Here is a 57,671-nt window from a genome sequence, read left to right as displayed (position 1 = left end):
GCGCTTATCCAGTGCGTGGGTCATGTGCACCAGTTCGAGGTTGTGCAGAATCCATTCGCGGATTTCTGCTTTGCTCTTCTTGCCGCCAAACACTTGCTTCACGGCCAGTTCGACGTTCTGGTAGCAGCTCAGCCACGGCAGCAGCGAGTGGTTCTGGAACACCACGGCGCGCTCGGGGCCGGGTTCGTTGACTTCTTTGCCGTCGAGGATCACCCCGCCGGTGCTGGCTTGATAGAGGCCGGCGATGATGTTCAGCACCGTCGATTTACCGCAGCCGGAGTGGCCAATCAGCGAGACGAACTCGCCTTTGTTGATTTTCAAGTTGACGTTCTGCAGCGCGCAGAACAGGCCTTTGTCGGTGGGGAAGCTGATACCAACGCCGGACAGCTCCAGATGGGATGCAATGCTCATAAGGGTTTCTCCTGCGTGGAATTAACGAAGTACGGCGCTCTTGTCCCAGCTCACGAGGCGCTGGACGGCCAGCATCAGGCGGTCTAGGGCAAAACCGATCAAGCCAATCACCAGCACGGCGACCATGATGCGGCTCAGCGACTGCGAGCTGCCGTTCTGGAATTCATCCCAGATGAACTTACCGAGGCCGGGGTTCTGCGCGAGCATTTCGGCGGCGATCAGTACCATCCAGCCGGTGGCCAGCGACAGGCGCAGGCCGGTGAAGATCATCGGAATGGACGCTGGCAGCACAATGCGGCGCACGTGGGTGAGGGGCTTTAAGCGCAGTACGCGGCTGACGTTTTGTAGGTCTTGCGGAATGCTCGACACGCCGACGATGGTGTTCACCAGCGTGGGCCACAGGCAGCACAGCGCTACGGTGATGGCCGAGGTTAGGAAGGATTTAGACAGCAGCGGGTCGTCGCTGACGTACAAGGCACTGACCAACATAGTCACCAGCGGCAACCAGGCCAGCGGCGATACCGGCTTGAACACTTGAATCAGTGGGTTGGCGGCACTGTACATATGACTCGACAGGCCGCAGACAATGCCCAGCGGAATGGCGATCAACGAGGCCAGGGCGAAGCCGGTCATGGCGGTGTACAGGCTGGTGACGATCTGGCTGAAGAAGGTCGGCTTGCCGGTGTAGGGGCGAATCTTCACCTTGGCGTCGGGATTTTTTTCCAGCTTAGCGGCGTTGCGCTTTTCTTGACGCTCGTAGAAGGCCGCAGCGCGCTCTTGTTCTTTAACGTGCGCAGCCACTAGGCCGTTGAACTGTTCATAGACTTGCACCGGGCCGGGGAACTTGCCCAGGCTGGTGTCGATTTTGCCGGCAATCACGTGCCAGCAAAGCAAGAAAACGAGGATGCCAACAATCGGCAGGATGAGTTGCGGAGCCAGCTTTTTCATGAGGGGCAACACCACCTGGGTTTGTGTCTGACTAATGCGTTTGGCGACGGACAGGTTGCTCATAGCTGTCTCCTGAGTGTCTGAAGAAAAAAGGGAGGCCGGCCAGCGGCCTCCAAAAGGTGTGTTCTTACTGGTCTTTCAGACCGATAGCGAACTGCTTGAGGTAGTCATTGGGCTTGGAACCGTCGTAGGTCACGCCGTCAATGAACTCGTTGGTGGCAGGCTTGAAGCCAGTCTCGCCAGCGGCTGGGAAGTCTTCAGCTTTGGCCAAGCCATCGGCAATCAGCTCGTCAGCCGCTTCGCGGTAGATGTCCGGACGGTAGACTTGCTTGGCGATGTCTTTGTACCAGTCGTCGCTCTTGGCTTCGCTGATCTGGCCCCAGCGACGCATTTGCGTCAGGTACCAGATGGCGTCCGAGTAGAAGGGGTAGGTGGCGTTGTAGCGGAAGAACACGTTGAAGTCTGGTACTTCGCGCTTGTCGCCTTTTTCGTACTCGAAGGTGCCGGTCATGGAGTTGGCGATCACCTCGGCGTCAGCACCGACATAATTGGGCTGGCTGAGGATCTGCACGGCTTCCGGGCGGTTGGCGTTGTTGTTTTCATCCAGCCACATGGCAGCGCGGATCAAGGCTTTCACCATGCGCTTGTGGGTTTCTGGGTGCTTCTCGGCCCAGGCCTTAGATACGCCGAAGACTTTTTCTGGGTTGTTCTTCCAGATCTCGTAGTCGGTGATCACCGGCACGCCGATGCCTTTGAACACGGCTTGCTGGTTCCACGGCTCGCCCACGCAGTAGCCATAGATAGTGCCGGCTTCCATGGTGGCGGGCATTTGCGGCGGCGGGGTTACTGACAGGAAGGCATCGGCATCGATTTGACCGCTGATGTCACCCTTTTGCGGGGCATACAGGCCCGGGTGGATGCCACCGGCGGCTAGCCAGTAACGCAGCTCGTAGTTGTGGGTGGATACCGGGAAGACCATGCCCATGTTGAAGGGCTTGCCTTCGGCTTTGTACTTTTCAATCACCGGCTTTAAGGCATCGGCCTTGATCGGGTGTACCGGCTTGCCGTCGGCTTGCATCGGCACGTGCTTCTTCATTTCTTCCCACACGGCGTTGGAAACGGTGATGCCGTTGCCGTTGAGGTCCATGGAGAAGGCAGTGATGATGTCGGCCTTAGTGCCGAAGCCGATGGTGGCGCCCAGCGGCTGACCGGCGAGCATGTGCGCACCGTCCAGTTCGCCGTCGATCACGCGGTCGAGCAGCACTTTCCAGTTGGCTTGCGCTTCGAGGGTGACGTACAGGCCTTCGTCTTCGAAGTAGCCCTTTTCATAGGCGATAGCCAGCGGGGCCATGTCGGTGAGCTTGATAAAGCCAAGCTTGAGCTCGTCTTTTTCGGGCTCGGCGGCATGGATGGCTTGCGGTAGCAGGCTGAGGCTAAACAAGGCGGCGGCAGACAGGCCCGCTAAGGTGGTTTTTACAAAGCTACGACGGCTAGCGCCAGGCTTAACAGAACGGGTTTTACCCATGGTGGTGCTCCCTATTTTCGAGGTTCGAAACAAATTTGCTGCGTGATTCGTGGGTTGGTGCTGTGCACCAACAACCACAGCGTTCGCTCTGGATTCGGTTCGTCTCGATCACCGCCGTTGGCAACCCGAAGACTGTTGCAAGAGATAATGCAGGGGGCGTGCCAATATTTTAAATTGCTGATTTATATGGCTTTTATTGTGATTTCGGCGCTTTGTCTGGCTGGCCTGCGCTGTGTGCTGTCGCATGCCGTGGCGTGTTTGGGGCGGCATCGCACTTAATTGGTGCGCGTTTTTGCTGCGCCTTGAAATGGGGCAAGCAAGCGGGTGGGGTTAAAAGCAACAGCCCCGCAACTGCAAGCAGGGCGGGGCTGTGGGGGCTGCCACTGCTGTTAATAGTGGCGTGTATTAAGCCGCGTGTATTAAGTGGCTTGTATTGGCAGTGGCGTGGTTATTTGAGCATCTTGTCCATGGCGATGATCTGCTCGGCCACTTGGATCAGCTTTTGTTGCTTGCTCATGGCTTGGCGGCGCATGAGGGTGTAGGCCTCATCTTCGTCGCAATCTTTCATGCGCATCAAAATGCCTTTGGCTTGCTCGATGCGCTTGCGTTCGTCGAGCTGCATTTCGCGGGCGAGCAATTGCTGGCGTAGCGCTTGGTCGCTTTCAAAACGGGCCATGGCGACATCGAGAATCGGCTTCATGCGCGTCGCATTAATGCCCTCAACGATATAAGCGCTGACCCCGGACTGAATAGCCTGACGCATCACGCGCGGGTCTTGTTCATCGGTGAACATGACGATGGGCCGTGGTTGATCGCGGCTGACCAAGCAGACTTGCTCCATCACATCGCGGCTGGGGGAGTCGGTGTCGATCAGCACCACATCCGGGCGCGCTTGCTCCACCCGCAGGGGCAGGTCGAGCGCGGAAACGCTTTCGTCGATCACATCAAAGCCGGCTTCTTCCAGCGCGGCTTTCAGGCGACCGACTTTCTTCGGCGTGTCGTTGATCAGCATGATGCGCAGCATGGTTTAGAGTCCCAAATAAAGCGAACGAAGGGGCGGCAGGCCGGTTTCGGCGGCGTATAGAGCCACGAAGCTAGCGGTGGTGCAAGTCTTGTGAGCATAACGGGTTAGGCGCATGCCGGCTTCATCCCTACGCTGAAAGCTTGTGCATAGGCCTCTGGATCAGTGCCATCCCAGGGCTGGGCATCGCACAGCAGCGAGTGTCGATTAGCGGCGCTGGGCGAGGGAATGCCGAGGCTTTGCGCTACCTCGCGATACAGCGCCAATTGCTGCACTTGATTGACCACCGCAGCGTAGTCGAGGTCGGCTTCTAGCAGGCCCCAGCGGCGGAATTGGCTTAAGAACCAGCTGGCATCCGACAGGTACGGTACGTTTACTTGGCCGCCGGCAAAAAAGCGCATGGCGTGGGCGTCTTGCCAGGCGAAGCCGAGACCATCTTCATAGCGGCCCAAAAAGCGTGCGGCAATGCTGTCGGTCGGCGCGTTGACATAATCGCGGCCGCTGATCAGCGCAGCGGTGTCTTCACGGTTCTGTTGGCTCAGCTCAATAAACTGGCTGGCTTCGAGCACGGCACGCATCAAGGCGCGGGCGGTGTTGGGGTACTGCGCAATAAAGTCGGCGCGGGTGCTGAGCACTTTTTCCGGGTGATCGGGCCAAATTTGCTGGCTAGTGATCAGGGTGAAGCCGGCGCCGGTGCTGATGGCTTGCGCGCCCCACGGCTCGCCGGCGCAGAAACCGTCGATATCGCCACGGGCGAGGTAGTCGACCATTTGCGCCGGGGGAATCACCACCGACTCGATGTCGGTGCGCGGGTCGAGCCCTAGACTGCCTAAATAGAAATTCAGCCACATGGCATGGGTGCCAGTGGGGAAGGTTTGCGCTAAACGCAGCGGCTTATCGCTTTGGCGGATGAACTCGCAGAGGCTTTTGCCATTGTTCACACCAGCTTCGCGCAAGCGCCGCGACAGGGTGATGGCTTGGCCGTTGTGGTTGAGGTTCATCAGCACGGCCATCGGCGTGACCGGGCTGCCGCCAAGGCCTAAGTGCATGGCATAGACCAGGCCGTAGAGGTTTTGCGCGGCGTCCAGTTCGCCGGTGGCGAGTTTGTCACGCAGGGTCGACCACGAAGGTTGGCGCTTTAGCTCAAGGGTTAGCCCCTGGCTTTGGGCAAAACCTTGGGTGGCTGCGACGATCAGCGGCGCGCTGTCGGTAAGGGCCATAAAGCCTAAGTTGAGCAAGGGCTTTTCCGGCGCATCGCTGCCATCAACCCAGGCGTGGCTGGCTTGCACTGCATTGGTGCTTGGTGGTGTGTCTTTGTGCGTCGCCTGAGCGGCATCCAGCTGGTTAGACATGGCAAAACCCTTAACGGAAGTGTGGTTGCCGGCGCTTGGCGCGGGCTTAAATAGAAACTGCAGTGGTTAATGCAAGGGTTATGCCTGAGGTTTTCTGGGGCTAAAAATGCATCAAGGCAGCCCATTGGGCTGCCTTGATGTGGTGCGCGGGAGTTACTTAGTGGCCGCGTTGCTGCAGGGCAGCGATGCGATCTTCCAGCGGCGGGTGGGTGAGGAATAAACCGGCTAAACCGTTTTTTAGTCCGCCATTAATACCAAAGGCGGTCATGCTGTCTGGCATTTCTACCGGAATGCCAGACTCCACCTGCAAGCGGCGCAGCGCGGCGATCATCGCGGTGGTACCGGCCAAGTTAGCGCCAGCTTCATCGGCACGATACTCACGCAGGCGTGAGAACCACATAACGATGATCGAAGCGAGGAAGCCCAAGACCAACTCAGCAACAATATAAGAAACGTAGTAGGCAGGTCCCATGCCTTGCTCGGTTTTAAAGAACACTTTGTCAACGTAATTGCCGAAGATACGTGCAAAGAACATCACGAAGGTGTTCACCACGCCCTGAATCAAACTCAGGGTGACCATGTCACCGTTGGCCACGTGGCCGATTTCGTGGGCCATAACGGCGCGCACTTCATCGGGTGAGAAGCGCTCCAGCATGCCTTGGCTGACGGCCACTAAGGCGTCGTTCTTGTTCCAGCCAGTGGCGAAAGCGTTGGCTGCCTGCGAGGGGAAAATACCCACTTCAGGCATCTTGATGCCGGCTTCTTGGGCCAGGCCAGCCACGGTATCCAGCAGCCACTGTTCGCTGCGGGTTTGCGCGCGGTCGATAATCACCGTGCCAGTGGTGCGTTTGGCTAACCACTTGGAAATAAACAAGGAAAAGAAGGAGCCACCAAAGCCAATGACAGCACACCAAACCAACAGGGCTGATAAGTTGAAATCAACGCCATTAGCGGCCATTCGGCCATCAAAGCCAAGCATGTTTAAGACAAGACCAGCAACAAGCAGAATGGCTATGTTAGTGGCGAGGAACAACACAATGCGCATCATGGCGCCAATCCTCCTTGGGATTTTTTCTCAGGTAAGACGTATCTTGCGGCGCCGGAAGGTTTTTTCCAGCGCCAAGCTGTGAGCAAATGTTTCAGCCTAAGGCCAGTGCTTGGCCGCTGGGTGTTTCGAACAACAAACGCGCTAAGCGACTGATTTTTTCGCTGTGGCCTTGTTGCACGGCTTCATTGAGTTGATGGGCGAGGGTGCCTTTAATGCGCCGCACGCTGGGTGGTAGGTCTTGGTTGTCGATGGCGTGCGGCACTTGGCGTGACAGGCGCAGAAAGCCTTTTTCGGTGAGCACCACTTGGTCGAGCGCTTCATAGCGAATGCTCGAGGCATAGCGCAGATAGCCTTCCTCGCCGAGCCAGATCAGTGCGCCGAGGCAATTTAGGTGGCGCTTGCTGGGCAGGCCAAATTCATCGGGTTCTTCGCGGCCAATCAGATCTTCGACGTACACCGCCATCTTGCGCGGAAACGTGCCATACAGCTGCAGCAAGGCAGCGGCGCAGTCGCGGTAGAAGTCGTCGATGTTTAAATCCATTACTTAACCTAGCTTGGCAAGAAGAGAGGTCGGCAACCATGGGCCGAGGCGGCCAATCAGAGCCCACGGCCAACTGGGCACGTAGGCGCTGCGGCGCTTGGCAAGAATATGCTGCGCGATCAGTTTGGCGCCGTGCTCGACATCAATTAAAAACGGTCGGCTGGCGGCATCTTGATTGAGCGGGGTGTCGATAAAGCCCGGCAGCAGGGTGGTGGTGCGAATCACTGTGCGCGAAAGCTCGGCATCGAGGCTGCGCATGTAGCTGACCAGCCCGGCCTTGCTGGCTGAATAGGCGCAGGTGGCGGGTAAATCCAGCTTGCCGGCAACCGATGCGACCGCCACTAAGTGGCCATGGTTTTGCCCGCGAAACACCGCCGTGGCGGCATCTAAACAGGCGATGGCGCCGAGCAGGTTGGTTTCAATAGTGCGCTGGGCTTTGTCAAAATGCCCGCGCCCGGCGCGACCCGACAAGGCAATGCCGGCGTTGGCGATCACGCCGTCCAAGCCGCCGAGTGCCGATTGCGCGTCGCTGATGGCTTGCGCGCAGGCGTGGTAATCACAGACATCCAGCGCATAGGGCACAAACTGCTGGGCGGGGTAATGGTCACGCAGGGTGGCCGCCAGTTGCTCCAAGCTGTCTTTGCGCCGCGCGGCCAGCACAAGGCTAAAACCAGCTGCGGCGAGTTCACTGGCCAGCGCTTGGCCAATGCCAGAGCTGGCGCCGGTGAGCAAATAACGCGGATGCGACATGGCGGCCCTCCTTGGGCGTTATTCTTGACGGTAGCCCTGCACAAAGTTGCCGATGCGGCCGATGGCGGCTTCGAGGTCATCCACGCGCGGCAGGGTGACCACGCGGAAGTGATCAGTCCACGGCCAGTTAAACGCGGTGCCTTGCACGATCAGCAATTTCTCGGACAACAGCAGGTCGAGGGCGAACTTCTCGTCGTTATGAATCGGGCAGACTTTGGGGTCGATCTTCGGGAAGGCATACAGCGCGCCCATGGGCTTCACGCAGCTGATTCCGGGGATGCTGTTGAGTAGCTCATAGGCGCGGTTGCGCTGTTCGAGCAGACGGCCGCCGGGCAGTACTAAGTCGTTAATGCTTTGGTAGCCGCCGAGCGCGGTTTGAATGGCGTGCTGGCTCGGCACGTTGGCGCACAGGCGCATCGAGGCGAGCATTTCCAGCCCTTCGATATAGCTGATGGCGCGGTGTTTGGGGCCAGAGATAATCATCCAACCGGAGCGGAAGCCCGCCACACGGTAGCTTTTCGATAGGCCGTTAAAGGTTAAGCACAGGACATCCGGCGCCAGTGAAGCGGTGGAGATGTGCACGGCGTCGTCGTAGAGAATCTTGTCGTAGATCTCGTCCGATAACAGGATCAGGTTGTGCTGGCGGGCGATCTCTACCAGCCCTTCAAGCACTTCTTGCGGGTACACAGCGCCGGTCGGGTTGTTCGGGTTAATCAGCACCAGCGCCTTGGTGTTGCTGGTGATCTTGCTGCGAATGTCGTTGAGGTCGGGGTACCAGTTGGCTTGCTCGTCGCACAGGTAGTGCACCGGCTTACCGCCAGACAGGCTCACGGCGGCCGTCCACAGCGGGTAATCCGGCGCAGGAATCAGCACTTCGTCGCCGTTATTCAGCAGCGCCTGCATGGCCATGACGATCAGCTCAGACACGCCATTGCCCAGATAAATGTCTTCGATGCCAACGCCGTCGATGCCTTTTTGCTGGCAGTACTGCATGACCGCTTTACGGGCACTGAACAGGCCTTTGGAGTCGCAGTAACCTTGTGCGGTGGGCAGGTTGCGGATCACGTCTTGCAGGATTTCTTCCGGCGCTTCAAAGCCGAACGGTGCCGGGTTGCCGATATTCAGCTTGAGGATGCGATGGCCTTCCTCTTCCAAGCGCTTGGCGTGCTTGAGTACCGGGCCACGAATGTCGTAACAGACGTTGGCGAGCTTATTCGACTTGCTGACCTGCATGATGCTTTCCTGGGCGATGCGCTAAGCGCAGCTTGGCAGTGCCGACAGCAGCTGCCAGACTGCAATGAACCCCGCATGATACGTGCGGGTTAAAGCAGGGAAAAGGGACAGATCGCGGTTTTTCCACGCACGAGGTGTTGTGTTTTATGGTCGATAAACTGAACAAGCCTAACGAGGCATGGCAGGCTGAGCTGGACGAGCAACGCTTTGCCGTGTGCCGCTTAAAAGCCACCGAGCATCCGTTCACCGGCGAGTATTGCCACACCAAAACGCCCGGCGAATATCACTGCTATTGCTGCGATCACCCGTTGTTTGACTCAGAAGCTAAGTTTGACTCGGGCTGCGGCTGGCCGAGCTTCTTCGCACCGATCAATGAGCAAGCGCTGACCACCGCGGAAGACTTCTCGCACGGCATGCACCGCGTTGAAGTGCTGTGCGCGCGCTGCGATGCGCATTTGGGTCATGTCTTCCCGGACGGCCCCGAGCCAACAGGCCTGCGCTACTGCATTAACTCGGTGTGTCTTAAGCTGATTCCGCGCGAATAACGCACGATTAGCGGCGCTGATGCGGCGTGCTTCGCGCTAAAAAGAATTGCGCACAATCTAATTGCTCGCTATGGTTGTGCTCGTTTTTTGATCATTCCTCTTTGGAGCGTGCCATGTCGCAGTTATTGGATATCCCCTGTACCACCATCAAAGGCGAAGAAAAGCGCCTGAAAGATTTTTCCGCCAAGGCCTACTTGGTGGTTAACACCGCCAGCAAGTGCGGCTTTACCCCGCAGTACAAAGGCCTAGAAAACCTCTGGCAAAAGTACAAAGACCAAGGCTTGGTGGTGCTGGGCTTTCCGTGCAATCAGTTCGGTAAGCAAGAGCCGGGCAACGAAGGGCAGATCAGCGAGTTCTGTGAGCTGAACTTTGGCGTGAGTTTCCCGCTGTTTAAAAAGGTCGACGTTAACGGCCCTGAAGCGCACCCGCTGTATGTGGCGCTGAAGAAGCAAGCGCCGGGCTTGCTGGGCAGTCAAGGCGTGAAGTGGAACTTCACTAAGTTCTTGGTCAGCGCTGACGGTGCTGAAGTGCAGCGCTTTGCCCCGGTGGCCAAGCCCGAAGACTTAGAAGGTGAAATTCAGGCGCTGCTCAAGTGAGTAGCCCTTGTGACCTTGAAGCGCAGCTGAAGCTGGATAACCAGCTGTGCTTCATGCTGTATGCCTGCTCGCGAGCGGTGACCCGCGCCTATCGGCCTAAGTTAGATGCCTTGGGGCTGACCTACCCGCAGTACCTGGTGTTGTTGGTGCTCTGGGAGTGGCAGCAGACACCGCCGGCGCAAGCGACGGTTAAGGCATTGGGCGAACGTTTGTTGCTCGATTCCGGCACCCTGACGCCGCTACTTAAGCGGCTAGAAAGTCTCGGTTTGGTTGAGCGTCGCCGCGCACAGCATGATGAGCGTGAGCGTGTGCTGGTGCTTACCGAGGCCGGTGTGGCGCTAAAAAGCCAAGCCGCAGAGGTCCCGCAAACCTTGCTGTGTGAAAGCGGCGCATCGCTTGAGGAACTGGCCCAGTTGCGTGATCAGCTGGCGGTGTTGCTCAAGCGCTTTGCTTAGGGCGCCGCTTGTATCAGCAAAAAGGCCACAGCAGGGGAGAGAGTGCCTGCTGTGGCAAGCCCCAGGGTACAGTGCCCGTCAAAGCTACTGCGCTAGGCTAGACGGCGTTAAAAACAGGCTCAAAATGCTCACTTACCCTCAATAAGCTGCGCTTTTTCGCCGGTTTTTGCCTTGCCTAGCCGTCGCTCGTGACGCTTTCACAGGCACTTTCAGCGGCTGTTAACCCTCGACGATCAACACATAATCCGGCGTCGGGTTCAGCGGGCAGGAGTAGCGGTATTCTCCGGGTTTAAGACTGATGGCGTAGTCCTTGGTGACGCCTTCGGTCAGGCCGCCGCCAGAAACGCTCGGCAAGGTCACCCGGCCTAGGCCACTGCCGCGCAGCCAAAAGCCCAGCTCGTAAGGCACGTTGGCGTTGGTCACCCGAAACACATAATCACCGGCTTTCAGGCGCAACACTTGGCTGGCGGCTAAACGCGCGGCGCCGCTTTGGCTATTAATGGTTTGGCAGTCGTCAGCCGTTAGCGGGCGGTAGTGCTGATCTTGCCCTTCGGGTTCGACAAATTGGCAGCCGGTTTGGCTGAGCTGAATAACTGTAGGCTCGGTGGCCTGTGCAGTGAGGTTAAACAGGCCGGCGAGTAAGGCGATGCTTACGCTGGGTAACAGTGAGCGGCGCATGGGAAGGTCTCCTTGGATGGTGCCCTTTAGAGACCAAAACGCTTTGGCTGTTACAAACCACTGGCTTCTGTGCGCGCTTGTAGCCAGTAGTGGATCATGTTTTTCAGATCATCCCGCTGAAAGGGTTTGGCCAAGTAGTCATTCATGCCGGCGTCGCGGCACTTTTGCCGGTCTTCGGCCAGTGCATTGGCGGTGAGGGCGATCACCGGTAAGTCGTTCCAGCGGCCATCGGCGCGTAGACGCCGTGTGGCGGTATAGCCATCCAGCACCGGCATATTGCAATCCATAAGCACCAGATCGAAGCTTTCTTCCGGCAGGCGCTCGAGGGCTTGTTGGCCATCTTGCGCCAGTGTGACGCTACAGCCCAAGCTGGCCAGCATGCCCTTGGCAACCATCTGGTTGACGGGGTTGTCTTCCACCAACAGCACGTGGGCGCCGAGTTTATTGCTTGGCACGCTGGCAGTGCGTGGCGTGGCATCTTGCTGGCCGAGCAGCTGTGCCAAGCTGCTGTGCAGTCGCTGGCGTGACACAGGTTGGGTCATCTGCTGGAAAGGCTGCAAGCGCGTGGCTTGCTCGTTGCTGACAAACGCGTGATAGGGGCTGATATACAGCAGCGGCGCCTCCGGGAAGCGCATGCGCAGGCTGTTCAGTTGCGTGCTTTGATTGCAGATCACCACATCGCAGCGGCTGGCATCGCTATTGACCAGCGATAAGCCCCAGTGCAGCAAGTAGTCGCGCAGTACGCGGCTGGTGCGCACGCTGTCGTTAAGGGCTAACACGGCTTGGCCGTGCAGTTCGCTGGGTAGTTCGGCGCCGCTAATTTTTGCCAGTGGCAGGCGAATACGGAAGGTGCTGCCTTGGTCGGGCTGCGACTCAATACTCATCTCGCCCTGCATGGCTTGGCAGAGCCGGCGGGTGAGGGCTAGACCAAGGCCGGTGCCGCCAAACTCACGGGTAATGCCTTGGTTGGCTTGGGTAAAGGGCTGGAAAATCCTTTCCAGCGCTTGCTTGTCCATGCCGATGCCGGTGTCGCTGACGCTGAGCTCCAAGGCATCGTCTTGCCAGTCCAGTTGTAAATCGACATAGCCCGCACGGGTGAATTTCAGCGCATTGCTGAGCAAGTTGCTGATGATTTGCCGTACCCGGGTTGGGTCGCCTTTAAGCTGCTGCGGCACGTTAGGGTGAATGGCAACGCACAGCTCCACCTGCTGCGCGGCATTTTGTGCCAGCAGCTGGGCGGTGTCTTCCAGCAGTTGTGCGGGGTTGAAGGGGATGGCCTCCAGCTCGAGGCGTCCGGCTTCGTATTTCGACAGGTCGAGAATGTCATTGAGCAGCTCAAGCAAGACCTTGCCTGAGTTTTGCGCAATGCCCAGCTGTTGGCGTTGTTCGCTAGGAATAGGGCCGTCGAGCGCTAGGGTCAGTAAGCCGAGCATGCCGTTTAACGGGGTGCGAATTTCGTGGCTCATGTTGGCCAAGAACTCGCTACGCGCCTGCGCCATGTTCACGGCTTTTTGCCGCGCTTGTTCGAGTTCTTCATTGGAGCTGCTGAGCTGCAAGTTGGCAGCTTTCAGTTCGGTGGTGCGCGCGGCGACGATGTTTTCCAGCTCGTTTAAGTATTGGCGCAATCGTTCTTCAGCATCGCGGCGCTGGCTGACTTCGACCTCGATGCTGCGCAGGTGCTCGTTGGTGACACTGATCAGCGCGCCGATTTCATCGCGCTCATGGCCGCGCGGGCAGCGGATAGGCTCACGGTTAAGGGTATTGCCCTCGCGCCGGCTCATGCTCTGAATCACGCTGACCAACGGCTTAGTTAGCATCACGTAGAACAGCACTAGCAAAATTAACGACAGCGCCAAGCTGCGAATAAAACCGGTGAGCAAGGTAATGCCGGAGCGCTGCAAGAAGTCGTTACCGAAGGCAAAGGTATCGACCACTACGCGCAAGCGGCCCAAGGCCTCGTCGGGTAAATGTTCCACCGACAGGTACTTCTCAAAGACCCGTGCTTGGCCGTACAGCGCATCGCTTAAGCGCCGCCATTGGCTTTCTGCCATAGGCCGGCTGGCCTGCCCCAGTGCGGTGCCGTTGTTGTCGATGATTTCTGCGTGAATGATGCCCGGTGAACGCAATAGGCCACGGACTAACTCTTGGGCGAGTTCGGCATCGATGTTGTAGGCCACGCGGGCTGCCGGCTGGTAACTGGTTTCCAGCAGGGCGTTGATCTTTTTATTGATCGCCGCGTCTTCGCTGCTGTAATCCAGCACCACTTGCAACAGGCTGAGTACCGTGCCCAACAGAAAACCGACCAGCACGGTGATGCTGGCCTGTTTGAAGGAAAGGCGGTCGGTAAGCTTGATTTGCATCCGTTAACGGCGTCCTTTGGAGTACGGCATGCGAGTCTTGGCGCACAGCGGGCTAACTCACTTGAAGTCTAGGAGATGGCGCGCACTTGAGCGGGCAAAATATGTTTTTTTGCCCTGCTGCGCAGCCTGCGCTAGCCGGCAAGAATAATGGCCAAGGCTCTAGAATGGTAGTTTTAGCGTTTTTTCTGCAAGCGATAGCACGCTGGCAGGTACAATGCGGCCGCTGGTTAAGCGCGCCTGCTGAGGCGTTTGTGCTGCGTTTTGGGTAAGCCAAGCGCGTCGAAAGGTGCTGAGCGCAAGCTTGGCTACTTTGCGCGGCAGCGCACAGCTTGATCAACAGGCCTTGGCGCAGCGTTTTTGCGCATGATAGAAGGCGCACACTGAATTGCGGTTTTGGCCGCCTGCATGGAGCAGCTTTTGCACAGCGAATCGATTGTTTACGGCAGCATCCGCGACTGGCCCGAAGGGGGCTGTGAGGCGCGCTTGTTGCGGCAGCAGCACAATGCGCGAGTACTGCAAGAGCTCGACGGCGAGGCCGGTTGGCCGTTTTTCAGTCGCGGCATGTTTGGTGTTGGCCAAGTGGCCGGCGATGGTTTGTACCAAACCCAAGTGATCAGTTTTGGCGCCAGTTACCAAGCGGTGGAGTACGAATGGTCGCTGTGGGTCGAGAAGTTTGAAGCTTTGCTGCGCCGCTTGTATTGGGCCAATGCGATTGTGCATTTAGAGACTGAGCTGAATGGCAGGCACACGTTTCGTTGGGAGTCCGACGAAGGTTTCCACACCCCCGAAGACAGCCAGCTAAGTTTGCGCTGTGAATGGGAGCATGAAGGCGCGATGCGCTTTCGTTAAGGCGGATTAGGCCCTACCAGCGGGCATTGTTCTTGCCAATCCAGCCCATCAAGCCGTCAATTTTTACCCGCTCGCCGTGTTCGCCAATCAGCATGCCGTCAAAACGACCGTAGGCCAGCTGACGGTACATTCTTAAGCACACTAGGCTTTCTTCGCTGCGTTGTTCCTGCAAGTGGGTGAAGTGCAGTTGCACGCGGCCATGGTCATCATGCAGGTGCCAGTAGCCGGGGCGTTGGCTGTCGGGTTTGAAGTGAATGGCGTCGCTGATTTTTTGCATTTGCCCGCCCAGCCAAATGGCGTTTTCGGTCAGCCCGCTGCCATCGGTCCAGCCGCTGCCAAAGTTAGCGGCTACCCCGCCGGGCCCAGCAAAGGCTGCGCGGAGCCAGTGGCTGCGATAGGGCCAAATGCCGCGACCAAAATCCAGCGCGGCAAAACTTAAGCTATGACTGCTTTGAAAATGCTGGCTGCCTAAGGTCAGCGAACCTTGCATGGGCAGGCCAATGTGCCGGCTGGCGCAGTGGAACTCTAGCCCGCCTAAGGGGACGACTAAGTTGATCGAATCCAAATGGCGGGGGTGCTGAATGATAAAGCGGCCACTTAAGGGGCTGTCGACCAAGTCTGTGGAGCGAACGATCAGCTCCAGCGCGGTGGCTGTTTCGTTGGCTTCTAGATACAAGTCGGGGTGGGCGAAACGGATTGCCTGCAATGGCTCATCAGGCAGGCTGATCCCACGGCTGAACAGACTGCGCACGGTGCGCACCAATTGCCGACCGTTGTGCAAATCGATGAAATGCACATTGGCGAAGCCGAGGTAATCAAGGTCCGCCAAGGTAATGGCCAGCATCCAGTCGGGGGTGAGCAGTCGCCAGTCGTTCCAACGTTTGCGCCGGCCTAAGCGTTCGGGCAGGTTGCAGTGCGTCATCGGGCGACGACTCCAACCGATGGCGGCAGGGTTTAGGCGGCCGTTAGCCAAGCACAAGGGCAGAGGATGCTGGCGTTCTAGCTCGGCAGGCGGGGGGGCAATGCTGGTCATGACACATTCCATGTGAGCGGGCTGCACAGTGTCGATCCTTGTCAGTGAGTGAATGCAGTTTAGCAGCCTCACGCATCACTGCGAGATTCTTGCTGCCAAAGCCTGTAGCACGCAGAATGCCGTTTTCGTTGCGAGGTTACACCATGCGGGTTGGGCAAAGTTGTTTACTGGTTTTGAGTTTGGCTTTTTCCGCGTTATTACACGCCGGTAGCCATGAGCAGAAAGCCGAAGAGTTTTTGAAGCTGGTCAAGGCTGACCGCTTGGTGGTGCCTGTGTATGCGCAGGTGCAGCAAATGTTTGCCCAGGGTTTTGCTCAAGCGGGCGGCCAAGAAGCCGATGCTGCCGTGCTAGAGCACTACCAAGCACGCGCCAATGGCGAGCTGGATAAGCAAGTCTCGTGGCCACAAATCAAGCCGCAGCTGGTGACCTTGTACACGCAGAAGTTCACTGAGCAGGAACTTACCGAGCTGCTCGCGTTCTACCGCTCCCCCTTGGGCGACAAGGTGCTGAACCTGATGCCAGCGCTGACCCAGCAATCAGCTGAGTTGACCCAAGCACGTATCGAGCAGGCGGTGCCGGCCATCAATAAGCTGATGGATGAAATGACCGCCAAACTGCAAAAAGGTAAGGACAAGTCGTGAGCAAGCAGGCGTTGATCGAGCAGGCACTGCAAGCCCTAGAGCCCAGTGTTTTGCAGGTAGAAGACGAAAGCCATATGCACAGCCGTGGCCAAGAAACCCACTACAAGGCCGTGGTAGTCAGTGAGCGTTTTGCCGGGCTTAACCGCGTGAAGCGTCACCAGCAGGTGTATGCCGCGATGGGCGAGTTGATGCCGCAAGTGCACGCCTTGGCCCTGCACACCTATACGGTGGGGGAATGGCAGCAACAGCAAAGCGCGCCAGCATCGCCGCAGTGTTTGGGCGGCAGTAAGCACGATCACTGATATGGCGCGTTTGATCTATGTGATGGACCCTATGTGCTCGTGGTGCTGGGGTTTTGCGCCTGTGCAGCAGCGCTTGGCGCAGCTGGCTGAGCAGCACGGTGTGGCGTGTGAGTGGCGGGTTGGCGGTTTGCGTCGCGGCGGCGCACCGTTGGAGCCGGCTAAGCGCGAAGCGATCTTGCACCACTGGCATGCGGTGGCAGATGCCACTGGCCAGCCGTTTCAGCATCAAGGTGCGCTGCCGGAAGGCTTTATCTACGACACCGAACCTGCCTGCCGGGCGTTAGTTGCCGTGGGGGCATTAGCGCCTGAGCTGCAAAGCGCCTATGCCGCCGCCGTGCAGCGGGCATTTTATGCCCAAGGGCAAGACGTGACCGCCGCCCCGGTGCTGGCCGATGTGGCCGCCGAGCTGGGCATCCCGCGGATTGAGTTTGTCGATCAGTTCGACAGCGCCGCCTGCCGTGCGGCTACTGAGGCTGATTTCGCTTGGGTCGAGCAGCTCGGCATTGCTGGCTTTCCTACCTTGCTCGCGGAAGATCAAGGCCGCTTGGCGCTGCTCAACAATGGTTATCAGCCACTGACTGCGCTGCAGCCCTTGCTAGAGCGCTGGTTGGCGCAGGTGGCGCCCAACGCATGAGCAATACAGCGCTAGAAAGTATTCGCTGGGGCGATATACGCGCACTGGCGTTTAAACACAAAAAAGCTCTGCTCATGGCCCACGGCTTGGCCTTGCTGGTCACGCTGTGCAGCGTGCCCTTGCCGCTGTTATTGCCTCTGCTGGTGGATGAGGTGCTGCTGGGCCAAGGCCGCGCGGCCTTGGATGTGCTGGACAACTTCTTGCCAGCCAGCGCGCAAGTGGCGGGCGGCTACATCGGCGCCATGCTGGTGATTACCTTGCTGCTGCGCGCCGCTAATTTGTGCTTTAGCGTGCTGCAAGCGCGCTTGTTCGCGCGCTTAGCTAAAGACGTGGTGTATCGCCTGCGTTTGCGTTTGTTAACGCGCCTTGAGCGGATTGCCTTAAGCGAGTACGAAACCTTAGGTGGCGGCACTGTAAGCAGCCACTTGGTCACCGACCTGACCACGTTGGACAGCTTTATCGGTCAGAGCCTCAGCCGCTTTTTAGTCTCGCTGCTGATGATTGTCGGCACCGCCGGCATCTTGCTGTGGATGCACTGGCAGCTGGCGCTGCTGATTCTGTGCTTTAACCCGCTGGTGATTTTGCTCACCGTGAAGCTGGGCAAGCAGGTTAAAGAGCTAAAGCGTAAAGAAAACGAAGGCACCTCGCGCTTTACCCAAGCACTGACAGAAACCCTCGAAGCTATTCAAGAGGTGCGCGCCGGCAATCGCCAAGCCACCTTTATGGGCCGCTTGCGCGAACGCGCCCAAGAGGTACGCGATTTTGCCGTGGCGGCGGAATGGAAGAGTGACGCCGCCGGCCGTGCCAGCGGGGTGATTTTCCAGCTCGGTATCGATGTGTTCCGTGCGGCGGCCATGCTCACCGTGCTGCTGTCGGATTTGTCCATCGGCCAGATGCTCGCGGTGTTCAGCTACCTGTGGTTCATGATCGGCCCGGTGGAGCAGCTGCTCAGTATTCAGTATTCCTACTACGCCGCCGATGCCGCGCGGGGGCGTTTGAATGACTTGCTGGCGCGTGCCGATGAGCCGGATTACCCGGCGTTGCACAACCCTTTTGCGGGCGCCGAGAGCGTCAGTATCGACGTGCGCGGGGTGCGCTTTGCCTATCAGCAAGACCCGGTGCTGAATGATTTGAATCTGAACATTGCTGCTGGTGAAAAGGTCGCTTTAGTTGGCGCCAGTGGCGGCGGTAAGAGCACGCTCGTACAGCTGCTGTTGGGGCTATACACCCCGGAGCGTGGCGAGATTTGCTACGGCGGTGTGCCGTTGCAGCAGATCGGCCTGCCCTGTGTGCGCGAGCATGTGGCCGTGGTGCTACAGCACCCCGCGTTGTTTAACGACACCCTGCGCGCCAATTTAACCCTTGGCCGCGAACGCAGTGATGAAGAGTGCTGGCAAGCGCTGGACATGGCCCAACTGGCCGTGGCGGTGCGCGCCATGCCGCAAGGGCTAGATAGTATTGTCGGTCGCCAAGGTGTGCGTTTGTCTGGCGGGCAACGCCAGCGGTTGGCGATTGCGCGGATGATTCTGGCGCGGCCGAAAGTGGTGATTCTTGATGAAGCCACTTCAGCCCTAGATGCCGCCACCGAACATGCGGTGCATGAGGCGCTGCAAGACTTCTTAAAAGGCCGCACCACCTTGATCGTTGCGCACCGCTTATCGGCGGTGAAACAAGCCGATCGGGTGTTGGTATTTGACGGTGGGCGGATTGCGGAGCAGGGCGGCCATCACGAACTGCTTGCCGGCGATGGCTTGTACGCCAAGCTCTACGGTCAGCTACAGCGTTTATGAGTGCTGCCAGCGTTATCCACTTGCTGCTGCATGCACTGGTGCCGGCGGCAGTTGTTTGGTTTTGCTGGCGCAAGCAGTGGCGCGTGGCGTTGGCGGTGATGCTGGCGACGATGGCGGTCGATCTAGATCACCTTGTGGCTGACCCTATCTTCGCCGCCAATCGCTGCAGCTTAGGTTTTCACCCGCTGCACAGCGCGCCGTGGGTTTGGTTGTATCCGCTGTTGTTGCTGTGCCCTAAGCCCATTTGGCTGCGTTGGATTGGTGCGGGCTTAGTGATTCACATGCTGCTCGACGGCAGCGATTGCTGGCGCATGGCGCAGGGCTGGTAAGGCGCTATGCTCAATGCTTAATGGGGCGCGCGGTTATTGCGCCCTGTTTAAGCTCAGCAGCGAGAGGGATGCTCCGTGTTGTATATCCAGCGCGATGCCCAAGGGCAGATTTGCCAAGTCAGTTTGCAAGCCGATTTTGCCGGCCAAGAGTGCTTGCCGGATGATCACCCCGAGTTGGTCAGTTGGCGCCGCCGCACCCTGCAACAACTGCAAGACAGTGATCTTGAGCTGGTGCGCGTGCTGGAGGACTTGGTCGAAGCGCTCAGCCGCAAAGGGGTTATCCGCTACACCGACTTACCCAGTGCCGCCCGCGAGAAGCTCGCGGCGCGCGAGCAAAGCCGCCATCAGGTGAATGTGCTGAGCAATTTGCTCGGTGATGACGAAGGCCTGATTTAAACCGCGCAATCTGCTGGTTTATCGCTCACGCATGGCTTCGGCACGCGCTTTAAGTACCGGCTTGAGTAAGTAATCCAGCACGCTCTTCTCCCCCGTGATGATGTCCACGCTGGCCACCATGCCGGGAATGATCAGCAGCGGGCTGTCGGCTTTGCCTAAGTGATTGCGCTCGGTGCGCAGGCGTATCAGGTAGAAGCTGTTGCCTTCTTGGTCGGTGATGGTGTCGGCGCTGATGTGCTCGAGATTGGCTTTTAGGCCGCCGTAGATGGTGTAGTCATAGGCGGTGAACTTGACCATGGCGTTTTGCCCAGGGTGCAGAAAGGCAATGTCTTGCGGGCGGATTTGCGCCTCCACCAGCAAGGTGTCGTCCAGCGGCACGATTTCGACCAAGTCGCTACCGGGCTGCACCACGCCGCCAATGGTGTTCACCAACAGTTGCTTAACAATGCCGCGCACTGGCGAGGTCACCGTGGTGCGGCTGACGCGGTCGTCGATGGCGCTCATGCTGGCGGTGGTTTTCGACAACTCAGTGCGCGCTTCATTGAGCTGCCCTAAGGCTTCGGTGCGAAAGGTCAGACGGCTGTCTTCGATGCGTCGGTCGATTTCCTCAATCGCTGCTTCGGCGCGTGGAATGGCTAAGCGCGCGGCATCTAATTGCCCTTGCGTGTCGACAATGCTGCGTCGTAGACGGAGGATTTCGACCTCGCTCATGGCGCCGCTTTTCACTAGTGGGGCCGACATCGATAATTCGCGCTGCAGCAAGCCTAGGCTTGAGCGAAACTGCCGGCTTTTCGCCTCAAACTCGGCCAGTTCTTGCTGCTTTTGGCGGCGCTGTTCTTCCAAGATGCGTACTTCGCCGTTGAGCCGGTCTTGGCGCGATTGGTACAGGGCCATTTCATCGGCGGCGATGCGCTGAAAGTCTTTAAACTCATCGCCAAAGGTGAGTGGCTCGCCTTCTACTTCAGCGCGCAGGCGGGTTACGCTGGCCAGCAAGGCCATACGGTCGGCGCGGGTTTCATCTTGGTTGGAGACATAGCGCGTGGCATCCAGGCGCACTAAGGTTTGCCCGGCCTCGACCACTTGCCCTTCGCGCACAAAAATCTCCGCGACGATGCCGCCTTCCAGGTTTTGGATTTTCTGAATTTTGCTGGAGGGAATGGCCTTGCCTTCGCCGCGGGTGACTTCTTCCAGCGTGGCGAAATACGCCCAGCCGATGCCGCCAATTAGCAGGGCGAGCAGCGTCCAGAGCAGCAAGCGCGCGGCGAACGGGGCTTGCTCTTCGAGGGCAACGTCCACTTCGTTGGCGTAGTCTTGTTCTTCCGGCGCGCTGAACAGGCGCTGCAATTTGCCAAAGCCTAGCGAGAGCGCCATCAGTGTTCCCCCCGCTTGTGCACGGGGTTGATCTTGCCGCTTTTCAGTGCCTCGATAACCAGCTCTTTCGGCCCGTCGGCGACGATATGCCCGGCATCCATCACCACCAGGCGGTCCACCAGCGATAGCAGCGAGGTGCGGTGGGTGATCAGCACTAAGGTCTTGCCTTGCACGATGGGCATCAGGCGTTGGCGCAGTTGTTCTTCGCTGGTGTTGTCCATCGAACTGGTGGGTTCGTCGAGCACCAGCAGTTGTGGGTCGAGCAGCAAGCTGCGGGCAATCGCCACGGCTTGGCGCTGGCCACCGCTTAACAGTGCGCCACGCTCGCCTACCAAGCGGTTAAAGCCTTGCGGATGCTGACGGGCAAAGTCGCTGACACCGGCTAAATCGGCCACTTCGAGCATGCGCGCGTCGCTCACATAGCGGGCGCCGAAGGTCAGGTTGTCGCGCAGGCTGCCAGAGAACAGCTGCACATCCTGCGAGACATAGCCGATGTGATGGCGCAGGTCGGCAATATCCAGCTGGCGGATATCAATGCCATCGAGCATCACCGCGCCTTTTTGCGGCTCGTAAAAGCCCACCAGCAGCTTGCCTAGGGTGCTCTTGCCCGAGCCACTGCGGCCAATAATGCCGACGCGTTCGCCGGGCTTTAGATGCAGTTGGATTTTCTCAAGTGCGGGGTGTTGTTGCTCGGGGTAGGTGAAGTCCAGATGTTGCGCTTCTAGCTCGCCCTTGAGGTTGATGCCTTCTAGCGGGCGCTGCGCCGCGTGGCGCTCTTGCGGTAGCTGCATCAAGGTGTCGGTGTAGTCTTTGGTCACGCGGGCTTGTTGGTAGCGCGAGAAGATGCCGGCAATTTGCCCCAGCGGGGCGAGCACGCGGCTGTTGAGCATGTAGCAGGCCACTAAAGCGCCGACGCTCATGTTGCCGTCAATAATTTGGTACACCCCAGCGATGATGATGCTGATGCCGGCCAGTTGCTGAGTGAACAGGGTGCTGTTGATCGCCAAGGTGGCTAAAAAGTGGCTGCGTAAATCCAGCTTGGCCAGTGTGCCTAAGGTTTGCTCCCACTGGTGCTGGCGTTCGCTTTCGCCGCCTAAGGTTTTCAGCGCATCCAGCGAGCTTAAGGTTTCAATCAGCAAAGCTTGGCGTTCGGCGCCGAGGCTTAAGCTGCGTTTGACCACCTCTTTAAGCTGCAAATGAATAAACAGGCCGATCAGCATAGTGAGTGGAAAGGCCAGCAGCGGCACCCAGACTAACGGTCCGCCGAGCAAAAAAATCACCCCGAGCATAAGCAGCACGAAGGGCAAGTCGATCAGGCTGGCGAGGGTCAGTGAGGTTAAGAAGTCGCGCAGGCCTTGGAAGTCGTGAATATGCTGGGCAAACGCGCCAACCGAAGCCGGGCGGGCTTTGAGCGCCATGCCGGTAATGCGCTCGAAAATGCTCGCCGAGAGCACGAGGTCGGTCTTCTTGCCTGCTAAGTCGAGAAAATAGCCGCGCAAAATACGCAGCAGCAGCTCAAAGGCGCAGGCCATGCCGAGGCCTAAGGCGAGCACCCACAGGGTGGATAGCGCTTGGTTTGGCACCACGCGGTCGTACACCTGCATCACAAACAGCGGCACGGTGAGGCCGAGTAAATTCACCAGCAGGCTAGCCAGTAGGGCGTCGACGTACAGGCCGCGCGAGAGCTTCAGTGAATCACTCAGCCATGCCTCGACGCGCGGCAGCAGGGCCATGCGCTCGGGCGCGTGCTCGTGCACCGGGCGCACAAACACCACGTCGCCGCGATAGGCTTTTTCCAGCTGGGCGCGACTGACGATCTGCTCGCCGCCTTCGGCCTCAGCCGGCAGGATGCGCGCGCGGTTGTCGTCTAGCCACTCCAGCAGCACGCAGCAGCTGCCGTGGTTAAACAGCAAAATCACCGGCAGGTTGATATCGCTGATTTGGCTCAGCTTGCGTTGCAGAACGCGTACTTTGAGGTGCGCGCGGTCGGCGGCGCGCGGCAGTTGTTCAAGGCTTAAGCGTTGATCGGCCAGCGGCAGGCCGGCGGTTAAGCTGGCGCGGCTAGCGGGGCGTTCGTAGTGGCGGCAGAGCAGTAACAGGGCATCAAGCAGCGGGTCGTCATGGGTATGGCGAAGGTCGTGCCCCGCTTTTGACGCAGGGCCTTTAGGGGGCGGATTGCTGGCCGAGTGAGCGATCGACAAGGGGCTTCCTTACTGTGATGCGATGGCTTAAGTAGGCCCCAAGGAAGTACTGATTTAATGCCTGCACGAACCAATCGCTGCGTTGTGCGGTGCTCGCAACCTCGTCTACCCAATAGGTATGCCTCGATTGCTGCGCGCTGTACGCCTTGCGCTTGAAGCGTTCGACGATTAAATCAGCACCTCCATATAGCAAGGGGTCTTACTCTTGAGTGTAGACAGCCGGTTAGCGCATGGCCGGTAAGCTGGCTTCGCTCTTCACCTCGGTCAGCGCGGTGGCTTCTGCGGGCAGTACCACTTGGCGGGCCTTTAACAGCTCGCCGGTACTGCTGAGCAGGCGATGCTGGGTAAAGCGCTCGTCAAATTGCAGCTCGGTATAGCGGCGGCGCGCGGTGAACAGCTCGTTCTCGCTATCCAGCAAGTCGAGCAAGGTGCGCTGGCCCACACTGAACTGCTGCTGATAAGCGCTGCGTACCTTGTCGCTGGACTCGGCATAGTCTTTGGCTTGCGGCAGTTGTTGGCGAATGTTGTTCAGTGCGTTCCAGGTTAGGCCCAGCTCTTCGTTAATCAACCGCAGGGCGTTGTTGCGCACTTCCATGGCCTCGTTCATTTGGTAGGCGGTGGACTGCTTACGCGCATCGTCGCGACCGCCGTTGTACAGGTTGTAGTTCATCAGCACTTGCGCGCGCCATTCGTTGTTGTGGCCTTCCACGCCGTCAAAGTTATCGCCGGCGCCTTGGGCGAGCTCTAAGTCAAAACGTGGGTAGAAGGGCGATTTGGCCGCTTCGTACTGTGCTTCGGTGGCATCCACATCGGCTTGGGCGGATTTCAGGTAGGGGTTGTTCACTTGGGCGCGCTGGCGGGCGTCGGTGAGGGTGCCGGGTACAGTTCCGGCAAGCTCGCTGGGCGGTTCCAGCATATCGGGCATTTTGCCAATCACGCTTAAGAAGCTGGTTTCTGCGTCGGACAGATTGACCTGTTCGGTGTAGAGGTTGTTTTGCGCCAGTGCCAAGCGCGCTTCGGACTGATCACGATCAGCGGTGCTGCCTACGCCACGCTCAGAGCGCAAGCTGATTTGGTCGTGAATGCGTTGATGGCTGCGCAGGTTCTCTTCGGCCCAGTGCACTTGCTCGCGGCGCTTCATCACGTCGAGGTACACCTCAATGGCGCGCAGGGCGATGGATTGCGAGATGCCTTGCAGCAGGTAGGCGCGTGAGTTGATGGTCGACTCGTTGCGATCAACCTCGCTGGAGGTGGCAAAGCCATCGAAGAGCATTTGCCGCAAGCGCAGCTCGGCACTGCTGCGGGTGTAAGTCACACCGTGCTTGCCGGTGGCGCGCACGCCGGGGCTATCGGTGTTTTCACGACCATAACCGCCGATCAGGTCGATCACGGGGTAGTAGCCGCCTTTGGCGACGTTCAGTTCTTCATCGGCACTTAAACGGCTTTGCTGGGCGGCACGAATTTCTGGGTGGTAATCAATCGCTGACTGAATGGCTTCGGTCAGGCTCATGGCGTAACTGGGGCTGCTCAGGGCAAGAGCCAAAGCCCCGCTGAGCAGTGAAAGGGCTGGCTTGCGCATGGTGCCTCCTCCGTTGGCTAAGAGTGGCCGCCAATGGATTGACGTTTTGCATATATTTCCACTGTGCGGCTTGTAACTACCTATTCAAGTTCAAGAAATCCCTCTTGCTTAGAACGATTTGCTACAAGCGTTATGAGAAATGGGTCTTATGCAAACTGTGAAATAGCGCCCAGTCTTTCAAGGGTAGGTTGCGCGTATAAACAGAAAAATACTGTTGTGACGGCAAGTTACTGCGCTTGAAGGGGTACTTGTTCATCGGATGTCAAAATCAAGGCGATATCACGATGATGTTTAATTCTTTTGGGTGCTAAGGCGCGGCTCTTCGCTCATCGGTTGGGTCGTTTGGCAAAACAGAACGGGAGGTCTTGATGCGTAGGATTCGCCACCAACATTGGTAAACAGCTGTGTTGGGGTGAAGTGCGTCAGCGGTATCCCGGCGTAGAGCATCTGTCCCTCCTTTAAATATGCAATGTCGTCTGTGGCTAAAAGGCCAGCAGGCGGCTTTGGGCATGCGGATGGAGGGTCGGATCATGGCCACGCAAGTAGGTGTCGTCAGCCAAGTAATCGGCGAAGTCTTCGTACAGGCCAGCGATGGATCGCGTCGTCTTCTGGCAGAAGGCGACCGTGTTTATCTCAATGAACAAATCATCACCGCCGACAGTGGCGCCGTGCGTATCGCGCTGAGCAACGGCGGCGAAGCCACCTTGGGGCGCGGTGACAGCTTAACCCTCGACAATGGCTTGCTGAGTTTGGCGCAGGGCCCATCTGGCCAAGAAGCGCCGGCGAGCACGCCGGTTGACCCTGCCGCTGCGCAGAGTGAAGTCGAGGCCTTGCAAGCAGCCATCGCCGCTGGTGCCGACCCGACCGAACTGGCTGAAGCCACCGCCGCCGGCCCAACCGCCGCCGGTGCACCGGGCGCCCCCGGTGGTGCGGGCAGTGGCCACAGCTTTGTGCTGCTGGATGCCACGGCAGATCGAGTAGACCCGCAAGTGGGCTACCCCACAGGGCCGATCGGTGCGCAAATTGAGACGCTAGAAGATGATCCTGACCCGGATAACAGCATTCCCAGTGTCAGCACCCCCGATTTGAATCTGGACGGCGATGTGGTCGATGAGTCTGCACTGCCTGCGGGTACCGGCGGTGGCACCCTGACCACCTCCGGCGCTTTTGTCATCGACACCGGCAACGAAACCTTAGCCCTCTTGGAAGTGCAGGATGCGGGCGGTAATTGGATTGCTATTACGGCGCCGGGTACTGTCGTTACTGGCGTATACGGCGAGCTCTCGGTTAACCCCGATGGCAGCTGGACTTACACCCTGACCAGCAACAGCATTTTGCACAGCGATAACAGCACCACCGATGGCGACGGTGATCGCGGTGCGGCGGACCAAGTGTTCGATCCCTTCCAAGTGCGCGTCACCGATGGCAGTGGTGATGTATCGCCCGAAGCCACCTTAACCATCGCGGTGAATGATGACGGTCCGCTGCCGGTAGAGAACGAAGAGGGCGGCCTCAACGGCTTTGTGCATGAAGATGCGCTCATGCAACCGGGCGCACCGCACGAGGGTAATGATGATATTGGCCAACAAATTGGCCTGAGTGGCCCGGCGGGCACTTTGTTCAGCTTGGTTAACTTTGGCGCCGATGGCCCCGGTAGCTTCCGCATGCTCAGTGATACCAGTCAGCTGGAAGCACAAGGCTTTAAGTCTGCCGGCAAAGATCTTGTGTATAGCGTGGTGGGCAACACCTTAACCGCCTCGGTGACTGGCACTGAGGCCGGTGATTACGATGTCTTTACCCTCACTATTGGTGCCGATGGCAGCTACAGCTTCACCTTGCTCGGCCCATTAGATCACCCCGTACAAGATGGTAACGATGCTGAGTGGTTGTCTGGCTTAGGCATCGATTTCTCCAGCATCTTGCAAGCCACCGATGGCGACGGCGATAGCCTGCCCGATGGCTTTGCCGCGGGTACCTTTACCATCAACGTGCAGGATGATGTACCGACCTTGGCCGGTTACGAGCCACCCTCTGAAGAGGATTATGAAGGTGAGTTCTCGGCACAGAACTCAATTAGCTTACGGCCCAGTGTTAGCGGCTTGGTGCATGAAGATGCACTGAGCAGTGCAGACCCCATGACCGCGCCGTTTGAGGGCAATAACGAAGACAGCGATGGCCCCGGTCAAGATGTAGATCTAGCGCAAACCATTACCGCTAAAGGTGAGGCGGGTGCCCTGCGTGTGTTGGTTAACTTCGGTGCTGATGGCCCCGGTGATTTTTCCCTGTCGAGCAATGTTGATAGCTTGCTGCAGCAAGGGCTGACCTCGGGCGGGCAAGCGCTGCAATACCGCTTTGAGCCTGATGGCACTTTAGTGGGTTATGTCGGTAGTCAAGGCGGCGGGGATCAAGATGGACCAGCCTTAGCGCAGCTGAGTGTTGATGATGGCTACGATGTATTCACGCTGTCAGTGGGTGCCGACGGCAGCTACACCTTCACCTTATTGGCGCAGCTAGATCATCCGCAGAATAACGGCGATGACAGCGAACAACTGCCTGCGCTGGGTATTGATTTTTCTGGCCTGTTACAAGCCACAGATGGTGATGGCGATCCGCTGGAGGGTGGCTTCCCTCCGGGTAGTTTTACCATCCAAGTGGAAGATGATGTGCCGGTTGTGGGCGTTAATCCTGAGGCCGGAATGCCCATGGCGACGGTGGATGAAAGCTATCGCCCACCCTTTGGTGACGGCATCAGCAAAGCAGTGCTGAGCGGCTCGACGGTGGAAGGCTTGTTTGCCGCGCCAAGTTTTGGTGCTGATGGCCCTGCCGCCGAAGGCAGTGTGCGCTACAGCCTAAGCCTTGAAGGCGCAGATGTTGCCTCTGGCCTGTATGCCATCGACCCGAGCGATCATAGCACCGCCGATGGCGACGGCTATGGCCGTGGCGAGCCGATTGTGCTCAATCAAAGCGGCAACACCATTACCGGCAGTGCCGGTGGGGTTAGCTACTTCACCATCAGCATTGAGCCCGCGTCAGGGAAAATCACCCTGCAGCTGCTGAACAATATTTGGCACCCCGATAGCAGCGACGATGACGACTCGACAGCGCTCACCCTGCAAGAGGCCAACTGGCTGCAAGTCGTGCAAACCGCCACTGACGGTGATGGCGACAGCGCCAGCATTGGCATCGACTTGGGCAATGGCGTGTTCAAGTTTGAGGATGATGGCCCGCATGCCAACTTGTCTTTGAAACCATGGGGTATCGGTACCACTACCCACGATGAAAGCGCCGGTGCGCAAAACTTCTTAACCTCATGGTTTAACCCGCAAGATTGGGATAACGACACCTTTGGCGCTCTGCCGAACTTTGCCGGTGTCACTAATCCCGGTAGCGATTTAAGCCCTGCGGGCTTTGCGCTGAATTTGGCGCCTGTGGTGTCGACCTTCGGCACTCACTATGGCGCTGATGATGAAGGCGCAATGCGTGAACTCAGCCTGCAAATCGTCGGCGGTGATGGCGTGGATTCTGGGCTGAAGACCACCGCAGGCGACACCATTACATTGCACCTTGAGGCAGGCTTGTTGGTCGGTCGTGTGGACGGTGGCGACTACGATGGTCAAGCGGCTTTTGCCGTGGCCTTGGGGCAGAACGGCCATCTCAGCATGGTGCAGTACATTTCTCTCCAGCACCCTGATACCAGTAGCTATGACGAAGCAGTCAGCCTGGCTGGCAAGGTCAACGCCGTACTCACCGTGACTGACGGTGATGGCGATGTCGATACCGACAGAGTGCAGATTGGCCAAGCCATTCGCTTTGAAGACGATGGCCCAAGCGCCGATATTGGCTTGACCGAGCAGGGCGGTAGCGTCACCCATGACGAAACCTTCTGGGTGCAGCCCAGTGACGATGACGTTTTCCTGCCGCTGCCAGAGTTTGCCGGCGTTGTGAATCATGGCACCGATATCCTCTTCTCGCGCTATGCCAAGAGCTCTGCCGCCTTGGTGACCACCGCCGCTAGCAGTTACGGCGCCGATGACGAAGGTGGCACCACGCTGCTGAGCTTGAGCATTGCCGGCGAGGGTGTCGATTCAGGGCTGAAAACCACCGCTGGCGACACGATTCGCCTGTATACCGAAGGTGATCTGGTGGTGGGGCGTGTCGATGGCGGTACCTACGATGGCCAGGCTGCCTTTGCCGTGGCCGTTAGCCAGAGTGGACATATCAGCCTCGCGCAGTACATCTCCTTACAGCACCCCGATACCAATAGCCATGATGAGGCCGTCAGCCTTGCCGGCAAGCTGTCGGTAGTCGTCACCGTGACTGATGGGGATGGTGATGTAGCGACCGACAGTGTGCAGGTCGGGCAGGTCGTACGCTTTGAGGATGATGGCCCTTGGGCGCAGATTCATAGCAACCATGCCAGTGTGACGGTCGATGAGAGCGCTGGTTTGCAGAATGACGACGTAGCCAACTTGGCCAGCTTGTTCGCTAGTGTCAGTAATGTTTCCAGTGACATGCTGGCCTACGCCCATGAGGACTTGCCCAGTGTGCATAAGCACATTAGCTATGGCGAAGATGAAGAAGGCGCCAGCTGGAGCTACGGTCTGAAAGTGGCTGGCGATGGCACAACCACGCTAGAAACCACGGACGGCCAAGCCATTACGCTAAGCCTTGAGGGCGGTTTGGTGGTCGGCCGTGTGGCCAGCGGTGAGGCGGTGTTTGCCGTGCACCTCGATCAGAATGGTCGCTTGAGTGTGGCGCAGTACGAGTCGCTCAAGCATCCGAACAGCAATGATCACGACGACACCCTGACCTTAGGGCAGTGGATCAAAGCCACCATCACCGTGACCGATGGCGATGGCGATACCGCGTATGACGAAGTCTCTATCGGCCATAAAGTGCGCTTCGATGACGACGGCCCCAGCGCCGGCGATACCTATGCGGCTAACAAGCTGGACGATGAAGGCTTAACCGGTGGTATCAGTGGCGGCATTGGTGATGTACCCGGCCAAGCCACTACCGTCAGCGGCACGCTGAGCTTTGCTGCCGGTGAAGACGGCCTTGGCTCTATCGTGCTTACTGGGCCAAGTCAGTTAGGCCAAGAGGCGGTCAGTTCAACCTGGGACAGTGGCAGCAACACCCTGACGATCAGCTCTGCGGCGCGCGGTCCCATCATGACCGTGGCGTTGACCGATCCGGCGACCGGCGCCTACCTCGTCACTTTGGTTAAGCCGGTGTTGCATGCCGAAGGCGGCAATGAAAACGACGCCCATGTGCACATTGGCTATCAGGTGACCGACGGTGACGGCGACAAAGCCACAGGCACCTTGCATATCAATGTTGACGATGACACCCCGACCATCAGTGCCAGTGCCTTGGATGGCCAATCCTATGTGACCTATCAAGGCACCAACGCGGGCTTCCACAACAGCTACGGCTATTACATCAAAGCGGCCGATGGCACGCCGCTGTCTGGGAAGATCATCTGGGCCGACGTGAAAGACCAAAGCGTGGGTGATACCGCGAGCCTCGATGGCTTAAATCCCAATGAGGTGGGCTTCTTTATTATCCCCGACGGTGGGCGTAACCACCCCAGCTTAGCTAACGACACGCCAGTCACCTTCGAGCTGGTCGGCGGAAAGTGGCAAGCCAAGGTCGGCAGCACCTACCTGCAAGGTGAGGATGGCGCCCATGTGCTGTTCAGTGATGCCAGCCTGAACCCCGGTGGTTCGCACCTGCAAGACACCGCTGCACCGGGCAACCAGAATTGGGAAGACCTGACCAACCGCTCGGACTTCGATTACAACGACGTGAGCACCTCCGTCACCTGGGGTATTGCGCTGCAGGTTGACGAAACCCACCTGCATATTGATGCCAGCGCTGACTTCAGCGGCGCCTTCACCGTGCAGCCCGGTGCCGATGGTTTACGGAGCATGGGTTATGCGCTGGAGGCCGTCGACGGCACGGATTCAGGTTTAGTCGATACCGCAACTAATCAGACCATCTACCTGTATATGGATGGTGCTGAAGTGGTCGGGCGTGTTGGCGGCAGCGCGGGTGATGTGGCCTTCCGCGTTAGCGTGAATGGCACAGGCACAGTAACGCTGGATCAAGTGCGCGCGATTGTGCACCCCACCAGCGACCATGATGAGCTGAAAACCCTCAATGAAGGCCTAATTCGTCTAGGCGGCACCGTCACCGATAACGACGGTGACAACGCCACCGCATGGCTCGACTTGGGCGGTGCGCTGGGCTTTAAAGATGACGGCCCCAGCGTGGCGAACAATCAAACCGTTTGGCTGGACGACGATGCGCTTGCCGGCGGTAACCCCGGTGGCGTTGGCGATCACGACCCAGATCTGCTGCGTGACACCGGCACTTTGTCGCACGACTTCGGTGAAGACGGCGCCGGAACCGTGCAGTGGCTAACCCATGGTGCGCCGAACGGCTTTAGCTATGAGCTGCAAGGCAACGGTGACTTACACGTACTGCAAGGCAGCGAGCATGTGCTCACCTTGACCCTCAATAGCGCCACCGGCGACTACAGCGTGACGCAAGTGGCCGCAGTTGATCACCGTAACGCGGGCAATGAAAACAACCAGCGCTTTGAATTCACCTATCGGGTGACTGACAAAGACGGTGATTCGGTCGATGGCAGTCTGACGGTTAAGGTAGATGACGACACCCCGGTGGCCAAAGACAACCACAACTGCATGGACGAAACCCACTTGGGGCCGGTCAGCCTGACCTTGATCCTCGATACCTCGGGCAGCATGCAGTGGTCGATCAGCGATGGTAATGGCGGCACCACCACGCGCTTAGCCCTAGCGCAGGAGGCCTTAACCAACCTAATCAACGGTTATGTCGCGATGGGCGTCGACCTGCAACTGCGGGTGATCGACTTCGATACCGATGCGCAGCTGTTGATTGAAACCAACGATCCGGCAGCGGCCATTACGGCGATCAACAACGTGATCATCGATGGCGGCTTAACCCGCTATGAGCACCCGCTGAGCATGGCGCAAAGCGAATTGCAGGGCGACCTGCTGAACCCCGCGTTGGCGGGTTATCAGCACAAGGTGTATTTCCTCTCCGATGGGCAGCCCAACAGCGGCCATGAAGCGCCAGCCGGTTGGCAGGGCTTTGTCGACAGCCAAGGCGTGGATGTGATCGCCGTGGGCATTGAGTTGCCCGGTGGCACTGCCGAGTTGGCCAAAGTGGGCAACAGTGGCGACACCGTGTTGTTGGTTGATGATGCCAACGATCTCTCGGATGCCCTGCAAGGGACTTTGCCGCAGCCAGTGAGCGGCAACTTGATCACCGATGCGCCCGCCGATATGCCCGGCGCCGATGCGCCCGTGCAGGTGGTGCGCCTAACCTACGACCAAGACCCCAGTGCGGCAGAAGATTGGGTCAGCATCAACGTGCCTGAAGGCGAGTGGGTCACCCTGACCACCCCATTGGGCGGCACGCTGCGTGTGCACAGCGATGGTTCGTATCAGTACATGGCGCCCAGCGATGTACCGGCCGATAGCGAAGAGGTGTTTACTTACCGCATCGTCGATAGCGATGGCGACTACGCCGAAGCCCAGTTGCATCTGTGTATCGATAACGTCGACCGTCCGGTGTATGTGCGTGGTCTGGATGTGAGCGGGCCAGAACACACCGTCAATGAAGACGACTTAGCGTTGGGTTCAGACAGCAGCAAAGAAAGCACCGAGGTTAGCGGCCAGTTCGCCATTTCAGCGCCAGACGGCTTGCAGACCTTAACCATCAATGGCGTGCCGGTGGTTACTGCCGGTGCGCTGGTGGCCAGCTTGCCAACCATTCCTTCGCCACAAGGTGCGCTGACCATTACCGGTGTCGATCTGAGTACCGGCATTGTGAGCTACACCTATGCCTTGCTTCACGCAGGCGATCACCCGGCAGGCAATGGCACCAACAACCATGTTGAGTCGTTCACTGTGCTGGCTACGGACAGCGATGGTGATAGCGACAGCGCGAGTTTGGATATCCAGATTATCGACGATGTGCCGACCGCGCGGGATGACAGCGCCATGCTCAGCGCAGATGACGCCTCGGTCGGCGGCAATGTGCTGAGTAACGACACCCAAGGTGCTGATCGCCCAACAACGGTTGATTTCAGTGATACCCAAGGGGATTACGGCACCCTGAGCCACAGCGGCAATGGTGTGTGGACGTATGCCCTGAGCCAGCACTTGGCGGCGGTACAGATGCTCGGTGCGGGTGAGCCGTTAACAGAGCAGTTCAACTACACCCTGACCGACAGCGATGGCGACAGCGATCCAGCAAAACTCACCATCACCATCAATGGGGTGGACGACCCGGTCACCTTTAAAGACCTAACCCCGTCTGCACAGGGCGGTGATGCGGTGGTGAACGAAGCGCATCTTGCCGATGGTTCAAGCCCCGTCGGTACCCCGGTGAGTGCTACCGGCGACTTCCAGATCAGTGCGCCGGATGGCATTGCCACGTTGCAGATTGAGGGCGTCACCGTCAGCTTGGCGCAGCTGCAAGCGTCAGGAAGCAGCAATATCCAGATCACCACAACACTGGGTAATCACCTGACCATTACTGGCTATACCGGTAATGCGCAGGGCGGCACGGTGAACTATCGCTACGACCTGCTGGATAACGAGGGGCATGCCGTAGTCCAAGGCACCAATGACCTATTCGATAACATCAGCCTAGTGCTGACCGATGACGACACAGTAAACCCCGACAGCCAGTCGGCCACCCTGAGCATTCGCATCATTGACGATGTGCCCGAGGCCGCCAATATCAAGCACATCTTGCAAGAGCCGCCAGCGGTTAACAGCAACGTGATGATTGTGTTGGATATGTCCGGCAGCATGGACACCAATCCCAATGTTTCGGGTTTCAGCACCCGCTTAGCCTTGGCTAAAGATGCCATCCAGCAGTTGATCAATGCTTACGATGACCTAGGTGATGTCGCCGTGCGCTTGGTCACTTTTAATAACTCGGCTGACTCAACGCCCTCAAGCTCAGCGGATGTATGGCTGAGCGCCAGTGATGCGTTAGCGCTGATCAATAGCATTGGCGATACCGCCGGCTCTGGCACTACCAACTACGATGCCGCCTTGCTGACGGCGCAAAGTGCCTTTGTTAGCGCGGGGAAAATTCCCGGCGCACAAAACGTGGCGTACTTCTTATCCGATGGGAAGCCCAATACCAGCACAACGTGGCCGGGGGTGAGCGGTTCTGGCGGTGATGGCATCAATGCCAGTGAAGAAGCAGCCTGGGAGGCCTTCCTCAACACCAATGACATCAAGGCTTACGCCTTAGGGATGGGCAGCGGTGCCACCCAAGCCAATCTAGACCCTGTGGCCTATAACGGCTTTGGCGCCGGCAGCGAGCTGGATGGCATTGTGGTTACCGACTTAAGCCAGCTCAATGCCGTGCTGGTGGGTACGGTGTCGAGCAATGTCGCTAGCGGTAATTTGTTCGATCACGTGACCTTTGGCGCTGATGGTGCCGCATTGAATGCGCTGGTGTCGGTCACTCACGCTGGGGTGACTTACAACGCGAGTGATGCGGTGGCTAACCTTGTCACGGTCAATACCGCTGTGGGCGGTAAGCTGGTGGTGAATGTTCTAACCGGTGCTTACACCTACACCTCACCGCTTAATGTGACGGCAGATCATGATGAGGTCTTTACCTATCAGGTCAAAGACAGCGATGGCGATCTGGCAGATGCCAATCTGACGGTTTGCCTTAAAGACAGCGTGCCGATTGCCTACGACAACAAGGCCTATGTGGAGCAATCCTCTAATCTCACCTCGGGTGATTTCGAGCTGGGCTTGGCAGGCTGGCAAACCATTGGCCATGTGCAGGACAACGGCTACAACAGCAGTTTGGTGATCTCCGGCACCCGCTCCGCGCTGGTGCGTACTGATGGTGATGAAGTCGGCGCTACGCAGGTGGCGAACTTCTTGGGCGTCACCGTAGCGCAGCTCAATGCCGCACTGAACAGCTATAACGGGCATAGCGCCGACAGCGTGCAAGAGGGTGCCGCGATTAAAACGCAGATCCACGCTCAAGGTGGTGATGTGCTGAGCTTTAAATGGAACTTTGTCAGCAACGAAAAACAGAGCGACCCGGAAGATGATGCCGGCTTTGTGATCATCAGCAACGGCACACAGCAGATTATTCATGTGCTGAGTTCTGCTGACGACAACCTAGGTGCTGGTGGCGGTACGGGCTATCAGCGCCAAACCGGTGTACAAACCCACAGCATTACGCTGCCATCGGCGTGGGTGGCTGGGCTAATTACGGTCGCCTTCGCTGCGTTGGATGACCAAAGTGGCAGTGGCGGTAGTGATTCCAAGAGTGCACTGACGATTGATGATGTCAGCCTGAATGGGCAGATTATTGGGCCTAATATGGTCAGCGGTAACCTACTGCTAGACCCCAATAACGACCCATTAAGCGCTGACCCTTATGGTGCCACTGACCTGATGTTGGATGGCGCACGACTGTATAAGGTGGCCCACGGCAGTCATGGTGAGGAACTAATGGATGCCGATGGCGTGAGCTTTGTCACCGACTTGGGCGGGCTGTTTAGTCTGGCCGCCGATGGCGCGTGGACTTACCAAGCGCCGAGCGGTGTCAGTGGCATTCAATCAGAAACCTTTACCTACACCCTGATTGATCAGGATGGCGACATGGATAGCGCCACGTTGACCATCGCGGTTGCCGCCAATGGCGACTTGATGCCACACACGGTGGTGGGCAGTGCCGCTAATGCGGCGCTGGAATCACTGCTAGGGGGTGCCAATGATGATGTGTTGATCGGTAAAGGCGGTAATGACCAGCTTACCGGTGGTGCTGGTGGCGATACCTTCGTTTGGCAAGCTGGCCATACAGGTAGCACGTTGATTACTGACTTTGACGGTATTGGCGAAGGTGATGCGCTGGACTTTGCCAGCTTCTTCCAAGGCGAGACTACCAGCACCTTGGATAGCTATCTGAACTTCACCTTTGGTGCTGATACCGTGATTCATGCCAGCAGCACGGGTGACTTAAGCGGCAATGAGGACCAAACCGTTACCCTGCAAGGGGTGGATCTGTCGACGCTGTACAGCTCAACGGATGTGAATACGGTGATTCAAAGCATGCTGGATGATGGCTCACTGCGCATCGACACCGTGTAAGGCTTATCCACCACTGACCAGCAGCGCCGCCTTCGGGCGGCGCTTTATTGTGGGTTAGTGTTGTTCGGGGTGCGGTTTGCCCAGCAAGCGGCCAGTCGCCCCTTGAATGCCCAACTCTTTAAGCACGGCCAGTTCGCCTGGGGTTTCGACCATTTCGGCAATCAGCGGTAGGTCGATGCTGCGCGCGGCGCGTTGCATGGCCTCTAAGAACAAGTGACGGTCGGGTTCTTGGTCGATGCCGTGGATATAGCTGCCATCGATCTTTAAGTACGCCAAGCCCATGTGGGTGAGGTTGCCAATCAGGCTAAAGCGCCCGCCAAAGTGCTGAATCCCCAAACCCACGCCCAAGTAGCGCAGGTGGCGGGCAAACGCCAGCAGGGCATCGGTGGGTGGCAGGTGGCGCTCATCCATTTCTAACACCAAACGGTTGCGCGCCTCGGGGTGTTGCTGCAGCAACGCAATCAGCCGTTCACGGGCCGGGGCATGTTGTGCACTGGCGGGCGAGAGGCTCAGGGCTAAGGTGCCTTGATGAAACTGCAAATGCTGCAGCACTTTATCGAGCATCAAACGGTCGAGTTCGGCACCCAGCCCTAAGCGCTCGATCCACGGCAGGAAGCGCCCGGCATTCAGCGGTTCGCTATCGCCTTGATCGTCCAAGCGGGCGAGCACTTTTTCATGCAACAAGTCGCGGTTGTGGCAATTGACCACCGGCTGCAAGAACAGCTGGATGAGGTTTTGCTCCAGGGCTTTTTCCAAGCGGTTTTGCCAGTAGCTTTGCCCGCGCTCGGCGTTGGGGTTGTGTTCTTCCACCAAGGCCCAAGGTTGATCGCTGCGGCTTTGCGCCGCTTGCAGGGCTTGGTCGGCACGCTGCATCACGTGCGCGGGCGTTTCGCCGGGCTGCATGGCGGCTAAGGCGAGCCAGGCCACCGGGGTGCAGTCGGAAAGCCCTTGCTCGCGCAAGGTTTCGCAGTGCCCGGCGAGCATAGTCGCGAGCTGTTCGGCATCGTCGCTGGCAAGGCCCGGGGCTAGCAGCGCCAGTTCGCCAGCGCGCGAACGCGCACACATCCAGCCGGGGTGGTGCGGGCCTTTGCCGTGTTGTTCCAGCACCTGCGCCAAGCTTTGAATCAGCTGATCGACCGGCTTACCGCCTAAGCGCTGATTCAACCCAGCCAGATCATTGAGGTGCAAGATCAGTAAAAAACCGCCGGCTTTGTGCTCGTCGGGGTTGAGCAGTGATTTGAGCTGCATATCAAACCAGCGGCGATTGGCAAGGCCGGTGAGTTCGTCTTGATAGGCTTGGCGGCGCAGGGCTTCGCTGCGGGCGGCTTCTTCTTCAAACAGGCTTTTCAGCTTGCCGACCATTTGGTTCATGGCTTGCACCACGCGTTGCAGCTCGGGCGGGCTGGGCATTTGCGGCGCCAGTAAGTATTCGCGGCGGGTAATGGCGCGGGCTTGGCGCACCATGTAATCCAACGGGCGCAGTTGATAGCGCAGCAACCAGCCGCCAATCACCGCGCTGATTAGGCCGCACAAACCCAGCCAAAACAGGCTGCCCAAGGCGCTTTGCCAGAGCTTGTTCAGCGCAAACTGCGGGTGGCTGACCACATGCACGCTGGCGGCTTCTTCCCAGCCGCGCATGATGATGGCGTCACCGCCTTGCGCTTGCAGGTTAACCAAACGCACAAACCAATCCGGTGCGGTAATCCGGCTGTCGCTTAGGTCGCGCTCTACCAACACGCTGCGGTCGGGCAGGGTGCGCACTTCAATGCGGGCAAAGTAGCCGCTGTCGAAGATGGCGTTGACCATCACTTCAATCATCGCCGGGTCATCCACGTGCGGGGTGAGCGATAAGCCCAGCGCCGTGGCGGCATCTTGCGCGTGCGAGCGTAGCTGTTCGACGTGCTGCCCGCGCGAGTTCTCGAGCCCAACAATAAAGCTGCCGCTAAAGGCGACCAGTAGAAATAAGCAAATGGCCAGAAACAGTTGCTTTAACAGTGACATGTGTCCTCCTGCCCCTATTCGGGGGGAAAGCCTTCGCGCTGCATTTTGCCGAGCAGGTCTTGCCAGCGCGCCAGCTTTTTACTGTCGCCGGTGCGCCGCCCGCCGTCGGGGCCGGGTAACCACAGGCCCTCGGCATTGAATGCGTAAACAGGGAGCAAATCGCGCCGCTGCGAAGCGGGTTTGATCTGCGCGATAAGGTTGTCGAGTACTAACGGCTCGCGGCTGCCGGGTGCGTAGTAGGTGAGCACCATGTGCGCTTGGTTAAGCTCCAGCGCTTTAACGTAGGTAATGCGCAGGCGTTCGCTGGGCACCCCGAGTTGGCGCAGGGTGAAGTACTTGGCCAGCGAGTAGTCTTCGCAGTCGGCTTCGCCTTTGAGTAAGGCCTCCACGGGGCTGGCCCAGTAGTCGTTCTGGCCCCAGATGCGGTCGTCGTTGGCAAACAGCAGGTAGTCGTTAAAGAAGCGGTTTACCGCGCGCAGTTTTTCTTCTTCGCTCAAGGCGTGGCTGCGGGCAATAAAGTCGCGCCACGCTTCTAAACGAGCCACTTTGCGCGGGCTGGCCTGATACAAACGCTGGGCTTGGCTGATGATTTGGCTGAAGTCCCACTGCGGCGCGCGTTCGGCAACTAAGCCCATGGCCAGCGACGTTGCCACCGCTGCGCAAGCAAGGCGCAGGCATAAGGCTGGCGAGGGCAGGGGCAAGCCGGGCATGGGCAATCCGTTTAAGCGGGTTGCCGTCAGTGTAGGTCAATCGCCGGGCAGTGGTTAGCGGCGGGTTGGCTGCTTAAGAATGTAATAGCTGCCGCACAGCCCGCCCAACACCATGAAGATCCACAGGGCTGGGCGCTGTACCAGATAGGCCGACAGGGCAATGCAGCTCCACAACACGATCAAGGTGTACACCTTGGCTTTGCGCGGAATGCCGCTGCCGTCTAAATAATCACGAATCCATGGGCCCAGATGCGGGTGTTGCACTAGCCATAGGTAAAAACGCTCGGAGCTACGCACAAAACACGCGGCAGCCAAGAGTAGAAACGGCGTGGTGGGCAAGCCGGGGAGGAAAATCCCCAGCACGCCCAGCGCCACGCACACCCAGCCGCAGCCAAACAGCAAGGCACGTAGCCAAGGTTGGCGCAGCTCGCGGGGGCGGTGGGGCGTCATGCCGCGCTGATGCGAGCTTAGTGACGCGGTTTAAGCAGCGCGGGTTTTTCTTCCGGCGCTTGGCAGAGCAGGAATAAAGTGGTGAGCACTTCGGGAATCTGGCTGACCATGTCGTCGACCAAATCGACGTCATCGACGATCTCGGCAAACTCTTCCTGCTCATCAAACAGGCCCGAACCGACCATGATCGGTAGCAGCAGCTCGCTGACTTCTTCTTCGGCTTGCTCGAACCAGGCTTCTTCACGCAGGAATACGCCTTCCATAAAGCCAATGCACCAGCCGCGCAGGTCGGAGTCATCGGGCTCTTCGCCTAAGTCCAAATCGCAGGGCAGCTCCATGTCTTCGTCGCTGGCCAGCGCGCGAGTGATGTGCTGCAGCAAGTTGCGCAGCGCTTCTTCGATGGCTTGTTTTTCCGCCGGGTTGGCGTAGTTGGGTTCTTCGGCGAACAGCGCGGTGAGCCACTCGTCTTCTGGTACTTCTTCACTGGAGATCGCCAACGCGGTTAAAAAACCGTGGGCGGCCATATAGTCCAGCGCTTCTTCGTGCAAATCATCGGCATCCAGAAAGGCTTGCAGGCGTGTTTGCTGCTCGGCAAAAGACATGGGGTGTGCGCTCATCAAAGGGAAAACGCTTGGATTGTAGACGAGAGGCCGCGTGCGCCCAAGCCGCTGACATATAATGCGCCACTTTTGCGCCACACCAGCATAGGGGAGGGGCATGCGTCAGGCAGCCCGAGCGGTTCTTAAAGAGGTTTTCGGCTACGACGCCTTTCGGGGTCAGCAGGCGGAAATCATTGCCCAAGTGAGCGAAGGCGGTGATGCCCTCGTGCTGATGCCCACCGGCGGCGGCAAGTCGCTGTGCTACCAGATTCCCGGCTTGCTGCGTGATGGTTTGTGCGTGGTGGTGTCGCCGCTGATTGCCCTGATGGAAGACCAAGTCGCCACGCTGGACGAACTCGGTGTGGCCGCGGCGGCGCTGAACTCGCTGCAAAGCGCCGATGAGCAGCGCGAGATTGCCCAGCGCATTCGCGATGGCAGCCTGAAAATGCTCTATCTGGCCCCCGAGCGCTTAGTGCAGCCACGCATGTTGGCGTTTTTAGAAACCGTGCCGCTGGCCTTGTTTGCCATCGACGAAGCGCACTGTGTGTCGCAGTGGGGGCATGATTTCCGCCCCGAGTATTTGCAGCTGGGCCAGCTCGCCGAGCTCTTCCCGCAGGTGCCACGCATTGCCTTAACCGCCACCGCCGATCAGCGCACGCAGGAAGAAATCCGCCAGCGTTTGCATTTGCAGCAGGCGGCGCAGTTTGTCTCCAGCTTCGATCGGCCGAATATTTTTTACCGCATCGCCACTAAAGATCAGCCGCGCAAGCAGCTGCTGGGCTTTTTGGCCGAGCACAAAGGCGACGCCGGCATCGTCTATTGTCTGTCGCGCAAGAAGGTCGAGGAGGTCGCGGCATTTTTGGCCGAGCAAGGCTATCCCGCATTGCCGTATCACGCCGGTTTGTCGAACGAGCTGCGCTCGTATCACCAAAAGCGCTTCTTGAATGAAGAAGGCTTGATCATGGTGGCGACCATTGCCTTCGGCATGGGTATCGATAAGCCCAACGTGCGTTTTGTCGCGCACTTGGATTTGCCCAAGTCGCTGGAAGCCTATTACCAAGAAACTGGCCGTGCCGGCCGCGATGGCTTGCCCTCGGATGCGTGGATGGCCTACGGCCTGCAAGACATGGTGTTTCTTAAGCAGATGCTGCAAAACAGCGAAGGCGACGAGCGCCATAAGCGCATCGAGCGGCACAAACTCGACGCCATGTTGGCCCTGTGTGAAGAAACCCGCTGCCGCCGCCAAGCGCTGCTGGAATATTTCGGCGAAACCCTGCCCGAGCCGTGCGGGCACTGCGATATTTGCACCGACGGGGTAGAAACTTGGGACGCCACCGAAGCGGCACGCTTAGCGCTATCGAGCATCTACCGCAGCGGCCAGCGCTATGGTGTGGGGCATCAGGTGGATATTTTGCTCGGTAAGCAAACCGACAAGGTCGCCAGTCTTGGCCATCAGCACTTGTCGGTGTTTGGCCAAGGCAAGCAGCTGTCCGAGCACGAATGGCGTGGGGTATTTCGCCAACTGGTGGCGCGTGGCTTAGCCGATGTCGATTTAGACGCCTACGGCGGTTTGCGCTTAAGCGACACCTGCCGGCCACTGCTGCGTGGTGAAACCCAACTGCAACTGCGCCGCGAGGTGAAGCAAAGCACCCGCAGCGGCAGCAAAGGCAGCGCTGCGCGCGACCTCGTGCGCCCCGAAGAGCGCAGTCAGTGGGAAGCCTTGCGCGCCCTGCGTAAGCAGCTGGCCGAAGAGCACGCAGTGCCGCCGTATGTAATCTTCCCCGATTCCACCTTGCTGGAAATGCTCCGCATGCGTCCGCAAACCTTGCGGGATATGGCGCAAGTCAGCGGCGTTGGCGCGCGCAAGCTAGACCGCTACGGCGAGGCCTTCTTAGCCGTGCTGCAGGATGAAAACCAAGCTCCGGCGATGCGCACCGAAGACGTGCGCCATGAGCTGGCGTGCTTGGCGCGTGCCGGCATGACACCTGCGCAAATGGCCGAGCAGCTAAAGCTCAGCGAGAAAAGCGTGTACGGTTATTTGGCCGAACTGATCAGCGCCGGGCAGCTCAGTCTAGAGCAGGCGATTGACCTGCCAGAAAGCCTGCTGGGCGAGATTCAAGACGCCTTCTTAGACGGTGATGGCGACTTGCCCGGCGTTAGTCAGGTGCGCGAGATGCTTGGCGGTCGCGTCAATGACGGTGTGTTGCACTGTGTGCGCAGCGCCTTGGCCATGGAGTTGCTCGACTAAATCGGTATCTGTGCCGGTAAAAATTGGCGTCAACGCTGCCTTTGTGCTGAATTTAAAGCATATCCGTTGCAGGATTGGCGATGCTGACCCGATACCACGAGCTGTTAGGTGACATGTCCGATAACCCCTTTGCCCAGCAGTTGCAGGCGGGGTTCTCGTTGCTGCGTTTTCAGCCACGTCTGGAAAAACTTTATCGCCAATACTTAGCCGCTGCCGCCGTGCGTCAGCGGCGCATTGCCATTCTGCTGGCCCTGACCATTTGGGGCATGTTTGTCCTGTCGGACTTCTGGCGCCTGCGGACTTTGCTGGTGATGGAAGTCTGGCCCAGCGAGCTGTACTGGATTTTCTACGGGCGCTGGTTGGTCTTTGCTGGGCTCGCCGCCTGTGTGCCGGTGCTGCTGGTGACGCGGTTGGAATACTTATCACTGCAACTGACGCCGCTGATTATCTTGCTCGGCGCGTGGTCCATCGTGGTGATTAACCTCTGGTATGGCGAACTGGGCTTTCGCTACTCGCTCAGTGGCTTGATTCTGATGGTGATTGCGGTGTTCTTTCCGCTGGGCATGACCTTTCAAAAGTCTTTGCTGATGGCTTTGCTGCTGGTGGTTGGCAGCATGGCGATTGGCTTGCTGATGGCCGGCAGTGATTTTTTACCGGCCTTTCAACTCAATAGTTTTTACCTGCTGCTGGCGGTGTTGGTGTGTGCCTGTGGCCGTTATCTGCATGATTACACCCAGCGTGAGCAATTTTTAAACCGTCATTTGTTGAATTTTCTTGCCGAGCGCGACAGCCTTACCGGGCTACATAACCGCCGCAGCCTCGAGTTTATGGTGCGCGAGTGGTTGCAGCAGGCGCAGAGTAATCATGTGTTGGTGGGCTTCTGTTTGTTCGATATCGATCACTTCAAAGCTTATAACGACAGTTGCGGTCATGAGGCCGGCGACCAAGTGCTCAAACTGGTAGCGCAAGCCCTAAGCGATGGCACGCGCCGCCCGCAAGACTTGGCCGCGCGCTTGGGCGGCGAAGAGTTTGCCGTAGCGGTGTACGACACCAGCGCGGATGAACTATTGGCCCAAGCCGAACAATTGCGCGCACGAGTTGAGGGACTGGCTTTGCAGCACCCCGGCTTGCCGGGCCGGCAGGTGGTGACCATGAGTGTGGGTGTGGCCTTGAGCGCGCGGGATGACAACTTTACCCGCCTGTATCAGCGCACCGATGAAGTGCTCTATGCCGCCAAACATGCCGGGCGTAATCGTGTGGTATCTGCTGCGGAGGGGCGCTGAGTGGAGATTGTCAGTAAAAAGCCCGCCGAAGGTGAGTCGGCCTATGCGCGGCAACTGCTGGCTGGCTTTGGCAACTTACGCTTTACCGCCACGCTGGAAGATGAGTTTCGCGATCAGCAGCGCCACATCAACGTCAAGTTGCTGCGCACCAGCTTGTTGGTGGGTTTGTGCCTGTGGCTGCTGTTTGGCGTTAGCGATTGGTTAATGGCGCCGTCTGAGCTCTTTATTCCCATGCTGGTGGTACGTGTGTTGGTCGCTGTGCCTATGTTGGGCTTGGGGTATTTGCTCTGGCGTGGGCGCGATTTGTTACTGCTGACACCGATGACCATGCTGTCGTTGGTGTTGGTGGGCTTAGGCGCTTCGGCCGTGGTGGGTTTGGGGCACTCGCGCGATATCCATTACCCCTATGAAGGCCTGCTGCTGGTGTGTATGGCCGGCTTTTTCTTAGCCGGTTTGCGCCTGAACGAAGCCTTACTGTGCGCTGCGGTCACCTTATTGGGCTTTACCGCCTTTGAGGTCTGGGCTGGCCTGCCGATGGGCATGTTATTGGCCAACTTGCTGTTTTTGCTGTCGGGTAATGTGATCGGTGCAGTGGGTTGTTACCTACTGGAATACAAAACCCGTGAGCAATTTCTAACCTTGCGCCTTAATCGTGAACTGGCCGAGCAAGATGCCCTGACCGGGCTGAGTAACCGGCGCAGCTTCGATGCCCACTTAGAAACGCTGTGGCAACAAGCCGAACGCGATGGCCGGGGTTTGAGTGTGCTGCTTTGCGATGTGGATCATTTCAAAAGCTACAACGACCACTACGGTCATGCCGCTGGCGACTTAGTGCTGCAGCGCATTGCTGAAGTGTTGCAAGAAGCGGCGCGCCGCCCGCTGGATATGGCCGCGCGGGTGGGGGGCGAAGAGTTTGCCGTGCTGTTGTACGACACCGAGCCTGCCGACGCGCAGCGTTTAGGCTCGCTGGTGGTGGAAGGGGTGAGAGGCTTAGGGATTTCTCATGCGCTGTCGGTGACCAGTCAGCTGGTGACCATTTCGGTGGGGTTGGCCAGTCGCCAGCACGAAAAACCGCAAGACGGCGCTCAGGCTCTGTTAGCGCAGGCCGATCGTGCCTTGTACCGCGCCAAAGACAGCGGGCGTAATCAGTTACAGCGTATTTGACCGCAAGCGCAAACCCTTGGCCGCAAGGGCCAAGGGCGCTCTGTCTCAGGTGTGCTAATTTGCCGAAAAAGCCTCGGTATAAGAGCAGACCTCACCATGTCACAACCGCTAATTCATAACGGCCGCCCGCAGCTGGGCGTGCTGCCGCATCCGCCGAGTCGGGTGAATTTTCTTGATTTCGATTACCGCTCGCCCATGGGCAAGCGCCGCGCAGCGTGGCGTAAGAAGTGGGCGTTTCATCAGTTTCAATACTTTGGCGTGATCAGCGATCAATTAATTGGTGGCTGTGCGCTGGCTGATTTGCGTTGGTCCACCGTGGGTTTTTTCTACCTCTACCAACCCAGCACCGGTAAGCGCATCGAGAAGCGCTTAAAACTGCCGTTAGGGCTGGCCAGCCGGTTTTCTAAGGTGCCGGATAACGGCGTGTGTGAAATCGCCGCCGCTGGCGTGCGCATGCGCTTAGAAAACCACAGCGCCGGGCGCCGCAAGCGTTTATTGGTCGAACTAGCCGACGGCACGCGTATGGATGCTTGGTTTAGTGAAGAGCAGCACCAGTTCAACCCCATGTGCATCTGCACCCGTGCGGCGGTTAATGGCTGGGTATACGCGCAGAAGGTCGCCGGTGTGCCGTGCGAAGGGCAGGTGAGTTCGGCGCTGGGGGACTTTGATTTGGCCGCCATTGGCGCCTATGCCCATCACGATTGGTCGGCCGGTTTTATGCGCCGCGAAACCTGGTGGAACTGGGCGTGTACTTCCGGCCTGGCCGATGGAGTGGCAGTGGGCTTTAACCTGTCGTGCGGGGTCAATGAAACCAGCATCACCGAGAACTGCTATTGGCTGGATGGCCAGCTGCATAAGGTGGATGGCTGCTTTTTCGAGTTTGACCAAGATGACGTGCTTAAGCCATGGCGCGTGCATTCGGCCGATGGCCAAGTGGAGCTGAGTTTTACCCCCGCCGGCATGCATGGCGAGCAGGTTAATGCCTTGCTGGTGGCTAGCCGCTTCAAACAGATCTTTGGCCGCTTTAATGGCGTGTTAACCCCCAAAGACGGTAAGCCCGTGCAACTCAAAGAGTTCTGGGGCTTTGTCGAGGACCAGTACGCCAAGTGGTAGTCAACGAATGGCCTAAGCGAGCGCCGAGTGAGGCGGCGCTCGCTTAGAGAAGCGCTGATTTAATCGTCGAAAGACTCAAGCACAAGGCGTACGGAGCACAGCAACCGAGGCATACCGTCTGGTAGATGAGGTTGCGAGCAGTGCACAACGCAGTGATTGTGTCTTGCAGGCATGAAATCAGTGTTTCCTTAGAAAGGCCGGCCCAGCGACATATACAGCGCCCGCTGATTTTCATCGTTGGCACCCATGCCCATGATCAGAGGGCCGAAGGGCGTGACGAAGCCCAAGAACACGCTGCCGGCCTGAATATAGCCGGTGTCGTTGTCTTGCTCGTTGTACCAAGCGCGGCCCACTTCCAGCGAACCGCCGACATACACGGGGAAATCCAGCGGCAAAAAGCTGCGCTCGCCTAACCGGCGGTACACCACCGCACGCGCTAGGCTGATGTTCTGTGCCGACAGAGCCTCGGGCTGAAAACCGGAAAGCTCGGCCAAGCCGCCCAGATGGAAGTCACTCAGCGCGGCGGGCTGATCGTCCAGTGAGCGGCCGTATTTACCACCGAACAGCACGGTGGTGCGATCGGTGATGGCCCACGGTACGTTGGCTTCAATCAGCCACTGCCGATAGCGCTCTCTGGCGCCCAAACTTTGATCGTACTGACGGGCGTGCAAGGCCAGCTCTTGGCCAGAGCTGGGGAAGTCGACGCTGTCGACGCTATCGAACGAGTAGCGCAGGTCGTAGTAGCCCTGATCGAAGTCGATACTGGGGAATTCGGGCAGGCCCACACGTACCCGCGCGTCGCCCCATTCTTGGCCGACGCCGAAGCGAATTTCGCCGTTATTGCTGATTTGTCGGCCTACATTCAGCCCAGTGGCGTATTTGTTGACCTTGTACTCGGCGACTGGGTCTAGCTCTTCAAGAATGTCGATATTGCGGCTGTCGAAGTGCACATACGGCGCCACAAAGTAGCGTGAGCCGTAATCCAGCGGTTGATACAGCTCGCTATACAGCTCGCGGCGATCGCCTAAGCGCAGCCGGGTTAACCATTCGCCGCCCAAATCATTAATGCCGTTTAAGCGAAAGCTGGCGCCTAAGGTGTAGCTGCTGCCGCCGTCAAAGTCGTCGGCCAAGCTGATGCCGGGGTTTAAATAATGAATGCCAGCGCGGCGGGCTTTGGCTTCGAGGACCAGCACATTGCCCTCGGGGCCTTTTTCGACGCGGTAGTGGATCTGGTCGAAGTATTCCAAGCCATACAGGGTGGCCATATCGCCTTGCAGGCCGTGCAAGTTCAGCGGCTCGTTCAGCGGTTGATCAATGTGGCTGCGGATCACCGCGTCGCTGATCGGCGAGTTATTGATGATGCGGATGGCGTGAATAATCGGCCGGCGCTCTTGGCGCTCCACCACAGGTAACGCTTGCCCACTGGCAAAACGCGCGGCGATTTGCGCACTGGCGCCTTGTGCGGCTAAGTACCCGGCGCGCATGGCAAAGCGTGCTTGGCTGAAGTCCACCGAGGCCATGCCATTGAGCGCCGGGGTCAGCAGTACATCGCGCTCCGGCTGCAGGGTGGCGATTTGCGCTTCGGCGTTTTTGCGTGTCATCAGGGTGATGGATTGGTTCATCACATCCAGCACGCTGCCCAGTTCATCGGTCTTGGCCAAGGGCGATCCGATATCCACGGCAATCACCGCATCCACGCCCATGGCGCGGGCCACATCAACGGGGATGTTATTCACCATGCCGCCGTCCACCAGCAGCCGGCCGTTCAGTTCTAGTGGGGCAAAGGCGGCGGGAATCGACATGCTGGCGCGAATCGCCGCCGGCAGGCTGCCCTGTTTAAACACCACCATTTCGCCGGTGGCAATGTTGGTAGCCACCGCACGGAAGGGGATCGGCAGCTTGTCGAAGCTCTGCGTATTGGGTACATGCAGTAGCAGGCTTTGCAGCACTAAGTCGAGGTTCTGGCCCTGAATCACCCCCAGCGGCAAACCCAAGGTGCCATCGGCGCGGAACGGAAAGCGCAGTTTGCTTAAGAAATCGCGGTCGTCCTGCTTGCGCCGGTACGGCACGCTGCGCCGTGGCGGTTGGTCAGACAGCACCTGCGCCCAGTTCAGCTCAATGGCTAAAGTTTCTAGCTCGGCGGCGCTGTAGCCGGCGGCATACAAACCACCCACCACGGCGCCCATGCTGGTGCCGGCAATGGCGTGAATGCGCACGCCTTGTTCCTCCAGCGCTTTGAGCACGCCGATATGCGCTAAACCGCGCGCCGCGCCGCCGGATAACACCAAGCCGAGCTTGTGCTCGTTAGCGTGCGCAGACGGCAGCAAGCTGAGGCCACACGCCAGCAAGACGGCGGCGAAACGCAGCCAAACAGATTGCAGGCGGGTGAATAGGGCGGCGGTCATGGGGTTCTCCAAAAGCAAAACGCAGGCTGCGGGGCTGGCCAAAAGGGCAACAGCCCGCAGCGAGGGCGCGCGTATTATAGAGAACCTTGCAAGCCTTTTTGGTGACCACCGTGGCGCATAAGCCGGTTATCCGCATTACCTATTGTTGTCAGTGCCAATGGCTGCTGCGCTCTGCCTGGCTGGCGCAGGAGCTATTAAGCACCTTTGCCGATGATCTGGCCGAGGTGGCGTTAATTCCCGCGCGGGGCGGGGTGTTTAGCATCACCTGTGATGAGCAACTGATTTGGGAGCGCAAGGCCGATGGCGGCTTTCCTGAGGCCAAAGTGCTCAAGCAGCGCGTGCGCGATGTCATCGATCCTGAGCGCAACCTCGGCCATAACGACCGCTAGGGAAACGCTGATTTAATGCCTGCACGATCCAATCACTGCGTTGCGCGGTGCTCGCAAGTTCGCCTACCACGCGCGGTATGTCTCATTTGCTCCGCTCCGTGCGCCTTGTGCTTGAATCGTTCGCCGATTAACTCAGCGTTTCCATAAGGGGCGCTCTGGATGAGTGCTTTTAGTGCTTGGCGCTTGGTCGGCTGCTTAAGGCGATGGCCAGCAAGATAAGCCCAGCACCGCCGAGCATGCTTAAGCTCGGTGTTTCGCTAAACAGCCACCAAGCAAACAGCAGCGCATAGACAGGCTCTAGGGCAAAAATCAGCGCTGCATCGCGGGCTTTGAGCACGCGCACGCTGGCCACTAAAACGGTGTGTGGGTAGGCGGTGCACAACAAGCCCAACGCTGCCAGCCATAGCCAGTCTAGCGCCGTTACACTGGGTAACTCGGGCACAGCCCAGCCGGCGAGCATCAGCACAATAAACAGGTTCTGCCACCACGCCGCCTGCATGGGCGACAAGCTAGCCGGGGTTTGCCGGTTGGCGAGGCTTAATAAGGCAAAGGTCAGCCCGGAGAATACGCCCCATAACAAGCCCACCGTGCTGTCGGCTTGTAAAGAAAAGGTCGGGGTGACCAGCACCAGCCCGCTGCTGACCAACAGCAGCACCAGCCATTCGCTGCGGCGGATCTGTTCGCGAAATAACAAGCTTTCCAGCACTAAGGTAAACGCCGGGAAGCTGGCAAAGCCCAGTGTCGCTAAGCCCACCCCCGCCACTTTGACGGCCTGAAAGAAGCTCAGCCAGTGCAGGCCCAACAACACGCCGCCAAGCAGCGGCACACGCAGCTCTTGCCACTGCGCTGGCCACGGACGACGCACCAGCGGCAGCAGGCAGAGCAGCGCAATCAATGCGCGGCCAAACACAATCAGCACGGGGCCGGCCAGCGCCAGTTTGCCGAAGATGCCCGCCAAACCGAAGGTAATGGCGCCAATATGTAAGCCAATCAGTGCTTGGCGGCGATTCAATTGCAGCATGCGAAAGCCTTATGGAAATGGCCTCCAGTGTAGGCGCATGGCGCTGCTGGCAGTGTCGTGAAACGCGCAAAGCCTAGCGCTAAACACTCATTCGCTGAGTTGGCTGGCTTGGCGTAACTGGCTGGGGGTGGAACCTGTGGCTGCGCGTACGGCGGCGCTAAATGCGCTGTCAGACTGGTAGCCCAGCTTGCTGGCGATCAGGCTGATTGGCCAGCGACTGTGGCGTAACCACAGCACGGCTTGTTGTAGACGCCGTTGCCGCACGAATTGCATGGGCGTTAGGCCAAGCTCTTGGAGAAAGCGCCGATTCAGCTGCGCTGGGCTTAAATGGCAGCGCTTGGCTAAGTCCGCCACGCTGAGCGGTTCGGCAAGGTGCTGATCAATAAACCGGCTTAGCTCAGCCAGCGGCAGGCTTTGCCGTAAGGGTGGGGTGTTCAGCAGTTGGGCCATCAATAAGGCCGTGCCGTGCTCGGCCTGTGCGGTTTCGGCCACCGCGTGTTGGCTTAACCACTGGCAGAGTTGGCTCTGCGCTAACGTTAGCTGGCGCTGCGGTTGCAGGGCCAGTTGCTCGATCAGTTGGCTGCTGGCGTCGCTGCCCAGTTGCGCACTGAGCCACGGCCCAGCGGGCAGGTCGACCACCAAACATTGGCTGCCGGCCTGGCTGTGGCAGGCATGCACGGTGTGCTCCGGCACAAACATCAGCTGCGCCGCCTGCACGCAGCGCGCTTGCCCCTGCATGGCAAAGTCCAGCGCGCCAGTAAGCCCGATCACCACTTGGTGATGGTCGTGGCTGTGATTGATCACTTCCTGTTGGTAATGGCGCTGGCTGAGTATCGGCATGGGCCTGTCACGAGTGGTCGGCTGTCATCGAATGATCGCCAGCTGGTCATGTTGGCGTCATCTGCTGCCTTAAGCATGGCAAAAAACAGCGGAGATCGGCCATGACCCACGCAGAAGATTTTTCTGGCGATGGTAAGCAGCGCGTTAAAACGGTGTGGATTTCAGATGTGCACTTGGGCACTCGGGGCTGCAAAGCAGACTATCTGGCGCAGTTTCTGAAAACCTACCAGCCCGATCGTTTGTATCTGGTGGGCGACATCATTGATGGCTGGAAGCTGAGAAGCGGGGTCTATTGGCCGCAGGCACACACCAATGTGATCCGCCGCATTCTGACCCTCAGTAAGCGCGGCACTGAGGTGGTGTATGTCACCGGCAACCACGACGAGTTTCTGCGTCGCTATGGCGCCTTGATGCTCGGCAATATCCAACTGGTCGATGAGTACGCGCATATCACCGCCGATGGACGCAAGTTGCTGGTGATTCATGGTGATCAGTTCGATGTGATCACCCGCTACCACCGCTGGTTGGCGTTCTTGGGCGACTCGGCCTACGAGCTGACCTTAGTGCTCAATCGTTGGCTTAACCATTGGCGCGAGCGCTGGGGTTACGGCTACTGGTCGCTGTCGGCCTACCTCAAGCACAAGGTCAAAGGCGCGGTGAATTTTATCAGCGACTTCGAGCAGGCCATCGCCCACGACTGCGAAAAACGTGGCTTCGATGGCGTGGTGTGCGGGCATATTCACCATGCGGAGATTCGCCAGATCGGCGCTGTGACGTACCACAACTGTGGTGACTGGGTGGAGTCGTGCACGGCCTTGATCGAACACTGGGATGGCGCGATTGAGCTGTATCGCATGCATGAGCCCGAGCAGCATGCGATCAACAAGCCGCTGGCCGTGCTGGAGGATTGCTAATGCGCTTGTTACTGGTGAGCGATGCCTGGATGCCGCAGGTAAACGGCGTGGTGACGTGCATGCGCCAGTTGCAGCGCGAGTTGGAGCGCCAAGGGCATCAGGTGTTGGTGATTCATCCGGGGTTATTTCGCACCTTGCCTTGTCCGGGGTATGGGGAAATTCGCTTGGCGTGGAATGTTTGGCGCGTGCCACGGATGATTCGCCAGTTCGCCCCCGATGCCGTGCATTTGGCCACCGAAGGGCCGCTGGGCTGGGCCGCACGGGCGTATCTGCGCCGCCGTGGCTATCGCTTTAGTAGCGCGGTGCACACGCGGTTTCCTGAGTACATCCATCAGCGCTGGCCGTGGATTCCGCTGCATTGGGGCTATGCCTATCTGCGCGCTTTTCATCACGGCAGCAGTGCCGTGCAGGTGAGCACTCAGCGCATGCTCGAGGTGCTGCAAGGCTATGGTTTAGTGAATCTTAAGCTGTGGCGCAAAGGCGTAGACCTCAGCCACTTTACCGCGCCGCCCGTGCCGCAGTCGTCAGCCGATACGCCGCGCTTTGTGTATGTCGGACGTTTAGCCGCAGAGAAAAACCTTGAGGCGTTTTTATCCTTGGCCTTGCCGGGCAGCAAGCGTGTGGTGGGCGATGGCCCCGAGCGTGCGCGCCTAGAAGCAGCGTTTACCGAGGTTGAGTTTGTCGGTTATCGACATGGCGCGGAGTTGGCCAAGGAGTATCAAGCCGCCAGCGTGCTGGTGTTCCCTTCGCGCACCGATACCTTTGGCTTGGTGATGCTTGAGGCCTTGGCGTGCGGTACGCCGGTGGCAGCATTCCCGGTGCCGGGACCGTTGGATGTGTTAAACCCTGCGTGCGGGGTCATGGATGAGGATTTGCAACAGGCTTGCTTGCGCGCCCTAACGCTGGACCGGCAAGCCTGCGTGCAGGCGGCGCAGGCGTTTAGCTGGCAGCGTTCGGCGCAAGAGTGCGTAGCGGCTTGGCCGACCTTAAAAGCGGACTGGGTGGCTTTGCCGCCGCAGGCATTAACGCCGGCGGCTTAAACGATCACCTTGTCGCGCAGTTTTTCCGCCGCTTGGCGCAGGGCTTCCATCACTTTGGCTTTGTCGTAGTTCTGGATGCTGGTCATGTCCAGATACATCGAGAAGCCCGGCAGCTCATGCTCCAGATAACTGGAGCTGGCGCCTAAGTCGCGGCGGAAGTCGACCACTTGGTAGATCTGCACCGGGCGGGAGAAGCCTTTGACGTTGATCTGGCCTTTGTCGCGGCACATGACCACGTCTTTGATCATCGAGTAGGTTTCGTGCGAGATGAGAATCTCACCGGCCTCGGCGTTGCTTTCTAGGCGGCTGGCGAGGTTCACTTCACGGCCGATGATGGTGTAGTCCATGCGGCTTTCCGCGCCGAAGTTGCCCACCGTGCAATAGCCGGTGTTAACCCCCATGCGGATTTCCAGCGGCTTGGTGATGCCTTGCGCACGCCACTGCTGACGTAACACTTTCATGTGCTTGCGCATAGCGATGGCCATCGAAACAGCTGCCACGGCGTCTTTTTTCGCCCCTTGGGTGCTGGGGTCGCCAAAGAACACCATCACCGCATCGCCAATAAACTTGTCGATGGTGCCGCCGTACTTCAGGGCGATCTTCGACATGTCGTTTAAGTAATTGTTGAGCAGGTCGGTCAGTGCTTCGGCTTCCATTTCTTCCGACAGCTCGGTAAAGCCTTTGATGTCGGAGAAAAACACCGTGAGCTTCTTGCGCTGGGTTTCCAGCTTGGTGCTTTTTTTGCCAGAGAAGATCGATTCCCACACTTGTGGCGACAGGTATTTGGCCAAGCTGTTGGCTTGGCGGGCGGCTTTTTCTTGCTCGCGTTGCATCTGCGCGCGGATTTCCGCCAGTCGCTGGCCTTGCTGATGCACAAAGTTGGCGGTAATGCCGACATACACAGTGGTGGCAAGCCCAGAGACTAAAGCCACCACAATTGGTGTGGCGTCGAGAATCTGTACCGGCATGATCAAGCTGCCGACTAAGCCGCCAAACACAAACACCAGCAGGCTTAAGCCTAAGTAGCGCATGCCGCCAGCCACCAGTGAGCTGAACGACAGCATCAGCAGCAACATAATCAGCGGCACCACCGAGAAGCCAAACAGCACCGCCGCGCCGCCGGCATGCAGAGCGTCGAGAAACAGCAAGATTTGCTGGCGCTCTTCGGGGTGGGTATGGCGGAAACGCTGAGTACCATGCTGCACCACGTGTGGGTAGATCAGTGCATAGGGCACCATCCACAGCAGGTCGTAGCTGAAGTAGTGGATGTATATCCCCGAGGCAAGGGTGGCCGCTGCGGCAAGGTAGGCCAAGGTGCGTGAGTAGTATTCACGCAGGGCTAAGGTGGCGGCGGTGGTGGACGTCGAGCGTGCGCTAGTGGCTGCACTCATGGGCCGTAAGGCTCCTCGGGTCAAAAGTAAAAGGGCTAAACATACAGGCAAAAAGCGCGCCTGACACGGGCTAGGCGATGAAAAATGCTGGCCTGAAGATGAACAACCGTCATGCCTTGGCTTTTTGCTCTGCCAGCCAGCGCAGGAAATCGGCCTCGTTTAGCGGCTTACTGTAAAAGTAGCCCTGCGCACGGCGACATGCATTGTCGAGCAGAAAACGCTGCTGCGCGTCGTCTTCTACACCCTCGGCAATCAGCTGCAAATTAAGGCTGTGGGCCATGGCGATAATCGCCTGAATGATGCCGGCGTCGTTGAGGTCTTGGGTGCAATCGCGCACAAACGATTGGTCGATTTTCAGCACGTCGACGGGCATGCGCTTTAAGTAAGTCAGTGATGAATACCCGGTGCCAAAGTCGTCGATGGCAAAGCCGACACCGTGCTGCTTGAGCTGCCGCATTTTGGCGACGGTGTCATCGAAGTCGCTGATGACGATGCCTTCAGTGATTTCCAGCTTGAGCAAGCGGCCATCGATACCACTGGTGGCTAAGGCGTATTCGACGTGTTCGACAAACTGCGCATGGCGGAACTGCCGTGGGCTGATATTGACCGCCAAGGTAAAACGCTCAGCATCGATCAGCCCTTGCGCGAGCAGTTTAGCCAGCAGGGTGCAGGCTTGTTGAATTACCCAGTTGCCGACCTCGATGATCAGCCCGGTTTCTTCCAAGATATGAATGAAATCGGCCGGCGATTGCGGGCCGCGCTCGGGGTGATACCAGCGCAGCAGGGCTTCGGCACCGGTGGCTTGGCGACTGGGCAGCGCGACCTGTGGTTGGTAATGCAGCTGAAACTGCTGGCTGCTCAGTGCCTGGCGCAGTTCGCCTTCGAGCTGCAGGCGCTTGTTGGCCGCTTGCTGCAAGCTGCGCTTGAACACTTGTGCGGTATTGCGCCCTGCGTCTTTGGCTTTGTACAGCGCCAAGTCGGCGTGCATCAGCAAGCGCTCGGCGCTGTTGCCGTGGTCGGGGATTAAAGCAATGCCGATGCTAGGGGTGATTTGCAGGTTGTGGCTGTCGATCAGCATGGGTTCGGCGACACTGCGGCGAATTTTCTCGGCGATCTGTGTCACATGCTGGCGCACCTCGTCACGTTCGCCTTGCAGACCAAACAGCAAGATGACGAACTCGTCGCCACCTAAGCGCGCGATGGTGTCTTCGCCGCGCAGTTGTTTACTTAAGCGTTGCGCAACTTCCTGCAGGACGGCGTCGCCGCAGGCGTGGCCGAGGGAGTCATTGATGTGCTTGAAGTGGTCTAAATCCATGAACATCAGCGCGCCACTGAGTTTTTGTCGCTCCAAAATCAGCAGTTGCTGCTCAAGGCGATCGAGCAGCAAGGCGCGGTTGGGCAAGCCGGTCAGGGCATCGTGATAGGCCAAGTGCTGAATGCGTTCTTCGGCCTGCTTTTGTTTGCGCAGATCGCGTGAGGTCATCAGCAGGCATTGTTTGCCTTCCAGCTCAATCGGGGTGACGGACAGCAGTACCGGCAATAGTTCGCCGTTTTTATGCCGGCCCATGAACTCGTGGTCCTGAATTTTGCCATCGCGTTTGAGCATGCTGATCAGCTCTTCGCGGTCGTCTGGATTGGCCCAAATCTTTAGGTCATTAGCGGTGTGGCCAATGGCTTCTTCCATGCTCCAGCCGGTGAATTGGCTGAAGCCTTCGTTAACTTCGATGTAGCGCCCGGTGCTGATCTCAGTGATGGTGATGGAGTCGGGGCTGGAGTGAAACGCTTGGGCGAATTTAGCCTGCGAAGCACGCAGTGCACGCTCGGCGGCTTGGGTGTGGGTGGTGTTGTGGAAGGTGGAGAGGATGCACGTTTGCCCATCGACAGTGAGAAAGCGCGTCGATACCTCGCAGAAAACCTTGTGCCCGTCGGCATGCAGAAATTCGCAGGGGTAGTTTTCCAGTTGGCCGTCTTGTTTAAGCTTCTCGAAGGCGATTTGCCGCGCCTCAAGATTGGCCCAGAAGTGCAGCTCCTCGACTGGGGTGTTGAGCAAAGTGTCGCGTTTAAAGCCGAAGGTTTCCAGAAAGCGCAGGTTGACATCGATCAGCCGTCCATCGCGAATGCGGGAGAGGGAAACCGGCGCGGGAGACACCTGAAATAAGCTGGCAAAGCGCTCTTCAGAGCTCTTTAAGCGTTGCTGGTCGAGGATCTGTTGGGTGACATCGCGCAGTACGCCGATCAGCTTGAGCGGGTTGCCGTGGGCATCAGTTTGTAGCTGGGCAACGCTTTCCAAATAACGCCGCTCGCCGTTGGGGTAGATCACCCGGTAAGTGGCGTTGTACTGCTCACGGCTGCCATTGATCACCGCATCCAGCGCTTTATAGATATGTTCTTTGTCTTTGGGGTGAACCAGCTTGAGGTATTCGCTGAGGCTGTTGTCGTAGCGCTCGTCTTCTAGCCCATGCAGGCGACAGGTCAAGCTGTCACCGAGCAGCCAGCGCTTGTTGATGTCGCTTTCCCAGGTGCCCAGCTGCGCGGCCGTCAACGCTAAGTTAAGGCGCTCTTGGCTTTCGCGCAGGGCGTCTTGTTGATGATGTTCGTTGCTTAAGTCAAATAAGGTGAGGCACAGGCTGTCGCGGCCTTGTAGCTGCACGCGATCGGCATGTAGACGGTATTCGCCAACACTGCCGTCCTTGCGGCGTAGGTGCACACAGTTGCCTCTAAGCCGTGGCTGCTTCTTTAGCAGCTGCACGAGTTCGGTGCGCTGCTCCGGTTGGGCCCAGATACCTAGCTCTAGCGAAGTTTTGCCGCGAATGGCATTCACGTCATAGCCCAAGAGGTGGGCGAAATTGATGTTGACTTCGATAAAGCGGCCGCTGGCTAAATCGCTGATTGAGCAGGCGTTAGGGGAGTTATGAAAGCTGCTGATGAACTTGGCTTCGCTGTTGCGCAGTTGCGCCTCGGTTTGATGCAGGCGAGTTAAGTCATAGAAGCCGACAAACACTAACGTGTGCTCTTCTTGCTTGAGCTGCCGGGTATGCAGTAAGCCAGACAATTGCTGTTTGTGTGGGTCGAGTAGGGTGGTTTCTTCTAGCAGTCCCGGCTCATTTTCAATGCGCTTGAGCAGGGCTTCGGGCAGCCAGTTCAGTTGCTGCACGGTGTAGCGTTGCAGGGTGTTTTGCGCCCAGTTGAATAGCTCGCAAAAACGGGGATTGCCGTAACGGATCCGCCCGCTGGCGCGCTCGTATATCAGCAGCGCTTCAAGGCTGGTGCTCAATAGCATGTCGAGCTGACGCTCAAGGCCTTCTAAGGCTTGCTGTCGCTCGCGGCGTTGGCTGACTTCACGCATAACCGCCATGATGGTGCGCGTGCCATCTTCATGCTGAAACAGCTCGCCGCTTAAGCTAATCCAGCGCACGTGCCCTTGGCGGTCGATATGCCGATGTTGCACTTCCCGCGAGCCTTGGCTGCTGGTAGCCCATTGTTGCAACACATGGCTTAGCGCAGCGCGATCCTCCGGATGCACTAAGTTGAGATAAGCCGACGCATTGCCCGGCAGTTCGTAGGGCTCGATGTCCAACAGCTGGTGCGCACCATCCGACCAGCGGGCTTCCAGCGTGTCGAGATTCCACAAGCACAGCGCAATACCTTGTGCAGTCAAGGTTTCGTAGAGTTTGTGCCGGTTGAAATAAGGCGACTGCGACAACGGGGCCGGGGCAAACAGCGGTGCAGGGCGAGGTGGGGTGTTGGGCATTCAGGGCTCAGGGCTGGCAACTTCGTTACATCAAAAAGTATGCGCGCACGCGTGTCATTCACCCATTTACGTTAGACCCTGATTTGCGCCTCTGGCAAGCCACTGGCATGGCCTTGTAGGCAGTCGATAAAGGCTTGTGCTGCATTGGATAGCGTGCGTTCACGATGGCAAATAAACCCCAGTTGACGGCTCAAGGCAACCTTCTGCACCGGCAAGGCGCAGACTTGCTCGTCCAATAAGCTCTGCGGCAACACGCTCCAAGCCAAGCCAATGGACACCAGCATTTTGATGGTTTCTAGGTAATTGGTGCTCATGGCCACCTGTGGGGTCAGGCCATGTTGTTGGAACAGCTCACGAGTGATCTGGTGAGTAAAGGTATTGCCTGCCGGGAACACTGCTGGGTGTTGGGCAACGTCCGCCAAGCTGGGGGCGCGCAGCTGAGTGAGTGGGTGATCCAGCCCGGCAAAGAAGGCCAGCGGGTCATGCCAGATGCATTGGCTGTGAATGCTGGGGCGCGGCTGCGGGGCGAGGGTGATTACGCCTAGCTCCACTTGCCCTTGCAGGACATCGGT

General features: G+C 58.4%; 43 protein-coding genes (2 of these 43 cut by a window edge). 18 read left to right on the top strand and 25 right to left on the bottom strand.

What is annotated here, in order from left to right; all coding sequences use genetic code 11:
• The 9 genes from BMX80_RS14925 to BMX80_RS14885 all read right to left on the bottom strand — a co-directional run.
• Window positions 1-405 carry the 5' portion of an ABC transporter ATP-binding protein gene (locus BMX80_RS14925; protein WP_235821656.1) on the bottom strand. The gene continues 387 nt to the left of window position 1, outside the view, so only the first 405 of its 792 coding nucleotides appear in the window; it begins with the start codon at window positions 403-405; its stop codon lies beyond the left edge, outside the window.
• Window positions 406-432: 27 nt separating this feature from the next.
• Window positions 433-1,422, bottom strand: a complete 990-nt coding sequence (locus BMX80_RS14920; RefSeq protein ID WP_074869994.1) for an ABC transporter permease — start codon at window positions 1,420-1,422, stop codon at window positions 433-435.
• 64 nt (window positions 1,423-1,486) lie between these two features.
• Window positions 1,487-2,884: a CmpA/NrtA family ABC transporter substrate-binding protein gene (locus tag BMX80_RS14915; protein WP_074869991.1), complete on the bottom strand. Its 1,398-nt coding sequence runs from the start codon at window positions 2,882-2,884 to the stop codon at window positions 1,487-1,489.
• Between the two features lie 448 nt (window positions 2,885-3,332).
• Window positions 3,333-3,908, bottom strand: a complete 576-nt coding sequence (locus BMX80_RS14910) for an ANTAR domain-containing response regulator (protein WP_071870527.1) — start codon at window positions 3,906-3,908, stop codon at window positions 3,333-3,335.
• 104 nt (window positions 3,909-4,012) lie between these two features.
• On the bottom strand, window positions 4,013-5,257 hold the full coding sequence (locus BMX80_RS14905; protein ID WP_074869990.1) for a CmpA/NrtA family ABC transporter substrate-binding protein: 1,245 nt from the start codon (window positions 5,255-5,257) through the stop codon (window positions 4,013-4,015).
• A 157-nt stretch (window positions 5,258-5,414) separates the two neighbouring features.
• Window positions 5,415-6,305, bottom strand: a complete 891-nt coding sequence (gene htpX / locus BMX80_RS14900; RefSeq protein WP_074869988.1) for a protease HtpX — start codon at window positions 6,303-6,305, stop codon at window positions 5,415-5,417.
• 91 nt (window positions 6,306-6,396) lie between these two features.
• Window positions 6,397-6,846 carry a hypothetical protein gene (locus tag BMX80_RS14895; protein ID WP_071870524.1) on the bottom strand — a complete coding sequence of 150 codons (450 nt, stop codon included), beginning with the start codon at window positions 6,844-6,846 and terminating at the stop codon, window positions 6,397-6,399.
• Between the two features lie 3 nt (window positions 6,847-6,849).
• Window positions 6,850-7,596 carry an SDR family NAD(P)-dependent oxidoreductase gene (locus tag BMX80_RS14890; RefSeq protein WP_074869985.1) on the bottom strand — a complete coding sequence of 249 codons (747 nt, stop codon included), beginning with the start codon at window positions 7,594-7,596 and terminating at the stop codon, window positions 6,850-6,852.
• Between the two features lie 18 nt (window positions 7,597-7,614).
• Entirely contained in the window at window positions 7,615-8,829 is a 1,215-nt protein-coding gene (locus tag BMX80_RS14885) for a pyridoxal phosphate-dependent aminotransferase (RefSeq protein WP_074869982.1), read from the bottom strand.
• A gap of 146 nt (window positions 8,830-8,975) precedes the next feature.
• On the opposite strand from BMX80_RS14885, the gene msrB reads away from it, so the two are divergent.
• The 3 genes from msrB to BMX80_RS14870 all read left to right on the top strand — a co-directional run bounded on the left by msrB (window position 8,976) and on the right by BMX80_RS14870 (window position 10,425).
• Entirely contained in the window at window positions 8,976-9,374 is a 399-nt protein-coding gene (msrB, locus tag BMX80_RS14880; protein ID WP_071870521.1) for a peptide-methionine (R)-S-oxide reductase MsrB, read from the top strand.
• 113 nt (window positions 9,375-9,487) lie between these two features.
• Complete coding sequence (locus tag BMX80_RS14875; RefSeq protein ID WP_071870520.1) at window positions 9,488-9,970, top strand: glutathione peroxidase; 483 nt, start codon at window positions 9,488-9,490, stop codon at window positions 9,968-9,970.
• A 53-nt stretch (window positions 9,971-10,023) separates the two neighbouring features.
• The gene (locus BMX80_RS14870; protein WP_074870016.1) at window positions 10,024-10,425 is read left to right on the top strand and encodes a MarR family winged helix-turn-helix transcriptional regulator; all 402 of its coding nucleotides are present in this window, start codon (window positions 10,024-10,026) and stop codon (window positions 10,423-10,425) included.
• Between the two features lie 219 nt (window positions 10,426-10,644).
• Here BMX80_RS14870 and BMX80_RS14865 read toward each other — a convergent pair whose 3' ends face one another.
• Window positions 10,645-11,103 carry a hypothetical protein gene (locus BMX80_RS14865; RefSeq protein ID WP_074869979.1) on the bottom strand — a complete coding sequence of 153 codons (459 nt, stop codon included), beginning with the start codon at window positions 11,101-11,103 and terminating at the stop codon, window positions 10,645-10,647.
• A 50-nt stretch (window positions 11,104-11,153) separates the two neighbouring features.
• Window positions 11,154-13,463 carry an ATP-binding protein gene (locus tag BMX80_RS14860; protein ID WP_071870518.1) on the bottom strand — a complete coding sequence of 770 codons (2,310 nt, stop codon included), beginning with the start codon at window positions 13,461-13,463 and terminating at the stop codon, window positions 11,154-11,156.
• A gap of 417 nt (window positions 13,464-13,880) precedes the next feature.
• On the opposite strand from BMX80_RS14860, the gene BMX80_RS14855 reads away from it, so the two are divergent.
• Window positions 13,881-14,312 carry a hypothetical protein gene (locus BMX80_RS14855; protein ID WP_074870013.1) on the top strand — a complete coding sequence of 144 codons (432 nt, stop codon included), beginning with the start codon at window positions 13,881-13,883 and terminating at the stop codon, window positions 14,310-14,312.
• 13 nt (window positions 14,313-14,325) lie between these two features.
• Here the strand turns inward: BMX80_RS14855 and BMX80_RS14850 are convergent, their stop codons facing one another.
• Window positions 14,326-15,345, bottom strand: coding sequence for a DUF2804 domain-containing protein (locus tag BMX80_RS14850; RefSeq protein ID WP_074869976.1), 1,020 nt, complete (start codon window positions 15,343-15,345; stop codon window positions 14,326-14,328).
• 143 nt (window positions 15,346-15,488) lie between these two features.
• Between BMX80_RS14850 and BMX80_RS14845 the strand changes: the two genes are divergently transcribed.
• The 6 genes from BMX80_RS14845 (at window position 15,489) to BMX80_RS14820 (ending at window position 19,437) form a co-directional block, all read left to right on the top strand.
• A complete protein-coding gene (locus BMX80_RS14845) occupies window positions 15,489-15,986 on the top strand; it encodes a DUF2059 domain-containing protein (RefSeq protein WP_139214161.1) in 498 nt (165 codons plus the stop codon).
• Complete coding sequence (locus BMX80_RS14840; protein ID WP_074869971.1) at window positions 15,983-16,288, top strand: BolA family protein; 306 nt, start codon at window positions 15,983-15,985, stop codon at window positions 16,286-16,288. Before BMX80_RS14845 ends, BMX80_RS14840 begins: the two co-directional genes overlap by 4 nt.
• Window position 16,289: 1 nt before the next feature.
• Complete coding sequence (locus tag BMX80_RS14835; protein ID WP_074869968.1) at window positions 16,290-16,922, top strand: DsbA family protein; 633 nt, start codon at window positions 16,290-16,292, stop codon at window positions 16,920-16,922.
• Window positions 16,919-18,712, top strand: a complete 1,794-nt coding sequence (locus BMX80_RS14830; protein WP_074869966.1) for an ABC transporter ATP-binding protein — start codon at window positions 16,919-16,921, stop codon at window positions 18,710-18,712. Before BMX80_RS14835 ends, BMX80_RS14830 begins: the two co-directional genes overlap by 4 nt.
• Complete coding sequence (locus BMX80_RS14825) at window positions 18,709-19,041, top strand: DUF6122 family protein (protein WP_074869964.1); 333 nt, start codon at window positions 18,709-18,711, stop codon at window positions 19,039-19,041. Before BMX80_RS14830 ends, BMX80_RS14825 begins: the two co-directional genes overlap by 4 nt.
• A 75-nt stretch (window positions 19,042-19,116) precedes the next feature.
• Window positions 19,117-19,437, top strand: a complete 321-nt coding sequence (locus BMX80_RS14820; protein ID WP_074869961.1) for a hypothetical protein — start codon at window positions 19,117-19,119, stop codon at window positions 19,435-19,437.
• Window positions 19,438-19,455: 18 nt separating this feature from the next.
• Here BMX80_RS14820 and BMX80_RS14815 read toward each other — a convergent pair whose 3' ends face one another.
• The 3 genes from BMX80_RS14815 to BMX80_RS14805 form a co-directional block, all read right to left on the bottom strand.
• Window positions 19,456-20,808: an HlyD family type I secretion periplasmic adaptor subunit gene (locus BMX80_RS14815; protein WP_071870510.1), complete on the bottom strand. Its 1,353-nt coding sequence runs from the start codon at window positions 20,806-20,808 to the stop codon at window positions 19,456-19,458.
• On the bottom strand, window positions 20,808-23,003 hold the full coding sequence (locus BMX80_RS14810; protein WP_074870010.1) for a type I secretion system permease/ATPase: 2,196 nt from the start codon (window positions 23,001-23,003) through the stop codon (window positions 20,808-20,810). The genes BMX80_RS14815 and BMX80_RS14810 overlap by 1 nt, the downstream gene beginning before the upstream one ends.
• Window positions 23,004-23,232: 229 nt before the next feature.
• Window positions 23,233-24,588, bottom strand: coding sequence for a TolC family outer membrane protein (locus tag BMX80_RS14805; RefSeq protein WP_071870509.1), 1,356 nt, complete (start codon window positions 24,586-24,588; stop codon window positions 23,233-23,235).
• A gap of 530 nt (window positions 24,589-25,118) precedes the next feature.
• Here BMX80_RS14805 and BMX80_RS14800 point away from each other — a divergent pair.
• Window positions 25,119-35,780: a retention module-containing protein gene (locus BMX80_RS14800; protein WP_074869958.1), complete on the top strand. Its 10,662-nt coding sequence runs from the start codon at window positions 25,119-25,121 to the stop codon at window positions 35,778-35,780.
• A 54-nt stretch (window positions 35,781-35,834) separates the two neighbouring features.
• Here BMX80_RS14800 and BMX80_RS14795 read toward each other — a convergent pair whose 3' ends face one another.
• From BMX80_RS14795 to BMX80_RS14780, 4 genes are read right to left on the bottom strand one after another with little or no spacing between them, the layout of a single operon-like run.
• The gene (locus BMX80_RS14795) at window positions 35,835-37,781 is read right to left on the bottom strand and encodes a bifunctional diguanylate cyclase/phosphodiesterase (protein ID WP_074869954.1); all 1,947 of its coding nucleotides are present in this window, start codon (window positions 37,779-37,781) and stop codon (window positions 35,835-35,837) included.
• 14 nt (window positions 37,782-37,795) lie between these two features.
• Entirely contained in the window at window positions 37,796-38,491 is a 696-nt protein-coding gene (locus BMX80_RS14790; protein ID WP_074869951.1) for a transglutaminase-like cysteine peptidase, read from the bottom strand.
• A 54-nt stretch (window positions 38,492-38,545) separates the two neighbouring features.
• On the bottom strand, window positions 38,546-38,941 hold the full coding sequence (locus tag BMX80_RS14785; protein ID WP_071870505.1) for a YbaN family protein: 396 nt from the start codon (window positions 38,939-38,941) through the stop codon (window positions 38,546-38,548).
• 17 nt (window positions 38,942-38,958) lie between these two features.
• Window positions 38,959-39,543, bottom strand: coding sequence for a UPF0149 family protein (locus BMX80_RS14780; RefSeq protein WP_074869948.1), 585 nt, complete (start codon window positions 39,541-39,543; stop codon window positions 38,959-38,961).
• A gap of 115 nt (window positions 39,544-39,658) precedes the next feature.
• Between BMX80_RS14780 and recQ the strand changes: the two genes are divergently transcribed.
• The 4 genes from recQ to BMX80_RS14760 all read left to right on the top strand — a co-directional run bounded on the left by recQ (window position 39,659) and on the right by BMX80_RS14760 (window position 45,348).
• Window positions 39,659-41,788: a DNA helicase RecQ gene (gene recQ / locus BMX80_RS14775; RefSeq protein ID WP_074869946.1), complete on the top strand. Its 2,130-nt coding sequence runs from the start codon at window positions 39,659-39,661 to the stop codon at window positions 41,786-41,788.
• Window positions 41,789-41,868: 80 nt separating this feature from the next.
• Window positions 41,869-43,071, top strand: coding sequence for a GGDEF domain-containing protein (locus BMX80_RS14770; RefSeq protein ID WP_074869944.1), 1,203 nt, complete (start codon window positions 41,869-41,871; stop codon window positions 43,069-43,071).
• Complete coding sequence (locus BMX80_RS14765) at window positions 43,072-44,235, top strand: GGDEF domain-containing protein (RefSeq protein WP_074869941.1); 1,164 nt, start codon at window positions 43,072-43,074, stop codon at window positions 44,233-44,235.
• A gap of 96 nt (window positions 44,236-44,331) precedes the next feature.
• Window positions 44,332-45,348 (top strand): DUF2804 domain-containing protein, encoded by a 1,017-nt coding sequence (locus BMX80_RS14760; protein ID WP_074869938.1) that lies wholly within the window; start codon window positions 44,332-44,334, stop codon window positions 45,346-45,348.
• Window positions 45,349-45,536: 188 nt separating this feature from the next.
• On the opposite strand, the gene BMX80_RS14755 is transcribed toward BMX80_RS14760, so the two are convergent.
• Entirely contained in the window at window positions 45,537-47,753 is a 2,217-nt protein-coding gene (locus BMX80_RS14755; RefSeq protein WP_083394340.1) for a patatin-like phospholipase family protein, read from the bottom strand.
• A gap of 86 nt (window positions 47,754-47,839) precedes the next feature.
• Between BMX80_RS14755 and BMX80_RS14750 the strand changes: the two genes are divergently transcribed.
• Entirely contained in the window at window positions 47,840-48,142 is a 303-nt protein-coding gene (locus BMX80_RS14750) for an Rdx family protein (protein WP_235821654.1), read from the top strand.
• 169 nt (window positions 48,143-48,311) lie between these two features.
• Here the strand turns inward: BMX80_RS14750 and BMX80_RS14745 are convergent, their stop codons facing one another.
• Window positions 48,312-49,154: a DMT family transporter gene (locus tag BMX80_RS14745; RefSeq protein ID WP_139214165.1), complete on the bottom strand. Its 843-nt coding sequence runs from the start codon at window positions 49,152-49,154 to the stop codon at window positions 48,312-48,314.
• Between the two features lie 96 nt (window positions 49,155-49,250).
• A complete protein-coding gene (locus tag BMX80_RS14740; protein ID WP_074869931.1) occupies window positions 49,251-50,003 on the bottom strand; it encodes an AraC family transcriptional regulator in 753 nt (250 codons plus the stop codon).
• A 101-nt stretch (window positions 50,004-50,104) separates the two neighbouring features.
• Here BMX80_RS14740 and BMX80_RS14735 point away from each other — a divergent pair, with 101 nt between their 5' ends.
• Entirely contained in the window at window positions 50,105-50,917 is an 813-nt protein-coding gene (locus BMX80_RS14735) for a UDP-2,3-diacylglucosamine diphosphatase (RefSeq protein WP_074869928.1), read from the top strand.
• Window positions 50,917-51,957: a glycosyltransferase family 4 protein gene (locus BMX80_RS14730; RefSeq protein ID WP_074869925.1), complete on the top strand. Its 1,041-nt coding sequence runs from the start codon at window positions 50,917-50,919 to the stop codon at window positions 51,955-51,957. The genes BMX80_RS14735 and BMX80_RS14730 overlap by 1 nt, the downstream gene beginning before the upstream one ends.
• Here BMX80_RS14730 and BMX80_RS14725 read toward each other — a convergent pair.
• From BMX80_RS14725 to BMX80_RS14710, 3 genes are all read right to left on the bottom strand, one after another.
• Window positions 51,954-53,348 (bottom strand): adenylate/guanylate cyclase domain-containing protein, encoded by a 1,395-nt coding sequence (locus tag BMX80_RS14725; RefSeq protein WP_071870495.1) that lies wholly within the window; start codon window positions 53,346-53,348, stop codon window positions 51,954-51,956. The genes BMX80_RS14730 and BMX80_RS14725 overlap by 4 nt on opposite strands.
• 109 nt (window positions 53,349-53,457) lie before the next feature.
• A complete protein-coding gene (locus tag BMX80_RS14720; RefSeq protein ID WP_083394339.1) occupies window positions 53,458-57,099 on the bottom strand; it encodes an EAL domain-containing protein in 3,642 nt (1,213 codons plus the stop codon).
• A 71-nt stretch (window positions 57,100-57,170) separates the two neighbouring features.
• Window positions 57,171-57,671, bottom strand: the 3' portion of a protein-coding gene (locus BMX80_RS14710; protein WP_071870494.1) for a LysR family transcriptional regulator. The gene runs 399 nt beyond the window's last position; only the last 501 of its 900 coding nucleotides appear in the window; the start codon falls outside the window, past its right edge — the gene reads right to left on this strand; it ends in the stop codon at window positions 57,171-57,173.

The sequence above is a fragment of the Atopomonas hussainii genome (assembly GCF_900109735.1).
GTDB classification, from domain to species: Bacteria; Pseudomonadota; Gammaproteobacteria; order Pseudomonadales; family Pseudomonadaceae; genus Atopomonas; species Atopomonas hussainii.
The sequence above is the reverse complement of the archived record's forward strand: the minus strand, read 5'-3'. Positions and strand labels throughout refer to the sequence as shown.

Coding starts and splice junctions, on each gene's coding strand:
- BMX80_RS14760 (WP_074869938.1), top strand. CDS start 44,332: ATGTCACAACCGCTAATTCATAACGGCCGCCCGCAGCTGGGCGTGCTG.
- BMX80_RS14770 (WP_074869944.1), top strand. CDS start 41,869: ATGCTGACCCGATACCACGAGCTGTTAGGTGACATGTCCGATAACCCC.
- BMX80_RS14805 (WP_071870509.1), bottom strand. CDS start 24,588: ATGCGCAAGCCAGCCCTTTCACTGCTCAGCGGGGCTTTGGCTCTTGCC.
- BMX80_RS14785 (WP_071870505.1), bottom strand. CDS start 38,941: ATGACGCCCCACCGCCCCCGCGAGCTGCGCCAACCTTGGCTACGTGCC.
- BMX80_RS14845 (WP_139214161.1), top strand. CDS start 15,489: ATGCGGGTTGGGCAAAGTTGTTTACTGGTTTTGAGTTTGGCTTTTTCC.
- BMX80_RS14835 (WP_074869968.1), top strand. CDS start 16,290: ATGGCGCGTTTGATCTATGTGATGGACCCTATGTGCTCGTGGTGCTGG.
- BMX80_RS14830 (WP_074869966.1), top strand. CDS start 16,919: ATGAGCAATACAGCGCTAGAAAGTATTCGCTGGGGCGATATACGCGCA.
- BMX80_RS14720 (WP_083394339.1), bottom strand. CDS start 57,099: ATGCCCAACACCCCACCTCGCCCTGCACCGCTGTTTGCCCCGGCCCCG.
- BMX80_RS14905 (WP_074869990.1), bottom strand. CDS start 5,257: ATGTCTAACCAGCTGGATGCCGCTCAGGCGACGCACAAAGACACACCA.
- BMX80_RS14915 (WP_074869991.1), bottom strand. CDS start 2,884: ATGGGTAAAACCCGTTCTGTTAAGCCTGGCGCTAGCCGTCGTAGCTTT.
- BMX80_RS14795 (WP_074869954.1), bottom strand. CDS start 37,781: ATGTCACTGTTAAAGCAACTGTTTCTGGCCATTTGCTTATTTCTACTG.
- BMX80_RS14815 (WP_071870510.1), bottom strand. CDS start 20,808: ATGGCGCTCTCGCTAGGCTTTGGCAAATTGCAGCGCCTGTTCAGCGCG.
- recQ (WP_074869946.1), top strand. CDS start 39,659: ATGCGTCAGGCAGCCCGAGCGGTTCTTAAAGAGGTTTTCGGCTACGAC.
- BMX80_RS14825 (WP_074869964.1), top strand. CDS start 18,709: ATGAGTGCTGCCAGCGTTATCCACTTGCTGCTGCATGCACTGGTGCCG.
- BMX80_RS14755 (WP_083394340.1), bottom strand. CDS start 47,753: ATGACCGCCGCCCTATTCACCCGCCTGCAATCTGTTTGGCTGCGTTTC.
- BMX80_RS14780 (WP_074869948.1), bottom strand. CDS start 39,543: ATGTCTTTTGCCGAGCAGCAAACACGCCTGCAAGCCTTTCTGGATGCC.
- BMX80_RS14735 (WP_074869928.1), top strand. CDS start 50,105: ATGACCCACGCAGAAGATTTTTCTGGCGATGGTAAGCAGCGCGTTAAA.
- BMX80_RS14860 (WP_071870518.1), bottom strand. CDS start 13,463: ATGCAAATCAAGCTTACCGACCGCCTTTCCTTCAAACAGGCCAGCATC.
- msrB (WP_071870521.1), top strand. CDS start 8,976: ATGGTCGATAAACTGAACAAGCCTAACGAGGCATGGCAGGCTGAGCTG.
- BMX80_RS14875 (WP_071870520.1), top strand. CDS start 9,488: ATGTCGCAGTTATTGGATATCCCCTGTACCACCATCAAAGGCGAAGAA.
- htpX (WP_074869988.1), bottom strand. CDS start 6,305: ATGATGCGCATTGTGTTGTTCCTCGCCACTAACATAGCCATTCTGCTT.
- BMX80_RS14800 (WP_074869958.1), top strand. CDS start 25,119: ATGGCCACGCAAGTAGGTGTCGTCAGCCAAGTAATCGGCGAAGTCTTC.
- BMX80_RS14895 (WP_071870524.1), bottom strand. CDS start 6,846: ATGGATTTAAACATCGACGACTTCTACCGCGACTGCGCCGCTGCCTTG.
- BMX80_RS14850 (WP_074869976.1), bottom strand. CDS start 15,345: ATGACCAGCATTGCCCCCCCGCCTGCCGAGCTAGAACGCCAGCATCCT.
- BMX80_RS14870 (WP_074870016.1), top strand. CDS start 10,024: ATGCTGTATGCCTGCTCGCGAGCGGTGACCCGCGCCTATCGGCCTAAG.
- BMX80_RS14885 (WP_074869982.1), bottom strand. CDS start 8,829: ATGCAGGTCAGCAAGTCGAATAAGCTCGCCAACGTCTGTTACGACATT.
- BMX80_RS14730 (WP_074869925.1), top strand. CDS start 50,917: ATGCGCTTGTTACTGGTGAGCGATGCCTGGATGCCGCAGGTAAACGGC.
- BMX80_RS14790 (WP_074869951.1), bottom strand. CDS start 38,491: ATGCCCGGCTTGCCCCTGCCCTCGCCAGCCTTATGCCTGCGCCTTGCT.
- BMX80_RS14740 (WP_074869931.1), bottom strand. CDS start 50,003: ATGCCGATACTCAGCCAGCGCCATTACCAACAGGAAGTGATCAATCAC.
- BMX80_RS14920 (WP_074869994.1), bottom strand. CDS start 1,422: ATGAGCAACCTGTCCGTCGCCAAACGCATTAGTCAGACACAAACCCAG.
- BMX80_RS14910 (WP_071870527.1), bottom strand. CDS start 3,908: ATGCTGCGCATCATGCTGATCAACGACACGCCGAAGAAAGTCGGTCGC.
- BMX80_RS14890 (WP_074869985.1), bottom strand. CDS start 7,596: ATGTCGCATCCGCGTTATTTGCTCACCGGCGCCAGCTCTGGCATTGGC.
- BMX80_RS14725 (WP_071870495.1), bottom strand. CDS start 53,348: ATGAGTGCAGCCACTAGCGCACGCTCGACGTCCACCACCGCCGCCACC.
- BMX80_RS14865 (WP_074869979.1), bottom strand. CDS start 11,103: ATGCGCCGCTCACTGTTACCCAGCGTAAGCATCGCCTTACTCGCCGGC.